Source organism: Virgibacillus siamensis (genome assembly GCF_039522605.1).
GTDB classification, from domain to species: domain Bacteria; phylum Bacillota; class Bacilli; order Bacillales; family Amphibacillaceae; genus Lentibacillus; species Lentibacillus siamensis.
Genome location: NZ_BAAADS010000001.1, coordinates 115,343 through 173,013, shown reverse-complemented (window position 1 = coordinate 173,013; position 57,671 = coordinate 115,343). Strand labels below are relative to the sequence as shown.

General features: G+C 41.9%; 55 protein-coding genes, 1 tRNA gene, 1 other RNA gene and 1 pseudogene (2 of these 58 running past the window's edge). 44 read left to right on the top strand and 14 right to left on the bottom strand.

The features are described 5' to 3' along the window. Positions 1-747: the 5' portion of a LytTR family transcriptional regulator DNA-binding domain-containing protein gene (locus ABD010_RS00900; RefSeq protein WP_343809405.1), read on the bottom strand. The gene continues 204 nt to the left of window position 1, outside the view; only the first 747 of its 951 coding nucleotides appear in the window; its start codon is at positions 745-747; its stop codon lies off the left edge, out of view. 653 nt (positions 748-1,400) lie between these two features. Here ABD010_RS00900 and ABD010_RS00895 point away from each other — a divergent pair. The 7 genes from ABD010_RS00895 (at position 1,401) to ABD010_RS00865 (ending at position 7,502) form a co-directional block, all read left to right on the top strand. Continuing rightward, positions 1,401-2,396 carry a tetratricopeptide repeat protein gene (locus tag ABD010_RS00895; RefSeq protein WP_390350878.1) on the top strand — a complete coding sequence of 332 codons (996 nt, stop codon included), beginning with the start codon at positions 1,401-1,403 and terminating at the stop codon, positions 2,394-2,396. An 85-nt stretch (positions 2,397-2,481) separates the two neighbouring features. Then, positions 2,482-3,435 (top strand): thioredoxin-disulfide reductase, encoded by a 954-nt coding sequence (trxB, locus tag ABD010_RS00890; RefSeq protein WP_343809401.1) that lies wholly within the window; start codon positions 2,482-2,484, stop codon positions 3,433-3,435. Between the two features lie 352 nt (positions 3,436-3,787). Then, complete coding sequence (locus ABD010_RS00885) at positions 3,788-4,243, top strand: NUDIX hydrolase (protein ID WP_343809399.1); 456 nt, start codon at positions 3,788-3,790, stop codon at positions 4,241-4,243. Between the two features lie 21 nt (positions 4,244-4,264). After that, on the top strand, positions 4,265-5,152 hold the full coding sequence (rapZ, locus tag ABD010_RS00880) for an RNase adapter RapZ (protein ID WP_343810146.1): 888 nt from the start codon (positions 4,265-4,267) through the stop codon (positions 5,150-5,152). Further along, positions 5,152-6,108: a gluconeogenesis factor YvcK family protein gene (locus ABD010_RS00875; protein ID WP_343809397.1), complete on the top strand. Its 957-nt coding sequence runs from the start codon at positions 5,152-5,154 to the stop codon at positions 6,106-6,108. The genes rapZ and ABD010_RS00875 overlap by 1 nt, the downstream gene beginning before the upstream one ends. A 28-nt stretch (positions 6,109-6,136) precedes the next feature. Beyond that, on the top strand, positions 6,137-7,090 hold the full coding sequence (gene whiA / locus ABD010_RS00870; RefSeq protein WP_343809395.1) for a DNA-binding protein WhiA: 954 nt from the start codon (positions 6,137-6,139) through the stop codon (positions 7,088-7,090). 157 nt (positions 7,091-7,247) lie between these two features. After that, positions 7,248-7,502 carry an HPr family phosphocarrier protein gene (locus tag ABD010_RS00865; protein ID WP_343809393.1) on the top strand — a complete coding sequence of 85 codons (255 nt, stop codon included), beginning with the start codon at positions 7,248-7,250 and terminating at the stop codon, positions 7,500-7,502. A gap of 186 nt (positions 7,503-7,688) precedes the next feature. Here the strand turns inward: ABD010_RS00865 and clpP are convergent, their stop codons facing one another. From clpP to ABD010_RS00820, 9 genes are all read right to left on the bottom strand, one after another. Continuing rightward, positions 7,689-8,282: an ATP-dependent Clp endopeptidase proteolytic subunit ClpP gene (clpP, locus tag ABD010_RS00860; RefSeq protein WP_343809391.1), complete on the bottom strand. Its 594-nt coding sequence runs from the start codon at positions 8,280-8,282 to the stop codon at positions 7,689-7,691. Between the two features lie 165 nt (positions 8,283-8,447). Continuing rightward, on the bottom strand, positions 8,448-9,059 hold the full coding sequence (locus ABD010_RS00855) for a response regulator (protein ID WP_343809389.1): 612 nt from the start codon (positions 9,057-9,059) through the stop codon (positions 8,448-8,450). Beyond that, the gene (locus ABD010_RS00850; RefSeq protein ID WP_343809387.1) at positions 9,034-10,458 is read right to left on the bottom strand and encodes a sensor histidine kinase; all 1,425 of its coding nucleotides are present in this window, start codon (positions 10,456-10,458) and stop codon (positions 9,034-9,036) included. The genes ABD010_RS00855 and ABD010_RS00850 overlap by 26 nt, the downstream gene beginning before the upstream one ends. Further along, positions 10,442-11,032: a DUF6305 family protein gene (locus tag ABD010_RS00845; RefSeq protein WP_343809385.1), complete on the bottom strand. Its 591-nt coding sequence runs from the start codon at positions 11,030-11,032 to the stop codon at positions 10,442-10,444. Before ABD010_RS00845 ends, ABD010_RS00850 begins: the two co-directional genes overlap by 17 nt. Positions 11,033-11,348: 316 nt before the next feature. Then, complete coding sequence (nikC, locus tag ABD010_RS00840) at positions 11,349-12,263, bottom strand: nickel transporter permease (protein ID WP_343809383.1); 915 nt, start codon at positions 12,261-12,263, stop codon at positions 11,349-11,351. 26 nt (positions 12,264-12,289) lie between these two features. Beyond that, positions 12,290-13,294, bottom strand: coding sequence for an ABC transporter permease (locus ABD010_RS00835; RefSeq protein ID WP_343809381.1), 1,005 nt, complete (start codon positions 13,292-13,294; stop codon positions 12,290-12,292). Positions 13,295-13,381: 87 nt separating this feature from the next. Next, positions 13,382-15,016: an ABC transporter substrate-binding protein gene (locus tag ABD010_RS00830; RefSeq protein ID WP_343809379.1), complete on the bottom strand. Its 1,635-nt coding sequence runs from the start codon at positions 15,014-15,016 to the stop codon at positions 13,382-13,384. A gap of 18 nt (positions 15,017-15,034) precedes the next feature. After that, positions 15,035-16,039 carry an ABC transporter ATP-binding protein gene (locus ABD010_RS00825; protein WP_343809377.1) on the bottom strand — a complete coding sequence of 335 codons (1,005 nt, stop codon included), beginning with the start codon at positions 16,037-16,039 and terminating at the stop codon, positions 15,035-15,037. Further along, entirely contained in the window at positions 16,036-17,034 is a 999-nt protein-coding gene (locus ABD010_RS00820; RefSeq protein WP_343809375.1) for an ABC transporter ATP-binding protein, read from the bottom strand. Before ABD010_RS00820 ends, ABD010_RS00825 begins: the two co-directional genes overlap by 4 nt. A gap of 205 nt (positions 17,035-17,239) precedes the next feature. On the opposite strand from ABD010_RS00820, the gene ABD010_RS00815 reads away from it, so the two are divergent. The 11 genes from ABD010_RS00815 (at position 17,240) to ABD010_RS00765 (ending at position 28,326) form a co-directional block, all read left to right on the top strand. Beyond that, a tRNA-Arg gene (locus ABD010_RS00815) sits at positions 17,240-17,313 on the top strand. A gap of 208 nt (positions 17,314-17,521) precedes the next feature. Continuing rightward, the gene (rpoN, locus tag ABD010_RS00810; RefSeq protein WP_343809373.1) at positions 17,522-18,796 is read left to right on the top strand and encodes an RNA polymerase factor sigma-54; all 1,275 of its coding nucleotides are present in this window, start codon (positions 17,522-17,524) and stop codon (positions 18,794-18,796) included. Positions 18,797-18,800: 4 nt separating this feature from the next. Continuing rightward, positions 18,801-19,043, top strand: a complete 243-nt coding sequence (locus tag ABD010_RS00805) for a glutaredoxin family protein (protein ID WP_343809371.1) — start codon at positions 18,801-18,803, stop codon at positions 19,041-19,043. Between the two features lie 125 nt (positions 19,044-19,168). Further along, complete coding sequence (locus ABD010_RS00800; RefSeq protein ID WP_343809369.1) at positions 19,169-20,188, top strand: sugar-binding transcriptional regulator; 1,020 nt, start codon at positions 19,169-19,171, stop codon at positions 20,186-20,188. A gap of 104 nt (positions 20,189-20,292) precedes the next feature. Then, on the top strand, positions 20,293-21,297 hold the full coding sequence (gene gap, locus ABD010_RS00795) for a type I glyceraldehyde-3-phosphate dehydrogenase (protein WP_343809367.1): 1,005 nt from the start codon (positions 20,293-20,295) through the stop codon (positions 21,295-21,297). 288 nt (positions 21,298-21,585) lie between these two features. Next, positions 21,586-22,767 (top strand): phosphoglycerate kinase, encoded by a 1,182-nt coding sequence (locus tag ABD010_RS00790; protein WP_343809365.1) that lies wholly within the window; start codon positions 21,586-21,588, stop codon positions 22,765-22,767. A 16-nt stretch (positions 22,768-22,783) separates the two neighbouring features. Continuing rightward, on the top strand, positions 22,784-23,542 hold the full coding sequence (gene tpiA, locus ABD010_RS00785; protein WP_343809363.1) for a triose-phosphate isomerase: 759 nt from the start codon (positions 22,784-22,786) through the stop codon (positions 23,540-23,542). Beyond that, on the top strand, positions 23,539-25,077 hold the full coding sequence (gpmI, locus tag ABD010_RS00780; RefSeq protein WP_343809361.1) for a 2,3-bisphosphoglycerate-independent phosphoglycerate mutase: 1,539 nt from the start codon (positions 23,539-23,541) through the stop codon (positions 25,075-25,077). The genes tpiA and gpmI overlap by 4 nt, the downstream gene beginning before the upstream one ends. 43 nt (positions 25,078-25,120) lie before the next feature. After that, positions 25,121-26,404: a phosphopyruvate hydratase gene (gene eno / locus ABD010_RS00775; RefSeq protein WP_343809359.1), complete on the top strand. Its 1,284-nt coding sequence runs from the start codon at positions 25,121-25,123 to the stop codon at positions 26,402-26,404. Between the two features lie 359 nt (positions 26,405-26,763). Continuing rightward, positions 26,764-27,726, top strand: coding sequence for a nucleoside hydrolase (locus ABD010_RS00770; RefSeq protein ID WP_343809357.1), 963 nt, complete (start codon positions 26,764-26,766; stop codon positions 27,724-27,726). 12 nt (positions 27,727-27,738) lie between these two features. Then, a complete protein-coding gene (locus tag ABD010_RS00765; RefSeq protein ID WP_343809355.1) occupies positions 27,739-28,326 on the top strand; it encodes a nitroreductase family protein in 588 nt (195 codons plus the stop codon). A gap of 174 nt (positions 28,327-28,500) precedes the next feature. On the opposite strand, the gene ptsP is transcribed toward ABD010_RS00765, so the two are convergent. Further along, positions 28,501-30,207: a phosphoenolpyruvate--protein phosphotransferase gene (ptsP, locus tag ABD010_RS00760; RefSeq protein WP_343809354.1), complete on the bottom strand. Its 1,707-nt coding sequence runs from the start codon at positions 30,205-30,207 to the stop codon at positions 28,501-28,503. A gap of 64 nt (positions 30,208-30,271) precedes the next feature. Continuing rightward, positions 30,272-31,195 (bottom strand): alpha/beta hydrolase, encoded by a 924-nt coding sequence (locus ABD010_RS00755; RefSeq protein ID WP_343809353.1) that lies wholly within the window; start codon positions 31,193-31,195, stop codon positions 30,272-30,274. Between the two features lie 153 nt (positions 31,196-31,348). Here ABD010_RS00755 and secG point away from each other — a divergent pair, with 153 nt between their 5' ends. The 16 genes and pseudogenes from secG (at position 31,349) to ABD010_RS00675 (ending at position 46,037) form a co-directional block, all read left to right on the top strand. Beyond that, positions 31,349-31,579: a preprotein translocase subunit SecG gene (secG, locus tag ABD010_RS00750; protein ID WP_343809352.1), complete on the top strand. Its 231-nt coding sequence runs from the start codon at positions 31,349-31,351 to the stop codon at positions 31,577-31,579. 89 nt (positions 31,580-31,668) lie between these two features. Beyond that, positions 31,669-32,415, top strand: coding sequence for an alpha/beta hydrolase (locus tag ABD010_RS00745; protein WP_343809351.1), 747 nt, complete (start codon positions 31,669-31,671; stop codon positions 32,413-32,415). A gap of 49 nt (positions 32,416-32,464) precedes the next feature. After that, positions 32,465-34,633 (top strand): ribonuclease R, encoded by a 2,169-nt coding sequence (gene rnr, locus ABD010_RS00740; RefSeq protein ID WP_343809349.1) that lies wholly within the window; start codon positions 32,465-32,467, stop codon positions 34,631-34,633. Between the two features lie 298 nt (positions 34,634-34,931). After that, positions 34,932-35,741 carry a zinc transporter ZupT gene (zupT, locus tag ABD010_RS00735; protein WP_343809348.1) on the top strand — a complete coding sequence of 270 codons (810 nt, stop codon included), beginning with the start codon at positions 34,932-34,934 and terminating at the stop codon, positions 35,739-35,741. A 140-nt stretch (positions 35,742-35,881) separates the two neighbouring features. Beyond that, the gene (smpB, locus tag ABD010_RS00730; RefSeq protein WP_343809346.1) at positions 35,882-36,346 is read left to right on the top strand and encodes an SsrA-binding protein SmpB; all 465 of its coding nucleotides are present in this window, start codon (positions 35,882-35,884) and stop codon (positions 36,344-36,346) included. 102 nt (positions 36,347-36,448) lie between these two features. Beyond that, positions 36,449-36,789: a transfer-messenger RNA gene (ssrA, locus tag ABD010_RS00725) on the top strand. A 779-nt stretch (positions 36,790-37,568) separates the two neighbouring features. Further along, positions 37,569-37,913, top strand: a complete 345-nt coding sequence (locus ABD010_RS00720) for an ArsR/SmtB family transcription factor (RefSeq protein WP_343809344.1) — start codon at positions 37,569-37,571, stop codon at positions 37,911-37,913. Positions 37,914-37,927: 14 nt separating this feature from the next. Beyond that, entirely contained in the window at positions 37,928-39,226 is a 1,299-nt protein-coding gene (locus ABD010_RS00715) for an arsenic transporter (protein ID WP_343809342.1), read from the top strand. A gap of 36 nt (positions 39,227-39,262) precedes the next feature. Continuing rightward, a complete protein-coding gene (gene arsC, locus ABD010_RS00710) occupies positions 39,263-39,694 on the top strand; it encodes an arsenate reductase (thioredoxin) (RefSeq protein ID WP_343809340.1) in 432 nt (143 codons plus the stop codon). 473 nt (positions 39,695-40,167) lie between these two features. Then, on the top strand, positions 40,168-40,296 hold the full coding sequence (locus ABD010_RS00705; RefSeq protein WP_343809338.1) for a hypothetical protein: 129 nt from the start codon (positions 40,168-40,170) through the stop codon (positions 40,294-40,296). A gap of 430 nt (positions 40,297-40,726) precedes the next feature. Next, a pseudogene (locus ABD010_RS00700) lies at positions 40,727-40,952 on the top strand (sporulation protein); the annotation flags it as partial. Positions 40,953-41,035: 83 nt separating this feature from the next. Further along, the gene (locus ABD010_RS00695) at positions 41,036-41,440 is read left to right on the top strand and encodes a secondary thiamine-phosphate synthase enzyme YjbQ (RefSeq protein ID WP_343809337.1); all 405 of its coding nucleotides are present in this window, start codon (positions 41,036-41,038) and stop codon (positions 41,438-41,440) included. Positions 41,441-41,682: 242 nt separating this feature from the next. Next, positions 41,683-42,738: a DUF3231 family protein gene (locus ABD010_RS00690; protein WP_343809335.1), complete on the top strand. Its 1,056-nt coding sequence runs from the start codon at positions 41,683-41,685 to the stop codon at positions 42,736-42,738. A gap of 458 nt (positions 42,739-43,196) precedes the next feature. Then, positions 43,197-44,252, top strand: a complete 1,056-nt coding sequence (locus ABD010_RS00685) for a M42 family metallopeptidase (RefSeq protein ID WP_343809333.1) — start codon at positions 43,197-43,199, stop codon at positions 44,250-44,252. 135 nt (positions 44,253-44,387) lie between these two features. Next, positions 44,388-44,843, top strand: coding sequence for a MarR family winged helix-turn-helix transcriptional regulator (locus tag ABD010_RS00680; RefSeq protein ID WP_343809331.1), 456 nt, complete (start codon positions 44,388-44,390; stop codon positions 44,841-44,843). 6 nt (positions 44,844-44,849) lie between these two features. Further along, positions 44,850-46,037: an MFS transporter gene (locus ABD010_RS00675; RefSeq protein ID WP_343809329.1), complete on the top strand. Its 1,188-nt coding sequence runs from the start codon at positions 44,850-44,852 to the stop codon at positions 46,035-46,037. A 27-nt stretch (positions 46,038-46,064) separates the two neighbouring features. Here the strand turns inward: ABD010_RS00675 and trhA are convergent, their stop codons facing one another. Next, positions 46,065-46,712 carry a PAQR family membrane homeostasis protein TrhA gene (gene trhA, locus ABD010_RS00670; protein WP_343809327.1) on the bottom strand — a complete coding sequence of 216 codons (648 nt, stop codon included), beginning with the start codon at positions 46,710-46,712 and terminating at the stop codon, positions 46,065-46,067. A 131-nt stretch (positions 46,713-46,843) separates the two neighbouring features. Here trhA and ABD010_RS00665 point away from each other — a divergent pair, with 131 nt between their 5' ends. From ABD010_RS00665 to ABD010_RS00635, 7 genes are all read left to right on the top strand, one after another. After that, positions 46,844-47,440 (top strand): DUF1836 domain-containing protein, encoded by a 597-nt coding sequence (locus ABD010_RS00665; RefSeq protein ID WP_343809325.1) that lies wholly within the window; start codon positions 46,844-46,846, stop codon positions 47,438-47,440. Next, the gene (locus ABD010_RS00660) at positions 47,437-48,417 is read left to right on the top strand and encodes an LLM class flavin-dependent oxidoreductase (RefSeq protein WP_343809323.1); all 981 of its coding nucleotides are present in this window, start codon (positions 47,437-47,439) and stop codon (positions 48,415-48,417) included. Before ABD010_RS00665 ends, ABD010_RS00660 begins: the two co-directional genes overlap by 4 nt. Positions 48,418-48,581: 164 nt before the next feature. Continuing rightward, a complete protein-coding gene (locus ABD010_RS00655) occupies positions 48,582-48,935 on the top strand; it encodes a lmo0954 family membrane protein (protein WP_343809320.1) in 354 nt (117 codons plus the stop codon). A 20-nt stretch (positions 48,936-48,955) separates the two neighbouring features. Further along, the gene (locus tag ABD010_RS00650; protein WP_343809318.1) at positions 48,956-49,585 is read left to right on the top strand and encodes a PspA/IM30 family protein; all 630 of its coding nucleotides are present in this window, start codon (positions 48,956-48,958) and stop codon (positions 49,583-49,585) included. Positions 49,586-49,728: 143 nt separating this feature from the next. Beyond that, on the top strand, positions 49,729-50,460 hold the full coding sequence (gene liaF / locus ABD010_RS00645; RefSeq protein WP_343809316.1) for a cell wall-active antibiotics response protein LiaF: 732 nt from the start codon (positions 49,729-49,731) through the stop codon (positions 50,458-50,460). After that, positions 50,457-51,500, top strand: coding sequence for a sensor histidine kinase (locus tag ABD010_RS00640; protein WP_343809314.1), 1,044 nt, complete (start codon positions 50,457-50,459; stop codon positions 51,498-51,500). The genes liaF and ABD010_RS00640 overlap by 4 nt, the downstream gene beginning before the upstream one ends. After that, a complete protein-coding gene (locus ABD010_RS00635; RefSeq protein WP_343809312.1) occupies positions 51,493-52,122 on the top strand; it encodes a response regulator in 630 nt (209 codons plus the stop codon). Before ABD010_RS00640 ends, ABD010_RS00635 begins: the two co-directional genes overlap by 8 nt. A 233-nt stretch (positions 52,123-52,355) precedes the next feature. Here ABD010_RS00635 and ABD010_RS00630 read toward each other — a convergent pair whose 3' ends face one another. Beyond that, entirely contained in the window at positions 52,356-53,363 is a 1,008-nt protein-coding gene (locus tag ABD010_RS00630; RefSeq protein WP_343809310.1) for an aromatic acid exporter family protein, read from the bottom strand. Positions 53,364-53,762: 399 nt separating this feature from the next. Here ABD010_RS00630 and aceA point away from each other — a divergent pair, with 399 nt between their 5' ends. The 3 genes from aceA to ABD010_RS00610 form a co-directional block, all read left to right on the top strand. Beyond that, positions 53,763-55,040, top strand: a complete 1,278-nt coding sequence (aceA, locus tag ABD010_RS00620; protein ID WP_343809308.1) for an isocitrate lyase — start codon at positions 53,763-53,765, stop codon at positions 55,038-55,040. Positions 55,041-55,328: 288 nt separating this feature from the next. Next, positions 55,329-56,279: a magnesium/cobalt transporter CorA gene (gene corA, locus ABD010_RS00615; RefSeq protein ID WP_343809306.1), complete on the top strand. Its 951-nt coding sequence runs from the start codon at positions 55,329-55,331 to the stop codon at positions 56,277-56,279. Between the two features lie 232 nt (positions 56,280-56,511). Beyond that, on the top strand, positions 56,512-57,671 hold the 5' portion of the coding sequence (locus tag ABD010_RS00610; RefSeq protein WP_343809304.1) for a C40 family peptidase. Its footprint extends 94 nt past the window's final position; the window shows 1,160 of its 1,254 coding nt (coding positions 1-1,160); it begins with the start codon at positions 56,512-56,514; its stop codon lies off the right edge, out of view.

Genomic DNA, 57,671 nt, shown 5'->3' with positions numbered 1-57,671 from the left:
TGTGGAATCCATTGTAAATGATTCATTGTTAATGACAATCTGTGATTTTCCGGCCTGGCTTTCGATATAATCGATTTCCAGAGGGTCGAACAAAATAACTTTATCATCAATCTTTGCTGGAACCTTAAATAAATTGTTCACCGATGGAGAGGGAGATGTGTTATCTTCCATGGCATCTTTCTTTCCGGTTTCCATCTGGACTTTATGTAATCCGCGGCAGTGCAGATTATATGGGGAATCACTGAGTAAAAAAGCATGTTCCAGATTTGAGACCAGGATGAGTACCGGTGTTTGATCACCAGCCAGTTCCTGCAGCATTTTCATGAATGTGTTGATGGTCAGCAGATCAACACCCTGAATCGGTTCCCGGAAGACGATAAGTGCAGCAGATATCATATATTGCTTGGCAAAGTAAATGCGACGCAATACGGATGTGGAACATATTTTGAGCGGCTGGCCGGCGGAATGCTGCAGCTCAAACATGACCAGAATCTCCGGAAGCGGCTTACTGCAACCGAACCACTTATGGAAAAAGGATACATTTTGTTCTACAGTTAATCGTTCGTACAATCCCTCGCTCATATCAAATATAGTTACATCAACATTATGCTGAAGCCTGCCAATAAGTTGCTCCTGCATTTCCGAATCACTATGCACAACTGCCGGGTCCATACCTTCAATCGTAAGGGAAAATCCAGGCAGCGACTCATTTTCCGCAGCGTCCGTATCTATTTTAAACTTGGACATAATCATACTCCTCAGTTCATTAATAATTCCAACGTATAGTATATCATGATTTGGCTGGGAAAGGATGAAGGTTTTTGATGGAAGTGATGAGAGAAGAAGGATTAGGAGAAGAACAGATTTAACGGGAGAAGAATGAATTTAACGGGAGAAGAACGAATTTTAACGGGAGAAGAACGAATTTTAACGGGAGAAGAACGAATTTTAACGGGAGAAGAATGAATTTATCAGGAGAAGACCAGATTATGGGAAGGGCTAATAATTGGTAATGGCAGGGAACCGATTTCAGTTGATTTTCACCGTCATACCCGGCTTTTTCTTTTCGATAGGCTGTTAAAAGGTTTTCGTTGTACCAATATTTCGCTTGCAGTCTCCGCAAAATGGCTTCAAGAAATAGTAAATCGTATGTTTTGAACCTAAAATTGTTTACCAGTGGGATCACCTCTCTAAAACAGTTTACTCATTCTATTCGACAAAATGTGCGAAAATCCTGCTTTTTCCTGAAACAATTTGATTTGCACAAATGATCACCACACCGGGTAAACTAATAATAAGTAAAAATACACCATAAAATGTACACACACTTTTAATTTTTCATGTATGATTGTTCCAGTATTTATGATATACTTTTGTCGATATAAATCGAGTTAGGGGGGATGAACATGCATCAGAATAAAACATATCAGCATCAGGAGAATGTTTACCCTCTTATTCCGGAAGGCGATTTTTATTTTCAAAAAGGTGTTGAGGCCTTTCAAAAGCGGAATTTCGAAGGGGCAATTAAATGGCTGCGTAAGGCAATTGAAATGGTACCCGCGGATCCGCTTTATCAGTGTCAGATGTCGATTATTTATACGGAAATCGGTGCATATCATACGGCAAATCAATTGTTGACAAAAGTGCTGGAATCCTCCGGCAGTGATTACACGGATTGCTATTATCTGCTGGCAAATAATTATGCACATCTTGGACTATTGAATGATGCCAAGAAGTATGCAAATTCCTATCTTGAAAAAGAACCGGATGGTGAGTTTCATGAAGCCGCGGAACAGCTTATTGAAATGGTTGATATTGATATAGATGATGATTGGCTGACTGATGAAGAAGATGAGTTTCTCATTTATCAGGAGACTGTTTTTTATCATTTGGAAAATGATGACTGGGATAAGGCACTTCCATTACTTGAAGAAATGACTACACTATTTCCAGGACATCCGTTGGTAAGTCATGACTATTCACAGGCGTTATTCTACTCTGGTTATCAGGATGAAGCAGTTACAATGGAAACAGACAAGCTGGAGCAGGATCCGAATTCCTTGTACAGTCATATAAATCTTGCTATATTTTCTTATGAATTGGGAAATATAACGAAATATGAAAGCCATATTCAGGCGCTGAAAAATGTATACCCGCTTCATGAACAGCTGCGGTTGCGGATTGCCATTACCTTTGCGCAGACGGAAATGTATCAGGAAGCGTACTCAAGATTTCGCGGACTTGCCAAAAGTACAGCGAAAAATTACCTATCCTATTATAAGTACTACAGTATTTCTGCTTACCGTATCGGCGAGCCGTCCAAAGCACTCTCATTGTGGGAGGAAGGGTGCAAGCGTCACCCTGGATTATCCAAACAGGATGGTCCCTGGGTATAATCAAGCAGAAAAGTAGACTTCATTCGGTAATTTTAATACGATAAATGTGGTTTGAGAATAAATGTTAAAGAAAGGGCTGAGAATCATGTCCGACGAGCGTATGTATGATGTAATTATAGCAGGTGCAGGCCCTGCCGGAATGACCGCAGCAGTTTATGCATCACGGGCAAACCTGGATACCCTGATGATTGAACGCGGAATTCCTGGCGGTCAGATGGCAAATACGGAAGATGTTGAAAATTTCCCCGGTTTCGAGCATGTACTGGGACCGGATTTATCCAATAAAATGTTCGAGCACGCAAAAAAATTCGGCGCGGAATATGCATATGGCGATATAAAAGATGTCGTGGATCACGGTGAATACAAAACCGTTATCGCCGGGTCAAAAGAATATAATACACGGGTACTCATCATAACAACCGGTGCACAATATAAGAAACTGGGTATCCCTGGTGAAGAAGAACTGGGCGGACGCGGTGTTTCTTACTGTGCTGTTTGTGACGGTGCATTTTTTAAAGAAAAAAATCTTTTTGTAATCGGCGGCGGGGACTCTGCTGTTGAAGAGGGTATTTATTTGACACGTTTCGCTGATAAAGTGACAGTTGTTCATCGTCGTGATCAACTGCGTGCGCAAAAAATTATCCAAGATCGTGCGTTTGATAATGACAAAATTGACTTTATCTGGGACACAGAAGCAAGAACCATCAACGGTCCGGATGGAAAAGTCAGCAGTGTATCCCTGTTTAACAATAAAACCGGTGAAGAGTCTGAATTGCCAATTGACGGAGTGTTCATTTATATTGGTATGGTTCCGCTCAGTGAGCCGTTTCAATCATTGGGAATTACCAATGACGAAGGGTACATTCCAACAGACGAAAATATGGAGACGTCAATCCCCGGAATTTATGCTGCCGGAGATATTCGGGAAAAAACGCTGCGACAAATTGTGACAGCTACCGGAGATGGCAGTATTGCAGCTGAAAATGCACAGAAGTATATTGAGAATCTGATGGAGGATCTGAAAGCTGCTAAATCGTAATTTTTTAAAGAAAAACTGAATTTTTTTCGAAAGTAATTGCTTTTTAACCCTGTTGTAACACGCATGCAATAAAATTCGGGTACAATATAATTAACTAATTGACCCCCTTTTAATAAATAAATTAGTTCTTGTGCAGGTGAATGTGATTTCACCTGCATCTTTTTTTGTCCTTGTCCAAATGTGTCGAGCATAAACATCTTCCTGTTTCGTTCATTTTTTCATGGGCAGGAAGGGAAGTACCAATACATTTACAATTAAGATTTTCGGCATGAAAGATTGGCGATAAGCCAAGATTTCTAATATAATAGTAATGATGGTGAATAGTCCCTCTTTACTGAGAGGTGAATAAGGAATGCAACGTGTAACGAATTGCATATTAATAAATAATAATTATATTTTAATGTTGAAAAAACCGCGTCGGGGCTGGTATGCGATTCCCGGCGGCAAGATGGAGCAGGGTGAATCAATTAAGGAATCGGTTATTAGAGAATTCCGTGAAGAAACTGAATTAAAGCTGGAGACCCCTGAACTTGCCAGTGTTTTTACATTTACAATATACAATGATACTGTGTTCGTTCAGGAATGGATGATGTTTACGTTTGTATGCAGAGAATTTTCCGGAGAGCTGACTGCTTTCTGTAATGAAGGAGAGTTGGAATGGATTCCCTTTGAAGAAATTAACAATATTCCAATGGCGGAAGGGGACCGGAAAATATTCCAGCATGTGTTATCATCAAATGAACCGCTCTACGGGTCATTTGTTTATACGGAGAATTATGATCTGATTGAATATCATTTAGACCAGTAGTTTTAGTTAGGGGGAATAATGATGTCAGCAAGTGAACAGGAAACGAAATTAGTTGTCATTACAGGAATGTCCGGTGCCGGAAAAACGGTTGCAGTACAGAGTTTTGAGGATTTGGGGTATTACTGTGTTGATAATCTTCCCCCGGCATTACTTCCCAAGTTTCTGGAATTAATGCGTGATTCAACCAATAATATCCGCAAAGTAGCGTTGGTGATGGATCTGCGTGGCCGCGAATTTTTTGATTCATTGTTTGAAGCACTTGATATTTTGGGTGAAGAAGATTGGCTTCATGAACATATTCTGTTCCTTGATGCAAAAGACGAATCACTTGTTACGAGATATAAAGAGACGCGACGAGCACATCCGCTGGCGGTGGGCGGACTTCCCCTTAAGGGAATTCAGCAAGAGCGTCATATACTTGATGAATTAAGAGGGCGTGCGCAACGGATTATCGATACGACAAATTTGAAGCCAAAGGAGCTGCGGGACAAAATTCTGAAGGCATATACAGAGGAGAAACAGGAAATTTTCTCTGTCCATATGGTTTCATTCGGATTTAAGTATGGAATACCAATTGATGCAGACCTTGTATTTGATGTGCGTTTTTTACCAAATCCGCATTATGTGTCGCATATGCAGCCATTGACGGGTTTGAATCCTGAAGTCTCTTCCTATGTGTTTAAATGGTCTGACACGCAGAAGTTTAATGAGAAGGTTCTTGATATGCTTCAATTCATGCTTCCTCAATATAAAAAAGAAGGTAAATCACAACTTGTAGTAGCAATTGGCTGTACGGGCGGCCAGCACCGCTCAGTCGCTCTTGCAGAATATTTTGCCAAACAGCTGTCGGCAAATTACATTACCCATGTAACACACCGTGATATTGATAAAAGAAAGGGACATTCATAATGCGGAACAACGATAAACCCCGGGTTGTTGTAATCGGTGGTGGAACAGGTATGCCTGTGCTGCTAAGAGGTTTAAAAAATTTACCAGTAGAGTTGACTGCACTTGTTACAGTGGCAGATGACGGTGGTAGCACCGGCAGACTCCGTAACGAAATGGCAATGCCGGCTCCTGGTGACATTCGTAATGTGATCGCTGCTTTGTCGGATGCCGAACCAATGTTGCTGGAACTTTTTCAACACCGATTTGCAGCAGGGAATGGTTTGTCCGGCCACTCGATGGGGAATCTGCTTCTGGCCGCAATGACATCGATTACTGGTGACTTCTATATCGGAATAAAGGAAATTTCCCGCGTATTGAATGTGAAGGGGAAGATTTATCCGATTTCCAACGAAAATATGTCACTCCATGCAGAGATGGCAGATGGCTCAATTATTTCCGGTGAGTCGAAAATTCCTTTAGCCAACAAACGAATCAAGCATGTGTTTTTAAGTCCTCAGCCGGTGCAGCCGTTTCCGAATGCTTTGAAGGCAATTGAAAATGCGGATTTGGTCGTAATAGCACCTGGCAGCTTATACACGAGTATTCTGTCGAACCTGATTATACCGCAAGTGGATCAGGCACTGCATGATACAAATGGAAAAGTCGTATATGTATGCAATGTCATGACCCAAGCGGGAGAAACAACCGGTTATACGGCATCAGACCATGTTCAGGCGATTTGTAACCATATAGGGGAAAAAGCGGTTGACTCGATTATTGTGCATAATGAACCAATAAATAAAAATGTCCGTGATGTGTATGCAGAAGAGAATGCCGAACCAGTTGTCTATGATACAGACCGGTTACTGGAGATGGGACTCCAAATTATTGAAGGAGATATCATCAATCATTCCAAAACGACACTCAGGCATGATACACATAAAATAGCAAAACTGCTTTACTCGATTATGGAGTGATAATGGTCTGACAGAAGGGGGTGGCAAGTTGTCATTTGCATCGGAAATAAAAAAGGAACTAACTGGGATAGAAACGGATAAATGTTGTCAATACGCCGAACTGGCAGCACTTATTCGGATGAATGGTGTTATATCTATGTCACAGCGAAAATACACCTTGGATGTACAAACTGAAAATGCTGCGATTGCCCGTCGTATCTATACATTAATCAAAAACCTATATGATCTTCCGGTTGAATTGCTCGTCCGAAAGAAAATGAAGCTGAAGAAAAATAATGTATACATCGTGCGGATCAAAGAAGATGTAGAAAATTTGCTGACAGAGCTGGAAATTTTACAAACACCGCACACATTTGTCCGGACAATTTCCAAACGGTATTTAAAAAAATCTTGCTGTCAAAAGTCTTATTTGCGGGGAGCATTTTTGGCGGGAGGTTCCATTAACAATCCGGAAACTTCCTCCTATCATCTGGAAATTTTTAATGCATATGAAGAGCATAATGATGCGTTATGTGATCTGTTGAACAAATTTGATCTTCGTGCACGAAAGCTGGAACGTAAAAAAGGGTATATCACTTATTTAAAGGAAGCGGAAAAGATTACCGAATTTTTAAGTATCATTGGTGCACATAACGCATTATTCAAGTTCGAGGATGTACGGATTGTACGGGATATGCGGAATTCAGTAAATCGGCTGGTGAATTGTGAAACGGCTAATTTGAATAAAACGATAGGAGCGGCATTCCGGCAAATTGAAAATATTAAGCTGATTGAACGGACTGTCGGAATTGATGCATTGCCGGAAAAGCTGCAGGAAATTGCTGAATTGCGTGTCAAGCACCAGGATGTGTCTCTGAAAGAGCTCGGTGAACTGGTTTCTACCGGAAAAATATCCAAATCCGGTGTCAATCATCGGCTGAAAAAAATTGATGAATTTGCCGATAAAATTCAATATGACACAAATTTTTTGAAAAATGAGTAGGTTAACATTACATTTGTATAGCTTGTTTATGATATACTAGGCGTAATTTAATCTGAATTTATTGTTAAATTGTAAGAGGCTACCGTTATAAATAAACGGCAGCCGGATTTTTAATGAATTATGCAAACGATTTCAACTAGAAAGGGAGATGAGGAATTTGATTCAGAAATCGGTTCAAGTTGAACTTGATAGCGGATTACAAGCGAGGCCGGCAGCATTATTTGTACAGGAAGCAAATAAATTTGCAGCACATTTGTTTCTCGAAAAGGACGGAAAACGAGTTAACGCCAAAAGTATTATGGGGCTGATGAGTCTGGCTGTAACAACAGGAGAAACCATCACACTAATGGCAGATGGTTCCGATGAAGAACGGGCGCTCGACAGTTTAACAGAATTTATTACCATCGATTAAAAACGTCTCTGAGGTGAAGAGGCATTTTTATTTTGATCAGAGAATATATGTATATCGGGAGAAGAACAGATTTAACGGGAGAAGAATGGTTATATCGATAGAACAGCAATTACACCTCAGAAGAAGAACATTATCGCTGCACATTAAAAAGGGCTATCCCGAATCGGAATAGCCCTGTAATGTCAGTTATTTCTTTTCTTTATTGTTGGTCAGGATTTTATCAATCAGGCCATAGTCTACTGATTTCTCGGCCGTCATGAAGTTGTCACGGTCTGTATCACGATCGATTACTTCGATTGGCTGACCAGTGCGATCGGACAGGATCTGATTGATTTTTTCACGCATTTGAATGATTCGTTTTGCATGGATTTCGATATCTGTTGCCTGTCCTTGGGTACCGCCTAATGGCTGGTGAATCATTACCTCACTGTTCGGCAGTGCATAACGTTTTCCTTTTTCACCGGCGGCAAGCAGAAATGCACCCATTGATGCAGCCATACCTGTGCAGATTGTTGATACATCGGGTTCAATGAATTGCATAGTGTCGTAGATTGCCATGCCAGCTGTAATCGATCCGCCTGGTGAATTGATGTACAGGGAAATGTCCTTATCAGGATCTTCTGCAGCAAGGAAAAGCAACTGTGCAACAATTGAGTTGGAAACATTGTCGTCAATACCGCTGCCAAGCATAATGATTCGATCTTTCAATAGACGTGAGTAAATATCATACGCGCGCTCTCCACGATTTGTCTGTTCAATGACTGTAGGTATTAAATTCATGCGTTAAATCCTCCTTATTTCATCTCGAATTAATAATCCATTTAATTCCTGGATAGTTTCATCATACCGAATAGGTCAAAAAAGGTCAAACAAAAACGTTTAACAATTCCCGATCAAAAATTACATTCTCCATCATTCCCGTTCCGCGATAATATAAACCTGCTGTTATACAAGTTTATACGTGTTTGTTGGACGTCCTTGTTTGCCATACTGTGAAATGATTTCAACTTCTCCCTGGTTTTCCAGATAGTATAAATAACGGTGAACAGTCTGATAGGCGATTGGCAATGCCCGCTGAATCTCGTTTATCGATGATGGGGAGTCCTGATGTACGAGATGATTTTTAATGGAGTTCAGGGTGGCCCGGCGTATTCCTTTTTCTACAAAAACACTTTCCTTATCGGCTGTCAGCTTGGCAATCTTTAAATTAATGCGGATCCGGGAGATAAGGTCAGGGGCTTTGATTGGTTTGAGTGCAAAGTCAGTGGCACCAGCCTGCAAAAATGTGTCGGCAATTTCCTGTCGTTCATCAACTGTCAAAATGATGATTGGTGCGTTTTCATCATTTTTGCGAAGCTCTTTGGTTGCTTTTAATCCATCCCAATCCGGCATATGATAGTCAAGCAGAACCAGGTCAGGCTTGATCTTCCCGAATAATTCCGCTCCCTCTTTTCCTGTACTTCCCCCGATGACGTCCCAATCAGCCGATCTGCAAATTTCCGTAAGTGTGAAGCGGATGTCTTCATTATCATCAACTATTAATATGGTAGTGCTCATCGGTATTTTCACCTGCTTTACTGATAGGTAATCTGATATTGAGTTGCGTATGGTTCCCAGGAATGCTTTTCATGTCAATTGTGCCTTGATGGTTTTCTACGACCCGTTTCACAAACGAAAGCCCCAATCCGGATGAATTCCTGGTACTGAAGCCTTCTTTCCAGATTTCCTTCAAATGAGCGGAATCGATGCCAGGACCATTATCCTGAATTCTTATTAAAATCCTCGTATCTATACTTTTGACAGTGATGTGGATATATCCTGCTTTTCCGTCGAAAGAATTGATGGCATTTTCAAGTATATTGGAAACCGCCCTGGAAAACCGGATTTTATTTACCATGATACAGGGTAAATTTTCATCCAGATCAATGATTAATTCAATCGGCTGTTCATCCATATTAAGGTGGCTTGTGACATATTCGAGCAGTTCTTTGACAGAAATTTGCTGTTTCATTTGATCATGCAAAATTTCAGAGATCATATCTTTCATCTTTGAAATGGAGCTATCAATCCGGTTAACGTAACTTTTCAGTGAATGGTTATTTTTTGCCTGCATTTTCATTTGAATAAGGGAAATTAAACCTTCAACCGTAACAAGCGGTGTTTTCAGGTCATGAACAAGCATATTCACTTCCTCATGAACCTTTGAATCAACAAGTGCGGAACGTGTTTCTTGCAGTACCTCACCCTGAACCTGAAATTTCCGTAATGTATCAATCTGTTTATTAAAAAGGTGAATCAGCAATGTAACGATAATCGCAATCGTTAAAAAAACGCTAAAAAATACGGTTGCCAGGGTATTGAACAAGTTATTGCCTGTAAGATAGCTGTCGGCAATTTTAATGCTCGCCGCCAAATCGTTTGCACCAATCCCAAATCCTGTCAGGGCCGGAATGAGCTGCATCCACTGTATAGCAAGAAGCACGAGAAATAATATAATGGAAAAAATAAAATAAAAGTATTTGCGTTTGGGTATATATTGAAGCAGAAAAATCATGATTCCAATCGTCAGGAAATACCCCAAGTATGTAAAGTACTCCAAGTAAATCTGGTTATAGATTGTTAGTGCAAGCAAAACAGTACCGATATAGACAAAGGACCATATTACGGTTCTTAATTTCGTATGCAGGGGCTGTAAAATAAGCATGGAACCGAAATAGATAAGAAAAAAAGTCAGCATATATTTAGCAATATAAATAAAGGAAGTGATCAGGAGTAATCCGCTGTCATGTTCCATAATACTGACTTGGATATTACTGGCGATTAATACCGACCAGTCGTGCAGAAATGAGGGGAGAATCAGTCCGTAAAAAATCATTAATGCCCCGGTACAGGCAATTAATAAATTTTGGTTTTTCCGGATCATTGGATAATCAGCCTTTCTAGCGGAATATGGCATTGAACGGTACTGTTAAATCTTCTAAATCATTTACGAGTGTGACAGGAACTTGGTGGTTTCTGAGCTGCTGAATCTGTTTTGCCTTATTTTTTGTATTTTTTAACCCGATGAAATAGTCTGCGTATGGCAGAGCGACTTTAAATAACTTCATTGAGCGGTTATCATCACGGTAGAATCCGGAGATGTTGATCAGAATAACGGGAAGACTGGTGTTCTCAGCTTCTTTCAGCAGTTTCCTTGTCCGGTTCATTTCCTCTTTAAATGATCGGTTCGTTTGTGTTAACCCGTTTGCACTGTATCCAAGCATGATGATCACACTGTTGTAATCGTATAAGTCTGATCCCAATGCTCTTGGTCGATAGTCTGCTTCAAGATTCAGTCTTTCAGCTATTTTCGGAAGGATGCTTCCTTCCGGTGCTTGTCCACTGGATGTAATCAGTATTTTTTCCATGCCAATCGGAGCTGGCAGGTTTGGATAGGTATTAAAATGCTCGGATTGTGTTTCCTTAAGGGAAAAAAAGCATAACAACAATACAATGGAAAGACAAACTATTATGGGAAAGTACCGTTTCAATGCAAATCGCTCCCTGATCAGGCATAAGAAGAATTCGGCAATCGTTTCTTTAGTGAAAAATCCATTGTTACTGCATAAGTGCAAACTATGGCTGTCAGCTAAAGGCTTGGTGATAACCAAGTATTCTAATAACGTCAGAAAGTATAAATTATGGTTGACCTTATAAGAAAAACTTCGGCAATCGCTATAAGACGAGACGAATGCCGAGTTTTTCTAATGCCGAATGTTCTTCTTATAATTTATACGGATGTTATAAGAAAAGATAAGGCAAATACAGTCATTTACCTTATCTTACTACACTTTTTTAAAATTGTAATTATTCCTTTAATCGTGGGTCTAAAGCATCACGTAACCCATCACCAAACAGGTTAAATCCGAGTACGACGAGAAAAATCGCTATTCCCGGGAAGGCAACGACCCATGGAGCGTTCTGCAATGCAGCACGTCCGTCACTGAGCATCGCCCCCCATTCAGGAGTAGGCGGCTGCGCTCCGAGTCCGAGGAAACTTAATCCGGCTGCATCAAGTATTGCGGTCCCCACGCTCAAGGTAGCCTGGACAATGATCGGCGCCAGGCAATTAGGCAGTACATGCTGCATCAGTACCCGGCCATTTTTTGCACCAATCGCTTTGGCAGCCTCAATATACTCAGTCTCTTTTACCGACAAAACCGCTGACCGGACAATCCTGGCAAATTGCGGGATTCCGACAATACCGACAGCAATCATCGCGTTTTGGAGGCTTGGTCCCAGAACAGCTACAAGGGCAATGGCCAAAAGAATACTTGGAAACGCCATCAGTATATCAACAATACGCATGATAATCTGATCAATCCATTTTCCGAAATAACCGGCAATTCCACCAAGAAGCACACCAATTATCATCGAAATAGCTACGGTAAACACACCAATCTGGATGGAGATACGTGTACCATATACGATTCTGCTGAAAATATCCCGGCCGAGCGCATCAGTCCCAAGAAAGTGTTCGACTGATGGCGGCTGATAGCGATTGGTAATCGATTCATAGGATGTTGGGCTGTGCGTCGCGATTAAAGGTGCAAAAATTGCAGTCACAATTAAAAGAAGGATGATGCACAGCCCGACTAGGGATGTTTTACTTTTAATGAGCCGGAAAAAAACGTCTTTCCATAAACTGCTTTTCTTTTGTTGCGCGAGTTCATCAGTAAATGCTGCATCGGTTTCCCGGGCAGGATTTGGCTGCAGTGCCATCGAATGCACATCCTTTCAAAAAAGTATTAATCATAGCTGATTCTCGGATCAAAATATTTATATAGAAGGTCTGTAACGAGATTTACTAGTACGAAAATCGTTGCGATAACTAAGATGGTGCTCTGAACGACCGTGAAATCGCGGCCCAAAACGGCCAGATAAACATAGCGCCCAACACCCGGCCATGAAAAGATGGTCTCGGTCAATACGGCACCACCAAGTAACAGGCCAAATTGCAGACCGATGACGGTCAGAACTGGAAGGAAGGCATTTTTTAAGGCATGCTGAAAAATGATTAAATGTTTTTTCAGTCCTTTTGCATCTGCTGTTCGTATATAATCCTGTTTCATAACCTCGAGCATGCTTGATCGGGTCATCCGTGCAATGATTGCCATCGGAATGGTACCGAGTGCGATGCCAGGCATCAGCAGATGGAAGAAGGCGTCTTTGAAGGCAATCCAGTTCCAGGTTAGAATACTATCGAGCAAAAAGAAGTTTGTAATGGTGTTCAATTCGATACCAGATGATAATCTGCCAGATGGCGGCATAAGCTGGAGCTGCACGGAGAAAAACAAAATCATCATCAGTCCGAGCCAGAAGATGGGCATCGAAACACCGAATAGGGCCCCCGTCATACTCAGGTTGTCAAACCAGGAATATTGCTTGACCGCTGCGATTACCCCGGCTGTTACACCCACAACCACCGCCAGTATCATTGCAAAGATAGTCAGCTCAATTGTCGCCGGCAATTTATGCATTAATTGAACTGCTATATCTTCTTTTGACTGCACGGACTGACCAAGATCTCCCTGTAAAATATCACCTAAAAACCGGCCATATTGTACAACGTAAGGGTCATTAAGTCCTAATTCCGCTCTGAGCGCTTCCAACTGTGCTTCGGTAGCTTTATTGCCAAGCATACTTTTAGCGGGATCGCCAGGAATCAGATGGATCAGGGAAAAGGTGAGGATGGAAACACCAATCAGCACGGGAATAAGCATGAGTATTCGTTTCACAATGTATTGAAGCATCAGTATACCTCCCGTCTTATATGTACGTAATTAAAGCGATTTCCGGGGACTGCTGGTTCACGTCAGTCCCCGGCATGCTTCCCATTTTTACTTCTTAATATCCAGCAGGTTAAATGGCTCACTTCCGGTAGGATGCGGTGTATAATTTACAACATCCTTACTTGCTGCCAGCGGTGGTGTCGTATGGGCAATCGGGAACCATGGTGCGTCTTCATGAATGATTTCCTGCGCCTTCATATAGTACTCAATCCGTTTTTCCTGGTTCATTTCAGTTTGGGCTGATTTCAGCAAGTCATGAACTTTATCATCTTTATAGAAGGCGATATTTCCGGCAGATCCTTTTTTTGCATTGTCTTTATCAAGCAATACGTACAGGAAGTTGTCAGGATCCCCATTATCACCGGTCCAGCCCAAAAACGCCATGTCATGTTTGCCCTTCTCGGTCAGGGCCAGATGAGTATCCCAATCATTTTCGATCACTTCGACGTTAATGTTCACTTTTTTCAGCATCTGCTGAATTGCCTGTGCAGTCAGCTTTGGCTGTGGTAAATATGGTCTTGGGTTGGCCATGATATATAATTTCGTATCAAAACCATCCGCATATCCTGCTTCGGCGAGCAGAGCTTTTGCTTTTTCAACATCATAGCCATAGTCTTCTATTTCATCATTGTAACCCCAAAGTGAAGGGGGGATCGGATTTTTCGCCGGTTTGCCGATGCCTTCAAACAATGTCATCAGTTCTTTCTTGTCAATTGCCCAATTAATGGCCTGACGTACTTTCTTACTGGACATTGGGCCTTCTTTGCTTGTATTCATTGCCATGTAACTAATATTCATGGATGGTCTGCGAATGATTTTCAGATTTTCATCATTTTCCGCTGTTTCAATATCCTGCGGGTTCAGTCCTGTCATCAAATCAATTGACCCGGCCTGCAGTTCAAGGAATCGTGCCCCATTATCCGGGATTGTCCGGAAAATTACTTTGTCAACGTTGGCTTTCTTACCAAAATAGTCTTCGTTTTTCGTTAAGGTAATCGTGTCATCCGGAATCCATTCCTTGAATACAAACGGACCTGTTCCAACCGGGTTTTTAAAGTAGTCTTCACCATATTTTTTAATGGCGTCAGGACTTGCAATACCAAATGGCGGCATTGCTAACGTCTGCAGAAACGGTGCATTAGGTTCCGAGAGTGTGATTTTTACTTCATATTTATCGGTTGCTTCCACTTTTTCAATAATTCCACCAAGGTCATCTTTTGTTGCGCCAAACATATAGCCATAGTAAATAAATTCTCCTGATGATGCCCAACGTTCAAAGTTGAAAACGACATCTTCTGCCGTGAAATCAGTTCCATCATGGAATTTGACACCTTCGCGAAGCTGGAATGTCCAGACAAGTCCATCTTTGCTGACCTCCCACTCAGTTGCCAGAGCGGGTTGAACTTCAGTGCCTTCCACTTTGTATCTTACAAGCGGATCATAAATCTGATTGGTAACGTAGATGGACTCACCATCGGTAACTTTTGATGGATCCAATTGGATGGAATCCGCTCCACGGCCAAAGACTAGCGTTTTTTCACCGTTTGATTCATCGGCGGATGAACCGCTGTCACCGGAGGAACTGCTGCCAGAACCAGTGCCGGCGTCCTGTGTACATGCAGCCAGAACAAACATTACCGTGAATAGCAAAGATAACAGAAACAGTAACTTACGATTTTTCAAAATAAAAATCCTCCTTAATTAAGTAGTTGTTTGGCCGGTGTTTTCTTCCATCACCTCCTTAGCGAAATGACAGGCGGCCATTTGCCCATTTTTAGAAACCTTTTTCAATTCCGGTTTCTGTGCCCGGCAAATTTCCTCGGCAAATGGACAGCGTGTATGAAATTTACAGCCCTGGGGCGGATTTGCAGGTGAAGGTAAGTCACCTGACAGGATTATTTGCTTTTTTTCCCGATGCGGATTTGCCTCCGGGACTGCCGATAGTAATGCCTGTGTATAGGGATGCTTCGGATTTTGATAAACTTCATCCACTTCGCCGATTTCGGCAAGTTCACCTAGGTACATGACAGCAACACGGTCACTGATATGGTGAACAACGCTTAAGTCATGCGCGATAAAGATGTAAGTCAGACTAAATTCGTCCTGTAGCTCTTCCATCAGATTGATGACCTGTGCCTGTATGGAAACATCCAGTGCGGATACAGGCTCATCACAAATGACCAGTTCCGGTTCAAGCGCAAGTGATCTGGCAATTCCAATCCGCTGGCGTTGACCGCCACTGAATTCATGCGGATAGCGCTGTCTGTGATAGGAACTCAGACCGACTACATCCAATAAACGGTCCAGCTTTTTCTGCTGTTCATTCCTGGGAACCTGAAAGATTTTCATTGGTTCTGTTATTGTTTGCTCGATTGTTTTACGCGGATTCAGTGATGCATATGGATCCTGAAAAATAATCTGCATGTCCCGTCGCAGTTTACGCAGTTTTTCACCGCGAAGAGAGGTTATATTTTCCCCTTTATAGTAAATTTCGCCGTCTGTCGGTTCCAGCAGCTTCAGCATTACCCGTCCGGCGGTTGATTTACCGCATCCGCTCTCTCCGACAAGACCAAGTGTTTCCCCGGATTGGATGGAAAAGGATACACCATCCACAGCCTTTAACACGGGGTGACTCGCTGATAGGGGGTTTTTCTTTTTTAATGGAAAATGTTTTTTTATGTTTTTGATTTCCAGTAATGTACTCATGTTGATACCGCCTTTTTGGAGTCCTCGTAAAGCAAACAGCGAACATAATGGTCATTTTCAACTTCACGCAAATCAGGATCAATTGTCAGACAATTTTCCATGGCATGCTTGCACCTTGGGGCAAAGCTGCAGCCTTTGGGAAGTGCCCGCAAATCAGGCGGGTTTCCGTCAATTGCTTCAAGTTTTTGTTTTTCCGCGGTTATTCTCGGTATTGAATTCATCAGCCCCAATGTGTACGGATGTTTTCCATGATCAAATAAGTGTGTGGTTTCTGCGTATTCAGCGGGCTTGCCGGAATACATAACCATGACACGGTCACATACCTCGGCAACAACACCAAGGTCATGGGTAATCATGACAACTGCCATATTGAGTTCTTTTTGCATGCGTTTAAACAAATCAAGAATCTGTGCCTGAATGGTCACATCTAGTGCTGTTGTCGGTTCGTCCGCAATTAACAGGGAGGGGTTGCATGACAGAGCCATCGCTATCATTACCCGCTGTCGCATGCCGCCACTGAACTCGTGTGGGTAGTTTCGCAACCGCTTTTTAGGGTCCGGAATGCCGACAAGGTCCAATAGTTCCAAAGCACGTTCTCTTGCCTGGCGTTTGTTCAGTGCTTCATGTGCCGTAATCGTTTCGACCATCTGTTTCTCAACCGTAAAGACAGGATTTAATGATGTCATTGGATCCTGAAATACCATGGCAATTTCTTTTCCACGGATTTTACGCATCTGTTTGGCCGATTTGTTAAACAGGTTCTCCCCCTTAAAATTTATTTCACCATCCACGATTTTTCCGGGCGGGGAAGGGATGAGCCCGAGAATGGACAGTGCCGTGATGCTTTTTCCGGAACCGGATTCCCCGACAATTCCAAGCGTTTCGCCCGGATTGACGGTGAAATTGACGCCATCGACTGCTTTAACCACACCGGACTTGGTGAAGAAATGGGTATGCAGATTTTTAACCTCAAGGAGCGGTTCATCCTTGTCCATTTGCATCCTCCTTTGCTGAATTTACAATTGTTTGACTGTTTAGAATTAATTAACAGTATACAACGTTAAATTATTTTTTGGGGTTTTTCTCTTTTTTCTCAAAAATAATAAAATTGGAAAATAATATTTTGCGGAAGTTATTTTGATAAAAAGGCTTGTTTATCTGAAAAAGTGGCGTTATAATATCCATTATGTGATTTTATTTGCGCCCATAGCTCAGCTGGATAGAGCACTGGTTTCCGGTACCAGGAGTCGGGGGTTCGAATCCCTCTGGGCGCGCTATAGCTAAAAAGACCCGGTCATCTTCTGCAGATGACCGGGTCTTTTTAGTTCTGTACCTTCCCTTATTTGATGAACTGTACCCAGATTCCGGCTGCCAGCAACGTACCGAATGCTCGGTCCATGTCAATGGACGAAAATGAATCCTTCTGTACGGGATGAGTTTTTCCGTATTATATGGCAAAATAGAAAGAGGAGGGGGATAAGAATGAAGCAAAAGCTGAATTTGGAGCAGTCATTAAAGATGAAAATGAATCAGTCCCTTTTACAGTCGATAAATCTGCTTCAGTATACCGGGCTGGAAATGATTGAATATATCAGCCAGCTCTCCAAAGAAAACCCCCTGATTGAAGAAGTAAATTATGACTATGAAATATATAACTATCAAACTTCCAATGCATCTCAGACCTCTATTGGGGAAATGAATTCCAAAACACTGACGATGTATGAACAATTAAAAAGTCAATTGTATACACTGGAAATTCCAGAAAATTTGAAAGCAGCGGTGTTATTTGGCATTGATTCATTGGATGAGGATGGATATCTGGATATTGATTTATCATTATGGGCTGAACAATGTGGTCTGATAATAGACGATATTAACAAGGCTTTGACATATATCCAGGCGCTTGAGCCAGCAGGGATAGGTGCACGGAGTCTGAAGGAATGCATTCTGCTGCAGCTGGGTGACTCGACCAGTGTCGCGTATCAATTGCTTGACGGGCATATGGATTTGGTCGCCGGCGAGGACGTCGCGGAAATTTGCAGCACTTTTCATATAACAGAAGAAGAGGCTGCTCAGGCAATGGAACAGATAAAATCATGCCATCCCAAGCCGGGGCAGCTGTTATCGGATAACCGTGCGGATTATATCATACCGGAAGCGTCGATTTATGAGGAAGGTGGCACCTGGAACATTTCTTTTTTTAAATGGAATTCTCCGGTTATTAAAGTGAACCAGGAGTATGTTGATTTGAAAACGGATGAAAAGGAAACAGCAGCGTTTCTGAAGGAAAAATTCAACCAGGTGAACTGGCTGAAAAAAGCAATTTCCTATCGTTCAGACACGTTGGAAAGGGTTATCAGCAAGATTGTTGAAAAACAGCAATTTTATTTCGAACATGGTGCATTTATGATGCAGCCGTTGACTTTAAAAGAAATAGCAATCGAATTAGATTTGCATATTTCAACGGTAAGCCGTGCCATCACCAATAAATATGTACAGACAAAGCACGGCGTCCTGCCGCTGAAATTCTTTTTACAATCCGGAATCAGACAACAGGATGGAAATCAGACGTCATCTTTTGTCATAAAACGATTAATCCTGGAATTGATGGAGCATGAAAATAAACATAAGCCGCTTTCCGATCAGAAATTAAAAGATCGGCTTCAGGAGGAATTTGGTATTACTGTTGCCCGCAGAACGATTATGAAATATCGTGAGCAATTGGGGATCCCTTCCTCCACCAAACGAAAGGAGTAAAGGTATGCGAAAACTGGTATTTTATACAAAAGAAAACTGCCCGTTATGCGATAATGCCAAAGCTTTGCTGGATTTATTGCATAACGAGTATTCGTTTGACATGGAAGAAAGGGATATCTATACAAATGACGTGTGGCTGGAGAAATATCAGCTGGCGATACCGGTAGTTAAAATAAATGGTATCATGCTTGATTGTGAACAGATCAGTTATGATTCACTTGAGAAAGCTTTGAAAGAAACAAAATAATTGAATAATGCACTGCGTGTGGTACAATAATAATTGAAGAAATTGTTCATCCATATTTTTTTAATTGCTGTGGGACACATTTTATATAAGCGGGACAAAAACGTCCGGAAAAGGAGTTTTTTTGGATGTTGGACTTAATCGAAGTACAGAAAAAATTATATCCTGATTTGCTGGAAATTATGCAGCGGCGCTATATAATCCTGCAGCAGATTGAACTGCTTCAGCCGATTGGCCGGCGGAGTCTTGCTGATAACACAGCATATACCGAACGTTTTGTGCGCGGCGAAGTGGATTTTCTTCAAGACCAGGGTTTGATTAATGTGACCGCAAAAGGAATGCAAATAACAAAAGCGGGAAAATTAGTAATTGATCAGTTGTCGGCATTTATGCATGAGGCAATGGGGCTGAGTGTTTTAGAAAAACAGCTCAGGGAAAAATTACAACTGAATGAGGTAATCATCGTCCCCGGAAACAGTGATGAGCAGGAATGGGTGAAGCAGGAGATGGGAAAAGCCTGTATTTCCCGCCTGAAGGAGAAAACGCGGCCGGGTATAACGATTGCGGTCACCGGTGGAACAACAATGGCCGCAGCAGCCGAGATGATGACCCCATTTGATTATGCAAAAGATTGTCAGTTTGTACCGGCAAGAGGAGGGATTGGCGAAAAAGAAGAAAATCAGGCCAATACGATTGCCGCGAGAATGGCTAGGCAGGCAAATGGCTCGTACAGGCTGTTGTATGTGCCCGACCCTTTAAGTGAAACATCGTATCAGACCATGATAGAAGAACCTTCCATTAAGGGGACATTGCAGCTGATTAAAAGCGCCGGCATCGTGATGCATGGAATTGGTGATGCTTTGACAATGGCTGAACGGAGAAAGACGCCACAAGAGGTTTTTGGAAAACTGGAAGAAGCGGAGGCTGTGAGTGAGGCGTTCGGTTATTATTTCAATAAACAGGGAAATGTCGTCCATAAAGTGAGGACAATCGGCATTCAGCTTGACGATCTTACCGATGCCGAGCAAGTTATCACCATTGCAGGCGGGACATCGAAAGCCAATGCAATCGCGTCTTATTTTAAAAAAGGAAACAGTAATTTACTGATTACTGATGAGGCAGCTGCAGAGGAGATTTTGAATAGCTAATATTCTTTCAGTCCCGAGTCCAGTTAAGGCTGTTGTAAAACCTTGGCGACATGCCAAGTTTTCATATAAATTTGTTTAACAATAAACTTTAGGAGGAATTATAAATGGCTGTAAAAATAGGTATCAACGGATTTGGACGGATTGGACGTAATGTTTTTCGCCAGGCACTTAAAAATGATGAAGTAGAAGTGGTTGCAGTAAATGACCTGACCGATGCGGAGATGCTTGCCCATCTGTTGAAATATGATTCAGTTCACGGAATTTTGGATGAAGAGGTTAGCGTAAACGGGTCAAACATCGTTGTCGGCGGCAATGAAATTAAAGTATTGAGTGAACGTGATCCGGCAAATCTTGGCTGGGGCGACCTCGGAGTGGAAATTGTCATTGAATCAACCGGACGTTTCACGCAGCGTGACGATGCTAAGAAACACCTGGATGCCGGTGCCAACAAGGTAATTATTTCAGCACCAGCAAAACAGGAAGACTTAACAATGGTAATGGGTGTAAACGAACAGGACTATGATCCGGCTAAACACCATATCGTTTCCAATGCGTCGTGTACTACAAACGGCATTGCCCCGCTTGCCAAAGTACTGCATGATAAATTCGGTCTAAAGCGCGGCTTAATGACAACTGTACACTCTTATACAAATGACCAGCAGATTCTTGACCTGCCGCATAAAGACTATCGCAGAGCACGTGCAGCTGCACAAAACATTATTCCAACAACAACCGGTGCAGCAAAAGTAGTTGGAAAAGTACTGCCTGAACTGGAAGGGAAACTGAACGGAATGGCAATTCGTGTTCCAACTCCGGACGGTTCCATTATCGATCTGGTTGCAGAACTTGATCAAAGCGTTACCGAAGAACAAGTTAATCAAGCATTCCAAGAAGCAGCAGAAGATGAGCTGAAAGGAATTCTGGAATATACCGAAGCACCGCTTGTTTCTTCTGATATTGTCGGCAACACGCATTCATCCATCTTTGACAGCATTTCCACCATGACAATGGAAGATAACATGGTCAAAGTGGTTTCATGGTATGATAATGAAATGGGCTATTCTTCCCGTTGTGTGGACATGGCAGTATATATGCATAAACAAGGATAAAAATTGGAAGAAGCTAAAGGAGGGGGAGATTCCTCCTCCTTTTGTGGTTTAAATAGGTAAAATCGCACATATAATTACTGTTTTCGCACATATCCGTTATAAAACCGCACATATATGTCTACGAATCGCACATATATAGCATGAAACCGCACATATCCATCGAATGTCGGATGAATATTTGACTTCATGCTGTGTGCTCTATCTTCTGATTTCTAGTATAATGATTAACGGATAAAAGATTTGGGAAAATCTAAAATGGTACATATGTAAGTAGTGGGAGGTTTTGACATGAACAAAAAAACGCTTCAGGATTTGGATGTTGCGGGCAAAAAAGTGTTTTGCCGCGTTGACTTCAATGTTCCGATGAAAGATGGCGAGGTAACCGATGATACACGGATAAAAGCAGCACTGCCGACAATCCGTCAGTTGACTGACAATGGGGCGGCAGTTATCCTGGCCAGCCATCTCGGACGTCCTAAAGGAAAAACGGTCGACGAACTGCGGCTGGATCCGGTTGCAGCAAGACTAAGTGACCTGATTGGAAAAGAAGTTATCAAAACAGATGAAGTAATCGGAGAAGAGGTGGATGAAGCCATTTCCCGCCTCGATAATGGGGATGTTTTGCTGATAGAAAATGTTCGTTTCGAAGCTGGCGAGGAACAGAATGATCCAGAGTTGGTCAAAGCGTTTGCCGGGATGGCTGATGTGTATGTGAACGATGCATTTGGTGCGGCACATCGTGCACATGCGTCAACAACCGGTGTTGCGGAACAGCTTCCATCAGCAGCAGGATTATTGCTGGAAAAAGAAATTGAAGTATTGGGAAAAGCACTGGAGAATCCTGACCGTCCATTCACAGCAATTATCGGCGGTGCAAAAGTGAAGGATAAAATTAATGTGATCGATCATCTGCTTGATAAAGTGGATAATCTGATTATCGGCGGTGGACTTGCCTACACATTTGTGAAAGCGCAAGGTCATGAGATCGGCAAGTCATTGCTGGAAGAGGATAAGATTGATTTGGCCAAAGAATTTATGAAAAAGGCTGAACAAAAAGGTGTCCATTTCGTATTGCCGGAAGATGTGGTTGTGGCAGATGATTTTTCCGAAAATGCCAATACGAAAATCACCGCAATTGAGGCTATTCCGTCTGATTGGGAAGCGTTGGATATCGGCCCGAAAACACGCGAGACATATGCACAGATTATTGCTGAATCCAAGTTGGTTATCTGGAACGGGCCAATGGGTGTTTTTGAGATGAATGCTTTTGCCGGCGGGACAAGAGCTGTGGCGGAAGCACTTGCCAACACAGAAGGATATACTGTCATCGGTGGCGGAGATTCCGCAGCAGCTGTTGAAAAATTCGGCTATGCTGATGCCATGGATCATGTTTCAACCGGTGGTGGAGCATCACTCGAATTTATGGAAGGAAAAGTTCTTCCAGGCGTACAAGCACTGGACGAAAAATAATAGATGAGGTGAGACGATGCGAAAGAATGTAATTGCTGCAAACTGGAAAATGAATAAAGTACTGTCAGAAGCAAATCAATTTGCCGATGCTGTCGTAGATAAAGTGCCAGCCGATGACAATGTGGAAGCAATTGTTTGTGCACCATTTCCATTTTTGCCGGCACTCGTTGAAAAAACGAAAGGATCGCCAATTAAAATCGGTGCGCAAAACATGCACTTTGAAGAAAATGGTGCATTCACCGGTGAGGTCAGCCCTGTGATGCTGCGGGATTTGGGTGTCACCCATGTTGTTATCGGTCATTCCGAACGCCGCGCATATTTTGCCGAAACCGATGAAACGGTAAATAAAAAAACACATGCAGCGTTTAACCATGTGCTTACACCAATTATCTGTGTCGGTGAAACGCTAGAACAACGAGAAGCAAATGAAACAAAAGATCATATTGAAAACCAGGTACGTAAAGCACTGGAAGGACTGACTGACGAACAGACTGCTTCGGTAATTATTGCTTATGAACCAATCTGGGCAATCGGTACAGGTAAAACAGCGTCAAGTGAGGATGCCAATGAAGTGTGTACACACATCCGCAGCGTTTTGAAAGAAATCACGTCAGAGGATGTTGCCGAAAAAGTTATTATTCAATATGGCGGAAGTGTTAAGCCGGCAAACGTTGATGAACTGCTGGCACAATCGGATATTGATGGTGCATTAGTCGGCGGTGCAAGCCTTGAAGCAGAATCATTTTTCAAACTTGTGGAGGCTGGAACGAAATGAAGCAGGATCAATTAGCTGCACTAATCATCCTGGATGGGTTTGGCATTCGGGATGAAGAAAAAGGGAACGCAGTTAAACAAGCGAACACACCAAATTTTGATCGGTTTTGGAAACAATACCCGCATAATCAGCTGAATGCCTCAGGTGAAGCAGTCGGTCTTCCGGAAGGCCAAATGGGGAATTCGGAAGTAGGCCATTTGAATATCGGTGCCGGACGTATTGTTTATCAAAGCCTGACCCGTGTGAACCTGTCAATCAAGGAAGGCGACTTCTTTGAAAAACAAGCGTTTCTGAAGTCAATCAAGAATGCAAAAGAAAATGGTAAAGCACTGCACATTTTCGGGCTCCTGTCAGATGGCGGTGTGCACAGCCATATCCGTCACTTGTTTGCACTGCTGAAATTGGCGAGTGACAACGGCTTACAGGATGTATACGTTCATGCATTTTTGGATGGACGCGATGTTGGGCAACAAACTGCAAAAAAATACATCAAAGCGACACAGGACAAAATGAACGAATATGGGGTCGGAAAGATTGCGACTATTTCCGGCCGGTATTACTCGATGGACCGGGATAAACGATGGGATCGTGTCAAAAAGGCGTATGATGCCATGGTATATGGTGAGGGACCAAGCTATCGGGATCCATATGACGTCATTGACGATTCCTATGAAAATGGTATCTATGATGAATTCGTTATTCCGTCGGTGCTGATTGATGAAAATAATGAGCCGGTCGGGAAAGTTCAGGACGGGGATTCCATTATTTTTTACAACTTTCGGCCGGATCGGGCAATTCAAATTTCCCGCACGTTTGCCAATGAAGATTTCCATGACTTTGACCGCGGGGAGGGCGTACCAAAACATCTGGATTTCGTAATGCTGACTAATTTCAGTGAATCGGTTGACGGCTATGTTGCGTATGAGCCGGTAAACCTGGATAATACAGTCGGCGAAGTGCTTTCTCAAAACGAAATGAACCAGCTTCGCATCGCAGAAACGGAAAAGTATCCGCACGTTACGTTTTTCATGAGTGGCGGGCGTGAGCAGGAATTTCCCGGCGAAAAGCGTGTATTAATTGATTCGCCAAAGGTTGCTACGTATGATTTGAAGCCGGAAATGAGTGTATATGAAGTGACAGATGCACTTCTGCAGGAACTCGATTCCCAACAGAACAATGCAATTATTTTAAATTTCGCCAATCCGGATATGGTTGGTCATTCCGGTAAACTTGAACCTACTATCAAGGCGATTGAAGCCGTTGATGAATGTCTCGGGAAAGTCGTCGATAAAATTCTTGAGCTTGGCGGAAATGCTATCATTACGGCCGATCACGGCAACTCGGATGAAGTGGTCACAACTGAAGATGAACCGATGACCACACATACGACAAACCCGGTTCCGGTAATTGTCACGAAAGAAGGTGCTGAGCTCCGTGACGGCGGAATTTTAGCAGATTTATCACCAACATTATTGGATTTACTGGATGTAAAAAAATCCGATGAAATGACCGGTGAATCATTAATTAAAAAATAATTCATGGTAAACTATATTAAAGTAAACCAAGGGAGCGATTGTGATGCCATATATTACAGACGTATATGCACGTGAAGTGTTGGATTCAAGAGGTAATCCAACAGTCGAAGTAGAAGTATCCACTGAGTCCGGTGCTTTTGGTGCCGCACTGGTGCCAAGTGGCGCATCAACAGGTGAATACGAAGCAGTTGAACTTCGCGATGAGGACAAGAACCGTTATCTCGGCAAGGGTGTTGAAAAAGCAGTGCAAAATGTCAATGATGTCATTGCACCTGAATTGCTTGGAGTTGACGTAACCCGCCAGAATATCATTGACCAAATTATGCTGGAACTCGATGGTACAGATAACAAGGGAAACCTTGGTGCCAATGCTATTCTTGGTGTTTCCATGGCTGTTGCTCATGCAGCTTCAAGCTATCTGGGGTTGCCTTTGTACAACTATCTCGGCGGATTCAATGCAAAAACATTGCCAACCCCAATGATGAACATCTTAAATGGGGGCGAGCATGCCGATAACAATGTGGACATTCAGGAATTTATGATTATGCCTGTCGCTGCTCCAACATTTAAGGAAGCGCTGCGCACCGGTGCCGAAATTTTTCATGCATTGAAGAAAGTATTGAAATCAAAAGGCTATAATACTGGTGTAGGTGATGAAGGCGGATTTGCACCAAATTTGAAGTCCAATGAAGAGGCGCTGCAAACAATTGTGGAAGCAATTGAAGCTGCCGGATATAAACCTGGTGAAGAAGTAAAACTTGCCATGGATGTTGCCTCATCTGAAATTTATGATGACGGCAAGTACAACTTGAAAGGTGAAGGGGTTGTCCGCACATCTGCTGAAATGGTTGACTGGTATGAAGAGCTTATTCATCATTATCCAATTATTTCAATTGAAGATGGTCTCGATGAAAATGACTGGGAAGGTCACAAGCTGCTGACCGACCGCATCGGTGATCGAGTACAACTGGTTGGTGATGACTTATTCGTTACCAACACAAGTAAATTGGCACATGGAATCGAACAAGGTGTCGGCAACTCCATTCTTGTCAAAGTGAACCAGATTGGAACGCTGACTGAAACATTTGCAGCAGTTGAAATGGCTAAGCGTGCCGGCTATACCGCGGTAATCTCACATCGTTCCGGTGAAACAGAGGATGCAACCATCGCTGACATTGCAGTTGCAACGAACGCCGGACAAATCAAAACCGGTGCACCGTCCCGGACTGACCGCGTTGCCAAATATAACCAGCTGCTCCGGATTGAAGACGAACTCGCCGGCATGGGCGAATACGGCGGTTTAAATTCATTTTATAATTTAAAATAAGGAAAGAGACGGACAGTGTTGTCAACTTTATAAAATTGATACAGTTAAAAGAGCGGAACTTTCCGCTCTTTTTTATTCGGCAACATTCGGGTGGTGCCGGGCACCACCCGAATGTTCACGTGCGAACTCCGCCCCAAACGTGCGAACTCCGCCCCAAACGTGCGAACTCCGCCCCAAACGTGCGAACTCCGCCCCAAACGTGCGAACTCCGCCCCAAACGTGCGAAGGTTAAAAATGTCTCCACCACAAATATGTTCCTATGCAACAGCACCCCGGTTAAAGTTGGAGAACTCTCACATAGGACAAACCCTAACCGGAATACAGTATGGGTGTAACAGCTTTAAAAAGGGGTGAACCTTATGGCGAAAAAGGTTCTCGTGTTTGGGGACATTGGCATTGACGATACAATTACGCTCATTTATTCTTACTTTAATGATAAGATTGATGTAGTTGGTGTTGTCGCAGATTATGGAAACATTCCGAAAGAAAATGCTCTGGCGAATGTAAATTATATCCGTAATCTGCTGGATATCGAAGAGGATATACAAGTTATCGGTGGCGCACAACATCCAATGACAGGTGAGAATCCAGCATATTTCCCGGAAATTCATGGGGAGTACGGGCTTGGACCAATTATTCCACCGGAAGCCGAAGAAAATGGAATTGTGGAAAACTTTTTTGAAGTGGTTGATATAATTAAGGAATATAAGGATGACCTGATTATTGTAAATATAGGCAGACTCACTTCACTTGCAACGTTGTTCATTCTGTATCCATCATTGATGAATAATGTCAACCGGTATAATCTTATGGGAGGTGCGTTCTGGGTTCCTGGCAATGTTACGGCAGTGTCGGAGGCGAATTTTTACGGAGACCCTATTGCGGCACAGATTGTATTAAAATATGCTCAAAATGTGACTATTTTTCCATTGAATGTAACGCAAAAAGCAATCGTGACACCAAAAATGACTGATTATATTGACCGTGTAGGCGGCTTAGATATTATCAAGCCGATGCTGGATTATTACTATAAATATTATAAAAAAGTATATCCTGACATAAAGGGCGCCCCGCTGCATGATGTTCTGACACTGATGGCTGTTGTCAAGGAAGATATGTTTACCTATCGGGTATTTCCAGTTAAAATTGTTCAACAAGAAACAGGGGCAGCACGCGGGCAGAGCATCGCCAATATTAGGCCAAATGGAAACATGAGCAATAATTCAGCAGTCAAACCACACCGGATTGCTTTTGGTTTAGATTACAAAAAGTTTTATATCGATTTTATGACGACAATGACTGGTCAACAGTCCAGTCAGTGATTTTAAAAAAGGGTGATCATCATCGAACTACTGGATGCTATTAAACAACGCAGATCTATTCATCGTTTTAAAGAGATTGAAGTCGACCTGGCAATTTTGAAAAAAATATTGTCATACGGAACCTATGCTCCGACGCATTACATGAATGAACCTTGGAAGATAAAACTCTATCAACAAGAAGGAAAGCGACAATTTATCAGTTCAATTTTGGCAAGTTATCAGCGAATCGGAATGCTGAAAACTGATAACAATCCGAAGACGGTGAAAATGACTGAATCAATGCGGAAGTTTCTCATGAAGATCCCGCACCATGCTTTGATTTATGTTGAAAAAAACGAAGATCCCGTCCGCTATGAGGAGGAGTATGCCTCAGTTTGTGCGTTTATACAAAATGCTCAGCTTGCTGCCTGGCAATATGGTGTGGGAATGCTCTGGACAATCACCCCCTACATGCATGACAGCGGTTTCCTTGAAGATATTGGCTTGGATAGTGAAACGTTTAAGATTGCAGCAGTCATGCAAATTGGCTATCCCGAAAAGATTCCCCGTGATAAAGGACGTACACCGATTGAGGGGAAGCTGGAGGTAATATCGGATTAACTTGCAGGATTGTGTGGCACGCTTTATATCGATAGGATAGCTAATATATCGGCAGGAGAAAAATTATATCGACAGAACAGCAGATATATCGACAAAAAAACATATATCGACAGAACAGAGACACATCAACAACAAAATGCCCGGACATACCTGTTGTCCGGGCAAATTATAATCTTACTCTGTCTTTTCTTTCACAAATTGAACAACTTCTTCTGCAGTTCCCATTGATAAGAATTTATCTTTATATGATGCCATTTTTTCCTTTGACAGTCCGCGGATTTGAGTGCGGGCCGGCAGAATGGATGTTGCGCTCATGCTGAATTCGTCCAGGCCAAGTCCTAGCAGTATTGGGATTGCGATTGAATCACCGGCCATTTCACCGCACATGCCAACCCATTTGTTCTCTGCATGTGCTGCTTCAATAACACTGCTTACCAAATTCAGGATTGCCGGGTGGTATGGCTGATACAAGTATGAGACGCGTTCGTTCATGCGATCGGCTGCCATCGTGTATTGAATCAGATCATTCGTTCCAATACTGAAAAAATCCACTTCTTTGGCGAATTGTTTGGCTGTTACTGCGGTGGATGGAATCTCAACCATAATGCCGACTTCGATTTGATCGGAAACTTTTATGCCTTCTTGCTTCAAGTCTTCTTTTTCATCCGACAGAATTGCTTTTGCCTGGCGGAACTCCTCAAGTGTTGCAATCATTGGAAACATGATTTTCAGGTTGCCATGAACACTTGCGCGCAGTAACGCACGTAATTGAGTACGGAATACATTCTCATTTTCCAGGCAAAACCTGATTGCCCGAAAGCCGAGGAATGGATTTAATTCTTTCGGAAGATCCAGATAGCTTAATTCTTTATCACCGCCAATGTCCAATGTGCGGACGACAACCGGTTTATCACCCATCTGTTCAAGCACAGACTTGTACGCGTCGTATTGTTCTTCCTCTGTGGGCAGTTCATTTTTGCCCATGTACAGAAATTCCGTCCGATAAAGGCCAATTGCTTCACCGCCATTGTTAAGAACACCTGCTACATCTTCAGGCGTGCCAATGTTTGCACCAAGTTCCGCCTGCTCTCCATCAGCAGTGATGGTTGATTCATCTTTCAACTTGGCCCATTCTTCTTTTTGTTTCGCAAAGGATTCCTGTTTTTGTTTGTATGTTGCGAGTTCATCATCAGTTGGATTAACAATCACATTTCCTTCGATACCGTCAACAATAACGATGTCATCGTTATTAATGTCAGTTGTAACTTTTTTTGTTCCGACAACAGCCGGAATTTCCAGCGACCGCGCCATGATAGCCGAGTGTGATGTGCGACCGCCAATGTCGGTTGCGAATCCTTGTACAAATTGGCGATTCAGCTGGGCGGTATCCGATGGTGTCAGGTCATTGGCGATGACGACAACTTCCTCATCGATAAGCGCAGGATCGGGGAAACTTGCTCCAAGTAAATGCGCCATTACCCGCTTTGTAACATCATCAATGTCTGCAGCACGCTCCCGCATATATTCATTATCCATAGTTTTGAACATATCGATAAACATGTTGGCCGTTTCGTCAAGTGCCGCTTCTGCCATCACATTTTCAGTTTTAATTTTTTCCTTAATTGGGTTTATCAGTTCCGGATCACTTAAAACAAGCAAATGTGCAGAAAAAATCTCCGCATGTTCGTCGCCGATTTCCTTTTTCGTATGTGCTTTTATTTTTTCCAGTTCGTCTTTTGATACGTCGAGTGCTTTCTCCAGACGTTCTACCTCTGTGTTGGGATTATCAATCGTCTTTTTCTCAAATGACAGATCCGGTGCAGTAAGCAAGTATGCCTTGGCGATTGCTATACCGTTCGATGCAGCTATTCCTTGAATCATACAAAACCAACCCTTCAAATTCAGTTTATTCCACCCTATATTTTACTTTTTTCTGCTTAACGGTTCAAGCATTGCGACCCATGTGTGCCTCCATCCAATGGAGTATGTCATCGTAAACCAGATCACGGTTTTTTTCATTTAGTAATTCATGTCTTCCCTGGTCAAATAACATTACTGTGGCATCCTCAACTCCCGCATCACGATAAAGTCCGGCTGTTTTCCAGACACCTTTTCCATAGTTGCCGACTGGATCTTCACTGCCGCTTATGAAGAACATTGGCAGGCTGGGGCGGACGGATTGGATGTTTTTCCGGTTATGAATCGTAATGAGTCCTGTCATTAAATCATAGAAAAACCGGGCTGTCGGAATATGACCGCACATCGGGTCCTCCATATACGACTGCACCACTTTTCTGTCACGTGAAAGCCAGTCAAAATTCGTTCGCTTGTTTTTAATCCGTTTCGTGTACGAACTGAACGCCAGCGAATTCATTAAAGGTGATTTTTCTTTCGGCGGAAGAGTGGAAGCAATCAGCTTGGCGGCATGGCTTGTCAGCTTTGAAAAATATCCGGTGCCTGACAAAATCACTCCATCGATCATGCCGCTTTGTCGGCTGATATAGTTACGGATCAAAAAAGATCCCATGCTGTGTCCGAGCAGAAATAAGGGTGTATCCGGGTAATCCAGCTTGATTAGTTTTGTTACTTCAAACAGATCCGTTGTAGCCCGTTCAAAGCCATCCTGTTCGGCAAGGTATCCATACAAACCCTGTTGTTCTGCTGTTTTCCCATGTCCACGGTGATCATTACCGTATACAAAGATATGATGCGACCGTAAAAATTCAGCAATTTCATTGTACCTGTTAATATGCTCGACCATGCCGTGGGCAAGCTGGACGATGGCCGCCGGTTTTGTTGAAGGGTCGAACCATTTCTTGACGTAAATCTGTACATCATCGTCCATCGTTAACCATAATGTTTCTTCCATTTTTCATCCACCCATTTCGTAATTGGTCTATTATCATGTTAAAATGAAATCAATGAAACGTCCAAAAATAAGCGAAAATAACTTGCGGTTCGATATGAAATTATGCTAAGGTACTTATAGGTATTTGTCCGTTACAGGAGGTGTCATTTCATAATGACAGGGATTGTAAATATTTTATTGGTTATTGATGCAATTGTAATGATCGTACTTATTTTATTGCAGTCAGGTAAAAGTGAAGGGCTTTCCGGAGCAATTTCCGGGGGTGCCGAACAGCTCTTCGGGAAACAGAAAGCCCGCGGTGCAGATCTTGTACTGCATAGAGGAACAGTTGTAACTGGGGTGCTGTTTTTCGTGTTAGCTTTTCTAAGTGGATATATTGTGTAAAGAAAACCCTTATCGCACATCATGTGATAAGGGTTTTTTAATAGGGTATGGTATTGATACCAGGAATTACTGAAGGAGATGTAGCAGAAATGAAAATAAAACTACCAAAACCATTTACGTTTGAAGCAGGCCCGCGTGCGGTATTATTATTACATGGATTTACTGGACATTCAGCAGATGTTCGCATGCTGGGTCGTTTTTTAGAGAAAAAAGGCTATACCAGTCATGCGCCAATTTACCGGGGGCATGGAAAAGAGCCTGAAGCGTTAATTAAAGCAAATGCGGCGCAATGGTGGGAAGATGTTGAGAATGCCTATAACCATTTGAAAGAGCTGGGTTATAAAGAAATTGCCGTGGCTGGATTATCGCTTGGAGGTGTTCTTACCCTAAAACTTGCCTACTCCAATCAGGTGAAGGGGCTTGTTACAATGTGCGCACCGATGTTTTTTGACAATGAAACAGAACTGACGAAGGGGTTCCAGGCAAAAGCAAAAGAATTCAAGCAGCTTGAAGGAAAAGATGCGGAAACGGTTGATCAGGAAGTCAATGAATTGCTTGATAATTCAGCAGAAATGTTTCGGGATCTTGGTAAATTCATAACAGAAGTAAAAAACAATGTTGATACAATCTATTCGCCTGCGTTGGTTGTCCAGGCTGGTCAGGACGAAATGATCAACACAGACAGTGCAAACTATATATACGAAAATATTCAATCCGATCAAAAAGACTTGAAATGGTATGAAAATTCCAGCCATGTGATCACGATGGGAAAGGAAAAAGAACAGTTGTACGAGGATATTTACCGTTTTCTTGAGTCCCTTGACTGGAGCGAATGATTATAATGGTGAAAAATCGTGAACAATACTATGGAAAGAAGGTGAACGAATGAGTGAAGCAGTAAAAGAAAGATTACGTGATTATTTTAATGAACACCGGGAAAAACCGTTATCTGTGAATGAATTGGAACAGGAATTGGAATTGACCGAAACAGAAGACTTTAAAAAACTTATTAAATCGCTTAATGAATTGGAAGAGACAGGGGAACTTGTCCGAACCCGGAAAAATCGTTTTGGATTACCGGAAAAAATGAATTTGATCCGGGGCAGAATCCAAATGCATGCGAAAGGTTTTGCATTTTTAATCCCGGATGATGACAACCAGGCCGACATTTATATCCATCATTCTGATATGGGGTCGGCGATGAACAATGATACGGTACTGGTCCGGCTGGAAAAACAGAGCAATGACGGCAACAGACCTGAAGGCACGGTTATTCGGATTTTGGAACGGGCGACACATCAGGTAGTCGGAACGTTTGAAAATAATAAATCATTCGGTTTTGTGATTGCTGATGACAAACGGATTCCAAATGATATTTTTATTCCGAAAAATGCTTTTGGCGGTGCAGTTACCGGACATAAGGTAATCGTTCATATAACGCAATATCCGGAAGCCGGCAAGAGTGCGGAAGGCGAAATCATTTATATTTTGGGTCATAAAAACGATCCTGGAATTGATATTCTTTCGATCGTTCATAAGAACGGCATTAAAATAGATTTTCCGGATGAGGTTATGGATCAGGCAGCCAACACGCCGGAAGAAATTGAACCGGGTGAACTGGAAAACCGGGTCGACCGTCGTGACGAAATGATAGTTACAATTGACGGTGCGGATGCCAAGGACCTGGATGATGCGGTTTCCGTGAAAAAACTGGATAATGGCAACTACATGCTTGGTGTATATATTGCGGATGTGAGTTACTATGTGGAGCAGAATACGCCAATTGATAAAGAGGCATTTGAGCGTGGAACAAGTGTATATTTGGTTGACCGGGTGATTCCGATGATACCGCATCGCCTATCCAACGGAATATGCTCGTTAAATCCACAGGTGGACAGGCTGACACTTGGCTGTGAAATGGAGATCAATCCAAAAGGTGAAGTGGTCAACCATGAAATTTTCCAAAGTGTGATTAAAACCAATGAACGCATGACGTATAAGGATGTTAATAAAATTCTGGTTGATCACGATGCGGAAGTCCGTGATAAGTATCAGGAACTTGTGCCGATGTTCGAGCAGATGGAAAAACTCGCTTCGATTTTACGCGGTAAGCGAATGGGACGCGGGGCGATTGATTTCGATTTCAAAGAAGCACAAGTACTCGTCGATGAAAATGGAAAAGCCAGTGATGTCGTGTTACGTGAACGATCGGTTGCGGAAAGACTGATAGAGGAATTTATGCTTGCGGCCAATGAAACGGTTGCGGAACATTTTCACTGGATGGATGTTCCATTTATCCATCGGATCCATGAAGACCCGGATGAAGGAAAGCTGCAGCATTTCTTTGAATTTGTTGCAGGACTTGGCTATGCCGTGAAAGGAAAAGCAAATGAGGTTCACCCGCAGGCATTGCAGAAAATTATCGAAGGTGTGAAAGGCAAACCCGAGGAAATGATTGTGTCCAAGCTGATGTTGCGTTCGATGCAGCAGGCGAAGTACGACCCGCAGAGTGTCGGGCATTTCGGACTGGCAACCGATTTTTACACCCATTTCACTTCGCCAATTCGCCGTTATCCGGACTTAACTGTTCATCGGTTGATTCGCACGTACCTGATTGAGAAGAAAATGGATCCGCAGACAATTAAGTACTGGAAAGAACACATGCCAGAAATTGCCCGTCACACATCTGGGATGGAAAGAGCAGCGGTTGATGCCGAACGGGAAACCGATGATTTGAAAAAAGCTGAATTCATGCAGGATAAAATCGGCGAGGAATTTACCGGTGTTATCAGCTCCGTTACCAATTTCGGTTTGTTTGTCGAATTGGAAAATACCGTCGAAGGACTTGTCCATGTAAGTTACCTAACCGATGATTACTACCATTTTGATGAACGAAGCTACGCGATGATCGGCGAGCGCACCGGCAACATTTACCGTATCGGTGAAGAAGTTGATGTACGGGTCGTTCATGTAAATCTCGATGAACGTGTCGTTGACTTTGAATTGGTGGATAGCCAGCCACCACGGAAAAAAGCTAAGCAGAAAAAAGGATAAACTTTTTAATAAGCGCCAGAACACTAATGTGGACCGGACCGCCATCCGAATACGTTGCGACAAAATTCGGGTGGTGGCAGGGAACCGCATTAGTTTTTTTATGCAATAAGAAAGTATAAATACTTTCTTATTGCATAAGTCAACTAAGGCTTTCGCCATGGCTAGGCGATAAGCCCAGTTTTCTAAGAAATTTTTATAGTTGCATTTTGCAAATCATTGGAATAGAATGTAATTGTCATTATAAAAGTTGACCAAGGTAAACATTTGTTAAGCAGGACAACAAGAGGAGGCGTATGGAGTGTCACACGATGTTTTATTAGCTTTCCTGTTCACATTGATCGCCGGACTGGCAACAGGGATAGGGAGTTTATTGGCATTCTTTGCAAAAACAACCAATACGAAATTTTTATCATATGCACTTGGTTTCTCAGCAGGTGTGATGATTTATGTTTCGTTCATCGATATTTTCACGAAAGCACACGAAGCACTGATTGAGGAACTAGGAGAACAGGGTGGAAGCTGGCTGACGGTTGGTTCTTTTTTTGCAGGAATTGTTCTGATTGCCATGATTGACCGGTTTATTCCGAAACAATCAAACCCGCATGAACTGAAAAAAGTCGAGGATATGCGGAAAAACGGGAGCAAAATCCAGGATCCGGCTTTGTTGAAGATGGGTGTTTTTACTGCTTTGGCCATCGGAATTCATAACTTTCCTGAAGGGATTGCAACATTTATGTCAACACTGCAGGATCCCGCACTTGGGATTGCGATTACAATAGCTGTTGCGATACACAATATCCCGGAAGGAATCGCTGTGTCCGTGCCGATATATTATGCAACAGATGATAAAAGCAAAGCATTCCGGCTTTCGTTTTTGTCGGGTCTGGCTGAACCGGTCGGAGCAGTTGTCGGTTTTCTCATTTTGATGCCATTTTTGAACGGTATTACATTTGGTGTTATTTTTGCAGCGGTCGCCGGCATCATGGTCTTTATCTCTCTGGATGAATTGCTGCCAGCGGCTCAAAGATATGATGAAGCACACGTGTCCATCTATGGTCTGATCAGCGGAATGGCTGTCATGGCGCTGAGTTTGCTGTTGATCATTTAATTTTATCTGGAGAGTTTGGAATTCTTCTTGACTCATCATATAAGATGCTAATAAAAACACCACCACCATCGAAAACAATTGGATTTCCCAGAGGTTTTTGATAGAATAAGATTCACGCATGAAGTAGGAGGACGCACGCTATGCCAAAGGGAAATGGAAAAGCAATTGCACAAAATAAAAAAGCCCGGCATGATTATTTTATTGAAGAAACGTACGAAGCCGGAATTGTTTTGCAGGGTACTGAAATTAAATCTATACGTGCCGGACGGATAAATCTAAAGGACTCGCACGCAAGAATCAGTAGAGGTGAGGTCCATCTGATCAATATGCATATTGCTACGTATGAGCAGGGCAACCGGTTCAATCACGATCCGACACGCACACGGAAACTGCTGCTGCACCGCAAAGAAATAGATAAATTGGTTGGTCTGACGCAACAGCAAGGGTATGCACTGGTGCCATTGAAAGTTTACATTAAAAATGGTGTTGCCAAAGTGCTGATTGGCCTCGGAAAAGGGAAAAAGAAATATGATAAGCGGGAAGACTTAAAACGTAAACAAATGAAACGTGATGTTGACCGTGCCATTAAGGAGAACATGCGGTAAAAGCTTCCAGGGCTTGATTTCAGCATTCGATATGTTATAATATAGTTATCAATTGAATATTGCTCGTTCTATTCCGAGCGATTCTCCACTAAATGGGGACGTTACGGATTCGACAGGGATAGATTGAGCTCAGGCTGCGCGTCGAGGTTACGGCTCGTAAAACGTTATCGCCTATAATAACTGGCAAAGAAACAAATCAACCTGCTTTAGCAGCTGCGTAAGTAGTTCTAAAGCGATCCTTCCTGCCATCGCCCGTGTGGCAGATTGAAGGGTCTCAAATGAAGCGGGCTATACTGTCATTCGCCGTCTGAGGATGATGGTTGAAACCAATCAGACTAGCTGCTCGGAAGCCTGTTGGCAGGCTGAAGATGCAGTGAAAGATAATATACCAACTATGCGTGTAGATGCTTGAGTGGCGATATCTCTGGACGTGGGTTCGATTAGTAAATAGTCGCCTTTTGTGGCAACACAAAAGTGAAAATCCGGCTTTATCGGTGAAACCTAAGTCACTTTAAAGTGATATGGCAATGCCGAGCGGTATGTGGAGCAATCCAACAGCCGTGTATCGACTCATAGGCTGCCATCTTGGTAGTACTAGGATGTGGAATGTATACTAAAAAAGGGTAAATTAATGTTCCGCATAAGACGCTGGAGAACCTGACGAAACAGGTTCAAGATATAGTCAGTGCCATGTCGAAAGCATGGAAGAGCATGTCCCACCGTCTCCACCAATACATAATGTTGGTGGTTTTTTTATTTTGTGACTTTAAGCATATGTTTGCCGCGACGGCAAGGATATGCTTAAATAATTTTCGCCAAGAATATGCTTAAACGACAATTTAACTTTTTAAGTAATTTCTAGATGATCACTATTGTGACTTGAAACATTAGATTGCGATTTGTCAAGTTTATACTTAAAAAATATTCTTTCAGGAATACACACCTAAAAGGGTGTATGTAAGCCGTAACCTTCAAAATTTGGAAATTTTTAATTTTTATTTATTATGAAAGTCTTTAAATCCATATTAAACAAAGTCGTACCGTTTGAACTACATTTATACTGTTTCATCTTATTGGATATTTATTGTCCAAACGACCTTTTTATGGTAACAATAAAATAGAATCTTATTCCATTAACGGCCCTATTATTTAAGATTAAGAAGTAATTTTTTATTGCGCATATAATAATATGCTTATATACTAATGATTAAAGGTGATGCTGATGGAAAAAACAATAATTGAACTTGAAAATGCCGCCCAGACATTAAAGCTTTTAGGTGATAAAACACGCTTAACGATTTTAGGATTAGTAAAAGATGGTGAATGTTGTGTGTGTGAGTTTGTTGAGGTTTTGCAAATGAGTCAGCCATCTATTAGCCAGCATTTAAGGAAACTTAGGGATGCCGGTCTTGTAAAAGAACAACGAAGGGGACAATGGATTTTTTATTCGCTAAATACTTCCCATACCACATACCCAATCGTTCAACAGATATTAGAGCAAATACCTGATCAGAAAGAGAAATTACGTGCACTGGAGGATGCGGGATTACGTATTCAGTGCTGTTAGTAGGGGGGATTCATTTGGATTTGGTGATTGTAGCAACGATTATTTTTGTACTTACGCTTGTATTAGTGATTTGGCAGCCAAAAAACCTGGGAATTGGCTGGACTGCTTGTGGAGGAGCAATTTTAGCGTTAATTGCAGGTGTGGTTAATATTCAAGATGTGTTAGCCGTCACGGATATTGTTTGGAATGCCACATTGGCTTTTGTAGCAATTATTATTATTTCGCTCATACTTGACGAGATTGGCTTTTTTGAATGGGCTGCTTTACATATGGCTCGAATAGCCAAAGGAAACGGAAAGAAAATGTTTGTTTACGTGATTCTACTGGGTGCTGTTGTTGCCGCTCTGTTTGCTAATGATGGAGCTGCGCTGATTCTCACGCCTATTGTGCTCGCGATGGTAAGAAATTTAAACTTTAAAGAAAAGATGATTCTACCATTCATTATGGCGAGTGGTTTTATCGCGGATACTGCCTCGTTGCCGCTTGTTGTGAGTAACCTGGTTAACATCGTTTCTGCGGATTTTTTTGGAATTGGGTTTATTGAATATGCGACACGTATGATTGTTCCGAATTTCTTTTCCATTGGTGCAAGTATTCTGGTACTCTATCTGTTCTTTAGGAAAAGTATTCCGGAAGATTATGATGTAAATCAACTGGAAAAACCAAAGCAAGCCATCAAAGATCATAAAATGTTTCGCTTGTCTTGGGTCGTGCTTACGATATTATTGGTTGGGTATTTTGCAAGTCAACCATTGGAAATCCCGGTCTCCATTATAGCGGGTATTGTTGCGGTCTTCTTCCTAATCATGGCGAGAAGAAGTTCTGCGGTAGAGACTGTTAAAGTTGTAAAAGGAGCCCCATGGGATATTGTCTTTTTCTCTGTAGGAATGTATGTCGTCGTTTATGGGTTACGAAATGTTGGATTAACCGACGTACTTGCTAACGTTATTCAATCTGCGACAGAACAAGGATTGTTTGTTGCCACGATCTCAATGGGATTTATCGCCGCGTTTTTGTCTTCGGTTATGAACAATATGCCGACTGTAATGATAGATGCGTTGGCAATTGCTGAAACGAATACATCGGGAATGATGAAAGAAGCGTTAATTTATGCGAACGTTATTGGATCGGATTTAGGTCCAAAAATCACGCCTATCGGGTCTTTAGCGACATTATTATGGCTTCATGTTCTTTCAACAAAAGGTTTTAAAATTTCTTGGGGTTATTACTTTAAAGTGGGTATCATTTTAACGGTTCCGACCTTGTTCATTACGCTAACCGGATTATATATCTGGCTTCAAATTATTTCATAGTAACTCATATCAAAATGGACGCAAAGGAGAGTACACATGCCTAAACCAATCATTTATTTTTTGTGCACCGGGAATTCTTGTCGCAGTCAGATAGCTGAAGGATTTGGCCATAAATATCTTGGCGACAAAATTGATGTTTATTCAGCGGGTATAGAAGCCCACGGCGTTAATCCGAATGCCATTATAGCGATGAAAGAAGTGGGGGTAGACATTTCACAACAGGAATCTAAAATCATCGATGCAGGGCTGTTAAATCAAGCCGATTATGCAATTACGCTTTGTGGAGATGCAAAAGATAAATGTCCCATGACACCTCCGCATGTAAAGAGGGATCACTGGGGCTTTGATGATCCGGCCAAAGCTGAAGGAACGGAAGAAGAAAAATGGTCGGTTTTTCAACGTGTTCGAGACCAAATTGAAGCTCGTATTAAGAAGTTTGCCGAAGAAGAAAAAATAACTATTCATTAATCGGGCGCTTTTCTCTAAAAAGGATTTGTGACAATATTTATTATGAAGTTCTATGGTAAATGTTAAAATAGTCATATAATAATGTTAAATGAAAGGGGCGGTGGAATTGAAATGGCCAGAAGTTAGAAATATGTACCCGGATCAATTTGTTAAACTGAAAGTACTATCGTCTCATATTGAAAACTATTAAGAAATTATTGAAGATGTGGCTGTTATAAGACCTCTAGCAGACGAGTCAGCAACAAAAGAACTTTTAAAATCAAAAGATGTAGATTTAGTTTATCACACTTCCCATGAAAATATTGTGCTTGAATTCCGGCAAGATGTAGGATTAAGGAGATTCTACTAACATGAAAATAAAATACAAACATGGATTGTTATTAGTGGATATGACGCTAATGTATAATGGGAAAAGTAAAATGACAGTGATTATTTGATTAATCTATATTATAATTATCACAGAGGTGATAAGAGTGGATAAGGAAATTCTTGATTTGCTGACAGAAATGAACAAAGAAATGAAAAGTATGAAATCAGAAATGCATAGTCGATTTGACACTATAGAAACAAAGCTGGAAGTGTTGGGAGCCAGTTTGAATTAACGAACGAATCGAGAATCAATGAAATGGATTTTATTGTTGACAAAGTAAATAAAATGGAGAAAGAACTTTATATTACCGTAGACGCTGTAACGCCTACGGTATAATAGACCGAACCCCAACAAGAGGGGCGGCGCAAGAGCGAAAATGATCCCTCAATTGCCCATCAAGCACACGAGGGGTTATTTTTTATGGTCAGGTACTAGATTTGACTATGCTGCAATACGATCGGGCGCACTTCTTGAATAAGACGATTTATAGGAAGGGTTGATCTTTTAAGTGTTTTAGCATTCTGTCTATGTTTTATCGTTCCTCTTTTTCATTGGAGGGCCTTTAAGTGTTCCTCTACATGAATTGGGTCATAACTTTGGGGGCATTATTTATTACTAAAGATGAAGTGGCAAAAGTGTATATAGGCGATTTAACTGATTCAAACAAAGAAACTTTTCGAATAAACAGGATTAATAACAGTTTTAACTTGGATTCGACAAAAGGATATGCAGGCGTAAATATCGACTTTGAAGGTATCCTTAATGAAGATCGCGATGTGTTTTTGACCTTTTTAAGCAATCTTCAAGACTGGCTTAGTCCAGGGGATTTTTACTTACTATAGCTGTGCCAGCAAAAACCAGTGAAGAATTCCATGGTTACGGGGTTATGTAAACTAGTACTACATCCGTTTAATTTCAAAACAAATTGCAGTAGAATGAACAAAAAGGATATAAGCGAAAGGATACCTAAAATGGAAAAAATATTTAATCTAAGTACGGATAAACACTCTGACATGATTGATATTACGCCCACTATTGAACAGTGGATCCGCGATAATAATATAAAAGATGGCATTGGAGTTGTATCGTCTCTGCACACTACTGCAGGGATTACCGTGAATGAAAATGCGGATGTGGATGTAAAAACTGACATGCTGATGCGGCTTGACGAGGCCTACCCCTGGGAGCATCCCAGAGACAGGCATGGTGAGGGAAACACCGCCGCTCATTTGAAAACAAGCACCATCGGACATGCACAGACGTTGATCATTTCCGATGGCGAACTAGTTCTCGGTACATGGCAAGGCGTTTATTTTTGCGAATTTGACGGACCGAGAGCCAGTAGAAAATATATTGTAAAAGTAATTGAAGGGTAATTTTACCACTGGATTATGTCTATACTGTTGGCATTTAGTTTATCTCCTTCCAAAAAAGATTATTATCAGGATTAAGGATAAGATTAGATTCCCGCAGTGAGATTTATCGATCACGCTGGTCAATAGAACGGTTTTTAAAAAATGTATTCCATTTACGGATCGAACGTGGAATAAATAGCTATGCTGATTAGCCTTCATCACCCCAATGAATATTCTTAGATAAGAAGTGTAAAATACTTTATGTGAAAACAATAAATCATACTGGAGTGGTATTTATGGGCGAAGCTAATTACAAACCTTTAACGGCATCGGAAATTGGAGCCCTTTGGTCAACCTATATGTTGAACAGTATGACCAGTACTGTTTTTAGTTACGGGCTTGGTTATATTCAGGATCAGGATGTACGAACCCACGTTCAAGCGGCTTACGATCAAGCTATTCAAATTATGGATGATCTCAAAAGTATCTTTGCTCAGGAAAACTTCCCAGTTCCGATTGGGTTCACTGAAAAGGATGTCAATTTAAAAGCGCCGCCCTTGTTTGATGATACGTTTTATTTATCTTACAATAATACGATGGGAAAATTAGGAATCCCCCGATATGGAAGATTTCTGTCGGTGTCGACTCGTGCAGATATTCGCACCTTTTTCTCTAATTGCCTTTCAAATGCTTCCATGCAGTTTAATCAAACGACAGAAGCCCTGCTTTCAAAAGGTTTGCTTATCAGATCTCCATATATTTCAGTACCGCAAAAAGCGGAGTTTGTGAAAAACAAAAAATACATGGATGGTTATTCATTATTCAGTGATAAAAGACCCCTCAATGCGGTTGAAATCTCCCATTTAAACGCAAACATCCAGACAAATTCAATCGGTTTTATGGTATGTATCGGTTTTGGTCAAACCGCTAAATCACAATATGTCAGAGACTATATGTTAAAGGGTAAAGATATTGCAAAAAAACATATAAAAATGTTTTCTGATAAACTTCTTGAAAGTGATGTTCAATCGCCAATGGGTTGGGATGAAAGTGCGAAAAATTCAACTGAAGCTGCTTTTTCCGACAAATTAATGATGTATCATTTGAGCTTGGTATCCGCTGCCAATGTGGAAGCTTATGGCTTGTCTGTTGCGGAAAGTCAAAGGTCGGACCTTTCTTTGATTTATTCCCGCCTTATTGCTGAAGTTGGCCGGTTTGCGAAAGAAGGCGCAGATATCATGATTAAAAACGGTTGGTTGGAAGAGGTACCCCAGGCAGATAATCGGGACCAGTTAATTAAAAAGCGGACTCAAAAATAACCAGGTGTATAGATTGGACAAATGTTATGGAGGTTGTGGGATTAAGAACAAAGGCAGTACGAAAAAAGCTTGTAAACCCAACTTCTGGAATAGGTATGGAGATAAAGCAGCGGAAGAATTTAAAAGCTCAGTATCATTGCTTGGAGACATGTTTATTGTGACGCTTTCTGCCATGCGGTGTTCAGAGAAATTGCATCCGCTTACTTTTGTGCAGAACGGATCTATTCTGGAAAAACAGATGTATTTTCAAATGCTTAAAGAAGCAATTTGGCAATTTCCGGACTTAGTTATTGAAATTAGATACCTCAGGATTGAAAAAAGAAATTTAACCCATTCACCAAAAGCTCCCATAATTCAGCGAAGAGATCGGTAACTAATTTTGTAAAACGCCTTCATGACCAAAGCTATTCTTTTAATGTTACAATGAATGTTGGATACATAGAAGGGGAGGGCGTTTTATGACAACATATCCAAACATAAACGAAACAAAGGAAGTGCTGAAACAGCTGGTATCCATCCCAAGTCCATCCGGTAATACCGGCAAAGTTATCGGTTTTGTGGAGGATTACTTAAAGGACTTGCAGGTGGAGACAAATCGAAATCGTAAAGGTGGCCTGATTGCAACACTGCCCGGTAAAAAAAATGATGAACACCGGATGCTGACAGCTCATGTGGACACATTGGGCGCAATGGTTAAAGAAGTTAAAGATAATGGAAGGCTGCGCATTGACCTGATTGGCGGATTCCATTTTAATGCTGTAGAAGGGGAGTATTGTGAAATCCAAACTTCCGGCGGCAACGTGTTCACAGGAACGATTCTGATGCACCAGACTTCAGTTCATGTGTACAAAGATGCTGGCAAAGCCGAACGAAATCAGGAAAATATGGAAGTGCGGATCGATGCGGAAGTGGAAAATGCTGATGACATACGTGCACTAGGAATTGAAGTTGGCGACTTTGTAGCATTTGACCCGCGGGTACAGCTGACGGACACCGGCTTCATTAAATCGCGCCATCTCGATGACAAAGCAAGTGTTGCAGTTCTCTTACAGCTGATTAAGCGGCTGAAAGAGGAGAACGTGATGCTGCCATACACCACGCATTTTTTGATTTCCAACAATGAAGAGATTGGCTATGGCGGTAATTCGAATATTACCCCGGAAACAGTGGAATATATGGCAGTGGATATGGGTGCCATGGGTGATGGGCAGTCGACGGACGAGTATACCGTTTCCATTTGTGTAAAAGACGCAAGCGGTCCGTACCATTATGGGTTGCGAAAGCATCTTGTAAATCTATCAGAAACCAACGATATCAAGTACAAGCTGGATATTTATCCATATTACGGTTCTGATGCATCTGCGGCAATGGGGGCCGGCCACGATATCATTCACGGATTGATCGGTCCGGGAATTGATTCGTCACATGCCTATGAACGAACCCATGAAAAGTCGCTGCATCATACGGAAGAACTCCTTTACCATTACATTCAATCTGATTTGGTGGAATACTAGAAGACCTCTGGAATGGTCCGGCACACGCCGGATCATTTCTTAAAAAATATAGTTTGTATACGAATTATATTTACACAAACTTTATTTTGATGTATACTTGTAAAATATTGAATGAAGGGAGCTTGTGCCATGTTCATGAGTATGGATAAAGCCATTGGTTCTGCCTCGGTTCGTTTAAGCAAAAAAATAGCTCGGATTGTCAATCATCACTTGAAGGAATTTAACATTACGACTGAACAGTGGGCAGTGCTTCGTACATTATACGAATCAGGTTTGATTACACAAAAAACATTATCTGAGCGTTCGGATAAGGATAAGGCTACCTTGACAAAAATCCTCGACCTGCTGGAAAAGCATGCGTATACCGAACGAGTACAAAATCCGGAAGACCGCCGCTCCTTTTTAATTCAAATTACGGTAAAAGGATCGCGTCTGGTGGAAGAGGTTGGACCATATTTGAATGAGGTATATGGCGAAATTATTGAAGGTATTGACCAGGAGAAACTCTCACTCTATCAGGAAGTGTTAACCTCACTGGAACATAACATTGACACGTTATTAGTATATGAGTCGAATAGAAAGAAGGAATAGTTTTATATGAGAAATGCACCTAAGTTATGGACTTCACAGTTTTTGGCCATTGTTGTAATGGCTTTTTTATTTTTTCTTTGTTTACAATTGTTGACTGCCGGATTTCCGGCCTATATTACATCAATTAAAAATGATCCTGCCCAGGCAGGTTTAATGACCACTGTGTTTATGGCGGCTGCGATCTTAACCCGGCCGCTGATAGGTTATGTGATGCAAAAAATTGACATGAAATTAATTAGTTCACTTGCACTGGTTTTTCTAATCTTGTCCATCGCATTAAGCTATGGACAGGATTCTGTTTTTGTGCTGCTTTGTTTACGAGTATTACATGGTATCGGTTTTGGGATTGGTTCAACCATTTTTGCAACGATGGCTACCACAATCATTCCGGTTAAACGGCTTGGTGAAGGCATTGGTTATTATGGGATGGCTACAAGTATTGGAACAAGTGTAGCGCCGATGTTTGCCTTAGCAATCCTGCAGTTTATTTCCTATAATGTTATGATTATCTTGTCTGTACTGCTTACTGTAGCTGCACTAATTCTCTGTTTCTTTGTAAGAACACCTGAAATCCCGAATTCGAATAGCGGCAATTCAAAAGATATTACGTTTAAAGCGTATGTTTTTGACAAAAAGGCGTTATTTCCGTGTATTTTGACCGTGTTTTTCACGATCACATTAGGCGGAGTAATCAGTTTCCTGAGTGGACTTGGCAATGAAGCAGGTTTGCCATCTGTTTCATTATTCTTCCTTATCATGACAATTATGATGACCGTTATCCGGCCTTTTTCGGGGAAATGGTATGATAATTACGGACATAAAGTTGTGATCTATCCTGCAGTGATTTCCGGAATGATCGGATTATTTCTGTTATCGATTACCCATCATACGATGACATTGCTTGCTGCCGGGGTATTTTATGGTATTTCCTATGGGATTGTAACACCAACACTCCAGGCGATTGCAGTAGGTCTGGTGGCTAGAGAAAAACAGGGAACAGCAAACGCGATGTTCTTTTCCGCGATGGATCTGGGAATGGCAATCGGTTCAACCGGATTGGGAATGCTGGCGGCCGCTACCAGTTATCATTTTATTTATGGATTTTCGATGATTAGCATCCTCATTCTGCTGCTTATTTACAGTCTGTTTTTCACAAAAAAAGAAAAGCCGGTTGAAGCAGTGGAAAGTCAATGAAAAAAAGCAGCTATCACAGCTGCTTTTTTATAATACATATCCATATATACAAACAAAATGAAACAGACTTCCGGCTAGAATAAACAGATGGAAAATTTCGTGAAAGCCAAAATGTTTAAACGACAGGTATTTTGGCTTTTTCCAGTAAATAAGCGCGCCAACTGTGTAAAACATCCCGCCCAAAACGAGCATAAACATTCCTTCCCCGCCTATAATCGGCAGCAGGTGCGAACTGTAAAAAATGACAATCCACCCCATTGCAACATACAGAAGAGTTGATAGAAGTCTTGGTGCATGAAACCAAACTAATTTAAAGGTTACGCCGGCAATAGCGATGGCGCTAATGACTCCGAACAGTATCCAGCCGGTAGCCCCTTGCAGACTGATTAGACAAAGCGGGGTATATGTTCCGGCAATCAGCACGAAAATCATTGAGTGATCAATGCGTCGCAGAAACGCGATGACCCGGTCTTTTGCGATGACCATATGATATGTCGCTGATGCACTGTACAGGAGTATCATGCTAATTCCAAAAATGGCAACTGCAATCACGGCCAGTGCTGATTCCGATGTTTCTGCCGCTTTGATAATAAGGGCGAGCAACCCTGCAACCGAAAGAATCGCCCCGAATAAATGTGTCAGTCCATTCACTGGTTCACGAATATAAACGCTCATAAACATTAACTCCTTTATATGTAGTTTTAAAAACTATATAACAATAATATACATATATCATTATGTAGTCAACATTTACTTACCTGGAACTTTTGCGTATAATATACAAAAAAGCAAATTGGGGTTTTATTATGAATAACGTGGAACAATCAATAGAAAATATGCATCTGGAATCGCAATTATCATTGGAGGATATACCGGAATTAAGCCTTTATATGGATCAGGTTATCCAACTTTTTGAAAATAAATTTGCGGATACCAAGCGAAATGAACATGAAAAAGTGCTGACAAAGACAATGATTAATAACTATGCTAAAGGTAAGTTGTTTTTTCCGATTAAAAATAAAAAATATTCCAGAGAACATTTGATGCTGATCAGCATGATTTATCAGATGAAAGGTTCATTATCCATCAATGATGTGAAACAGACGCTGGAAAAATTAAATCAAAAATTAATGGAGGAAGAATGTAATCTGCAGGACATTTATAAAAGCTACCTGAAACTGGACGAAGATAATGTTGATCTGTTTACAAATGCTGTATATGAACACTTGGATGCTGTCCATCATGAGGTGCAGCAGCTGGATGATGACAATCAGGACTATGTCGAACAGTTGTTGATGATTGCGGTGTTGACAAATATGAGTAATTATTATCGGCGGGCTGCGGAAAAAATGGTGGATGCTATCGGTAATGAAAAGATTGATCAAAAGGGGCAACAACTATGAAACTCAGTATTTTGGATCAGTCACCCATATCATCCGGAAAAACAGCACGTGATGCGCTTCATGCATCGGTTGAACTGGCGATACAGGCAGATGAGCTCGGGTTTACAAGGTATTGGATTGCTGAACATCATGATATGACGGGTCTTGCCTGTCCGAACCCCGATGTGATGCTGGGCATAATTGGGTCTCGTTCAGAGCGGATTCGAATTGGTGCAGGTGCAGTTCTTCTACCGCATTACAAGCCATTTCGCGTTGCGGAGACATATAATCTGCTGGCGACGTTATACCCGGGCCGCCTTGACTTAGGAATCGGTCGGGCACCAGGCGGATCGGCGGAAGCATCCATTGCACTTTCCGGTGATTTTTTGCAAAATGTACGCCAGATTCCGGAAAAGCTTGATGACTTAATGCATTTTTTACATAACGATTTTGCGGAAGATCAGATGTATTCCAAAATCAAGCCATCTCCGGTTCCCGATACTTCTCCTGAGGTATGGCTGCTTGGAACGAGTGAAAAAAGTGCCACACTGGCTGCCGAAAAAGGTTTGCCGTATGTATTTGGCCATTTTATGAGTGATGCGGACGGTCCGGAAATTGTAAAAAAATACAAGGATAAGGGACTGCGAACAATTGTGACTGTTTCAGTTATTTGTGCCGAAACAACGGCGGAAGCGGAACAACTGGCATTTAGCAGTATGTTATGGAATATTCAGAAGGCTAAAGGGGAAGGCGATGGGATGGTGCCGTCGGTTGATGCCGCTCAAGGCTATGTTTTCTCAGCCGAGGAAAAGGAGACAATTCGGAACATGCAGCAGAAAATGATTATCGGAAATCCGCAAGAAGTCAGAAGGCAGTTGGAGGAATTACAGGAATTCTATAATGTCGATGAATTAATGCTGGTGACGATTACCCACAGTTATGAAGCAAGATTGAAATCGTACCGGCTGCTGGCAGAGGAGTTGCAGCTAAGTCAATAGTCCATTTGCTAAAGTTCTCGATCATAAGGTGTTCCGCCAGATACATGCGGTGCACCTTATTTTTTGCGATATACGCCCTTAGACCTAGTTAAAAATATGGCTGGGGATCATTACGCACGAGCGCTTTGTTCGGTAAGATTGAGTTAAGAAAGGAGGCGGAATGCATGAAGAAATTTATGTTGTTTGTTGGAGGCCTGGTTGCCTTTTTCATCCTGCTTGCAAATATTGGACCGATGATTCTGCTTGGTCTAAGTGTATGGCTGTTGTATGTGATTTTTAAAAAGTTTGTTAAAAGTGATTCAACAGCAGGGAAAATCGGCTGGGTCATTGCCGGGTTGATTGTTCTTAGTATTGGTCTTTCCAATATTTATGCAGTGATCGGAGTTGCAGCAGCGTATGTGCTGTATCTGATTTATAAAAACTGGAAAGAAGATGATGTGGAACCTGCAGGACAATTTGTAGAAAGTGATGATCCATTTCAAAATTTTGAGCGCCAATGGGCAGAAATAAATCGATAAATCAAAAGGAGCGAATAACCATGACGAACATTTTTACACGGATTAAGGATTCGGTTTCGGCAGATCTCCACAATATGATGGATCAAAAGGAACAGAAGAATCCAATTGCAGCGTTAAATCAGTATTTACGCCAAAGTGAACAGGAGAAGGAAAAGGTACGGAAACTGGTTGATCGTCAACACAAACTGAAAGACGAATTTACCAGGGAATATCACAGAGCACAGGACATGGCCGACAAGCGGCAGCGGCAGGCCGGTGTTGCCGAAAAAGCCGGTGAAGACCAAATGCATGAGTTTGCTGTCAGGGAGCATGAGGAATATCAGGCACGCGCTGATCGCATGAAGGCTTCCCGTGAAGAAGCAGTTCAACAGCTGGAAGAACTGGAGCAGAAGTATGAAGATATGAAGCACAAATTGAAGGATATGCATTTGCGACGGATGGAACTGATGGGGAGGGAAAATATTGCCCGTGCCAATCATCAGATTAACCGGGTGGTGGATGATTCCAACGAGAAGCCGTTTCACCGTTTTGCCGAAATGGAAAAGTATATTGAAGGACTGGAACACAAAGTGAACAGTTCCTATTACAGAAGCACATTTGACAGCAAAATTGCCAAGCTGGAAAAAGAAATGCAGGAAGAGGCAAACTAACAGAAGCACAATTTCTGACATAGAGTACATTTCCAAAACGTGGTATACTGAACAGGCGCAGTCCTTCTGCGTCTGTTTAATTTAGCAGGTGGCAGTATTAAAACGCTTTACTGAAATTGTGCAAAAAGAAAGGGGGTCGCTTCATGTTTCAACGGTTATCAACAGATACACTAAACTGGATATTGATTATTGGAGTGATTCTCTTTGTCATAGAAATTGCTTTTTTTCACGGTGGGATGATTGTATCGGCCCTGTTCTCCGGATTCTTCATCTATATAGGCTGGAAAAACTTCACCAAACTATGGGGAAAAATCTTTTTCTGGCTTGGTTTAATCAGCTTGGTTTTTTCTATTCTGAACATGCTTGCCGTACGCTTCTTGATCATCGCAGCGATTGTTCTGTTTTTGGTGAATTATTCCAAGTCGAAACAGGAAGCTGAAAAAATCAATCCGGAATTGCCGGGGACGAATGAAGTTAATGAGCCGCCAGCCGTACAACGGAAACCATTATTTGATCATAAAGTTTTCGGTGATCAGCATACAACGGAAACAGCTTACCAGTGGCGGGATGTTAATATTCACGGTGCATTCGGGGACAGGGTGATTGATTTGAGCAATACCGTTCTCCCGAATGATACCGCAGTAATATCAATTCGTCATCTTGTTGGAAATATTACGATATATGTGCCGTACGAAGTGGAAGTAAGCATCCATCACAGTTCTGTTTTCGGCAGAGTCCATATTTTGGGAAATCACCATGGGAAGTTGATGAATCAATCACTTTTTTATCAAACACAACTTTATGATACGGCAGTTTCCCGGGTAAAAATTGTCACATCGGTGCTTTCCGGCGATATCGAGGTGAAGCGTATATGAGTACAATCTTACGCCACGTCTTTACCGCGGTGTTTTTCAGTGTATTCATTTCAGTGATGATAGTTGGACTGACTTTTGCTGCGTTCCCATTGGACAATTGGTCCGAGATACTGCGGCAAACACTTTACGATATTCCATATTTTGTGTATGTGATAGGGACGTCTATAACAGCAGGAGCAGTTATCGGAGTAATGACTGGCTGGTATTGGCGGCAGCGGATCCAGCGGGTTGAAAAACATCTCGATGAAGTGGCAAAAGGGCAGAAGCTCTCTGACGATGAGGAACCATATAAGGAACTGGAAAGAATTCAGTATCATGTCGGACAGATTCAGGAAAAAATTCGGCTGCAGACAGAGCATGCCCAACGACTCGTAACCGAACGTGCACAAGAGCGGGAAAAAAGCCTGCAGGAAATAGTAGTTCAGGAACGAAACCGTCTGGCAAGGGAACTGCACGATTCCGTCAGTCAGCAGTTATTTGCGGCTTCGATGATGATGTCGGCTATTAATGAAACAAACCCGCCTGAGGATTCATCCATCCGTAAGCAGCTGCAAATGGTTGAAAAAATGATTCATCAGTCACAGCTGGAAATGCGGGCACTGCTGCTGCATTTGCGTCCGGTGCCATTGAAAGGAAAGTCGCTGCAGGAAGGTGTCAATGAACTGCTTGTTGAATTGACACAAAAAGTACCGATGACGATTGAATGGAAGACAGAAGATTTTACAGTTGATAAAGGAGTGGAAGATCAGCTGTTTCGCATTTTGCAGGAATCGGTTTCGAATACATTGCGGCATGCCAAGGCTTCCTCGCTGAATGTGATGCTGATTGAACGGGATGAAATGATTATTATGCGTGTTGTTGACGACGGAATCGGGTTTGACCTTGAAAAGGTGAAGACAAGCTCATACGGTCTGGAAAACATGCGCGAACGTGCTTACCAGATTGGAGGTACGTTTAAGGTGGTCAGTCTGCCTGATGAAGGAACACGTATGGAAGTCAAAGTACCAAGCTATAGAAAAGAGGGTGAACAGCTTGATTAATGTATTATTTGCTGATGATCATGAAATGGTTCGGATTGGTGTGTCAGCATATTTATCTGCTCAAGCCGATATCGAGGTTATAGCAGAAGCGGATGATGGCGGTGAAGCAGTACGGTTGGCACTTGAGCTGAAACCGGATATCATTCTGATGGACCTGGTCATGCCTGAGATGGACGGCATTGAAGCGACCAAACAGATTATCGAACAGTGGCCGGAAGCTAAGATTATTGTCGTTACAAGTTTTTTGGATGATGAAAAAGTGTATCCGGCGCTTGAAGCAGGTGCAACAAGCTACATGCTGAAGACATCAAAAGCGGATGAAATCGCCGGCGCAATTCGGAAGACCTATGCCGGAGAATCTATTTTGGAGCCGGAAGTCACCGGCAAGATTATGAACCGGATGCGGGAAAAGCCTGCCGATGTTTTGCATGACCAGCTGACTGACCGTGAAATGGAAATTTTGTTGCTGATTGCTCAAGGAAAAACCAATCAGGAAATTGCTGATGAATTGTACATCGCGCTAAAAACGGTGAAAGTCCACGTCAGTAATATTCTCGGAAAACTGGAAGTGCAGGATCGTACGCAGGCAGTTATTTATGCGTTTAAAAATGATTTGGTTTAATGTTTTAAACGATTATTGTAAAAAGCGTGGCGAACGACTTGCGAAGTCCGGCCCGAAACGTGCGAACTTCAGCTGAAAACGTGCGAAATCCGGATAAACCGTGCAAAGTCAAGCTGAAACGTAAACAGTTTGGCTAACATGCACCCCCTTCCGTTTTAAAAGCGTGGCAGAATTCCAACTGTTGCTGCTTGATCGGGATTCCATACATTTGAAACCCCCCCTAAAGCCTCGTGTCATTGAGGCTTTTTGTGATAATTGGCTGCCAGATTGTAGATGGAAACCAATTCATAGAGCATGACATATTCTTCCGGAAAATTCGTTGTTTCTCCCGGAATTCGCTTATCGACCTTCCAGAATATTTCCGTGATTTGTTTCAGATGTTTTTGATGTGCTGCAGCATTATAGGTGTTTTTGTGAATCAATGCCTCTGATAACCTGTCAACAGCCTGAAAAATAATGGAGCATTCCTCATCAGTCCAGGTAATGACAGTTGATGGAAGCCGAATGACATTTCTTAAATGATAATGGATCAGCCGTAAACGAATTAACTGATTACCCGCATGTTCAAATTTCTGTTTATCACTCCCGGCCAATGGATGATATTTGGACTCTTCCTTTTGAAAACGGACAAGCTTTTCCGTTCGGTGGATGATGGTGTCCAATTGTTCCGCAGCATGTTCCACATTATTGTCAGCTTCATTTTGATTCCCCAGTATATTTTGGTAAACCTTCCTAACAACAAATCCTGTTTGCTTCGCAGTCTGGTGTAATTTTCCGGTGATTTCATCCGTATAATCAGGTGGAAAGATAATCAGATTGACAACGGTTGATACAAGTAGTCCCGTTGTGGTTGTTCCCAACCGAATAAAAAATGAAATTAAATAATTGTTGTGGATTACTTCAACCATAGCGACAGCGGTCAATGTGGCCACAAGCAGCCCGGCGTAAAGTCTCAGTCTATAGCAGGTTGCGATTGTCAAAACGGCGGCCAACGTGTATGTCAATGGTGAATTTCCGAACAATGAAATAAATAATACTGCATACGCTGAACCGATTGCAGAAGCTGGAAAACGGACGACTCCTTTTTTGATGGAGTCGGAAACAGTTGGTTCAACGGTTACAATTGCGGTAATAACGGCGAATACCGGCGGCCAATCCAGCAACACACAGATCCAGGCTGTAATGAATACAGACAGGCCGGTTTTGACAGTCCGGCTGCCGGCGATTTTTAAACGATTCATACATGGTCATCTCCAACACTTAACTATCATTTTCTATTTTTCCAGTATTGGTTGTTATTTTCAACCTTTTATCATTCGTTTTACCGGAAATAATACATTTTCTAAAAAAAGGGTTGCAATTAATTTCTTTTTCGCATAAACTGTATTACAACAATTAAATAATATAGTAATCTGTTATATAAAAGGGAGGGGATCAAATGAAAACGCCGACTTGTCCAGAATGCGGAAAACGAATCGATGAGCGAAGTATGGTGCTGGAATGCGATTATTGTCTATCTAAAAAGGAAGAATAATTTTTTTATCCATATTGTTATATAACAATATCAATTTAAGTTAAATTGTAATATAACAAGATTCCTGGCATTAGCTACGTACAATTAATTGAAAGGGGATACGAAAATGTCAAAAAACCGTGTGGAACAGATTCAGGATGAATGGGAAAGTCAAATGCGCTGGATGAATGTGAAAAGACCTTATTCAGCAGAGGATGTTATTCGATTGCGGGGATCAATCGACATTGAACATACGCTGGCCAAACAAGGTGCAGAAAAACTGTGGAATCTTATAAATGGACCGCACTATATTCATGCACTTGGCGCGTTGACTGGAAACCAGGCAGTTCAACAGGTGAAGGCAGGGTTGAAGGCAATTTACCTAAGCGGGTGGCAGGTGGCAGCTGATGCGAATCTGGCTGGGCAAATGTATCCTGACCAAAGTTTGTACCCGGTTAACAGCGTACCGAATGTTGTGAAGCGGATTAACCAGGCACTGCAAAGGGCTGATCAGGTTCACTTTGCTGAGGGCAATGATTCGATTGATTGGTTTGCCCCGATTGTTGCAGATGCTGAAGCCGGGTTTGGCGGACAGCTGAATGTTTTTGAACTGATGAAATCCATGATTGAAGCTGGTGCGTCTGCTGTTCATTTTGAGGATCAGCTGTCATCGGAAAAGAAATGCGGACATCTGGGCGGAAAAGTGTTGCTTCCAACGCAGACAGCCGTCCGAAATCTGATTTCTGCCAGGTTTGCCGCCGATGTGATGGGTACATCGACCATAATTATTGCCAGAACAGATGCCAATGCTGCTGACATGATTACAAGTGACGTTGATCCAAAAGATGCAGAATTTATTACAGGTGACCGCACATCAGAAGGGTTTTTTAAAACGAAATCCGGACTGGAGCAGGCAATTGCCCGTGGTCTTGCATATGCTCCTTATGCCGACATGATTTGGTGTGAAACTTCCGAACCGAATTTGCATGAAGCGAAGCGGTTTGCTGATGCCATTCATGAAAAGTATCCGAACAAACTGCTTGCCTACAATTGCTCGCCGTCATTTAATTGGAGAGGAAAACTTTCTGAGGACGAGATTTCTTCTTTTCAGGATGAACTCGGTAAAATGGGCTATAAATTCCAGTTTGTAACATTGGCAGGATTCCATGCATTGAACCACAGCATGTTTGATCTTGCGCGCGGCTATAAAGATCAAGGAATGGCAGCATATTCGAAGTTACAGCAGGCGGAATTTGCTAGTGAGCCTGCTGGTTACAGTGCAACCCGGCATCAGCGGGAAGTCGGAACGGGTTATTTTGATGAAGTAGCGCAAGTAATTTCCGGTGGTACCTCATCAACCGGTGCATTGGCAGGCTCTACTGAAACGGAACAATTTACATCGTAATTATTGCAATGGGCACCTCACTCATGATGGGGTGTCTTTTTGATGGTTTTGATGAATTCCTGATAGTACTGGCGTTTTCACTGATTGATTTCAAAAGTTCCCGATAGAATGTTGAATGTTGCTGATAGAACTTCAGTTTTCGCTGATTGAACTCCGGTTTTTGCTGTTAGGATTTTCTGATACAGGTCATCTTTCAGCAGAGTTTGCATACATGGTATACGAATTTCTCTTGGTTTAATCAAGGAAAGATTGGGAAAAAGTAAGTATCATGAAAGAAAGGGTAATGACATGATACGGATTATGGCACAGATAGACGACGATAACATCGTTCAAAATTTGGAATTGAAAGATTTGGAAAAAAAGAACTTTTCATGGGTTTGGATCGATTTTGAAGCCCCGTCACAGGATGAAATCGACTTGCTGCAGTCACATTTTCATTTCCATCCGCTCGCGGTGGAGGATTGCATGCATGACCTGCAGCGGCCGAAAATGGATTATTATGACAATCATTCTTTTTTTGTCATTCATGCCGTTGATAAAAATGATTTGTCTAAAAAAGAAATTGATATTTTTCTTGATGACAAACAAATCGTAACCTTCCATAAACATGCTTCAGGCTCAATCGATGCCACTTTCCGTCTGGTGGAACGAATGCACGAAAAGGAATTGCTGGATGAGTATTTTGTCTTTCATCAATTGCTGGATAATGTTGTCGACAAGTATTTTCCGATTGTTTATGATATTGAAGATCACATAAATGAAATCGAGGACAACACCAGGCGATTATCGATGGAGCAATTGCTTGAACAGTTATTTGACCGTCGCAGCGAATTGCTGAAGATGAGGCAGACAGTCCATCCAATGCGGGATCTTTTATACCGGATGCTGAATACACATCAACTGGAAAGAGTTCATGATCGGCGGGAGTATTTTGTCGATATCCATGACCACTTGATTAAGGTTGCTGACATGATTGCTTCAAACAGGGAAATGACACAGGATATCCGCGACAGTTATTTGTCACTTAATTCACATCAGACAAATCGAACAATGCAGATTCTTACCGTGATTTCGGTTATTTTTATGCCTTTGACGTTTATTGTCGGAATTTACGGCATGAATTTTGTGTATATGCCGGAATTGGACAATAAATATGGGTATTTTATCGTATGGTTTGTCATGCTGGTCATTGGCGGAGCGATGTTTTATTGGTTTAAGAAAAAAGGCTGGTTCGATTAAAGCGCAGGTATACTGCGCTTTTTTTATATGAAAAACTCGCTTTCATTTTTGAAATACAATTGTAATACTATTATTACAGTCATGTCATTTTTACATGATATAATGCGAATTGCCTAAGAAAATATGTTACATAATCTATTATAATTTATCACATTACTGCAAATTACCCAGTAAATCAGGAAAATACATAGACAGATTTTGCGGTTGTGAAAGGGAAGCGGGGAATAGAAAGTTGAAGAAAACAATTAGTACAATTGCCACTGCAGGTGTGGTTGTGTTGGGCAGTGCAATTTTTGGGACTACCGTTCACGCTGAAACACCTAGCAATTTGCAGGAAGTACAATCGGAACGGTCTGATATAAAACAAGATTTGTCGAAAGCTGAATCCAAAATTGCCGATGTAATGGTAGATTTGGAAAAATTAAATAAAAAAATTGAACAAGTTGAACATGCATTAGAGCAAAACAAACAAAAAATGAAAGAAACCAAAGGGAAGATTTCCAATACCAAAAAGGAAGTTGCCGCTTTTGAAAAAGAAATAAAGCAATTGGAAGAAGATATTGAAAAACGGTATGAAATTCTAAAAGACCGAATCAAATCATATCAGCGAAGCGGCGGGGATGTTAGCTTTCTGCAAGTTGTTTTCGGTTCTGAAAGTTTCAGTGATTTGATCAGCCGTGTTTCTGCAGTTTCAAAAATTGCGGAGGCTGACGAAAATCTAATGAAACGGCAGAAGGAAGATAAGGCAGAACTTGAAAAGAAACAGGACAAGGTTGAGAAAAAACTGAGCAAGTTAAAGGATATGAAGGCAGAGCTTGAGTTTACACAGGAAACAATTTTGTCACAAAAAGATCAAGTAGAAGCTGACAAGAAAAAGTTAAAAAACAAAGAAAAAGATTTACGGGATATGAAAGCGGAATTGGAAAATAAGGACGACAGTCTTGCTGCTGTTGAACAGGAAATTCGTGATCGCCAGCAGCGTGAAGCCCAAGCTCGAAGCAATAATACAGGCGCTTCATCAGCTGGTACTGATGCGGGGGCATCATCAAATTCTTCCAGTGACGGTGGGGATTTAACACAATTAAGCAGCAAATCATCCAAGGCTGCCACTGTTTCTTCCGGAAGCTATAGTTCAGCAATAGCAGCCGGCTATACTGTTACAGGAACTCCATATGTATTTGGCGGAAAAACACCATCAGGATTTGACTGCTCCGGATTTGTATCGTGGGCATTTGCACAGGCTGGTGTGTCTATTCCATCAAGTACATCAGCATTACAGTCTGTTGGTACGAGAGTTTCTTACAGTAATGCGCAGCCTGGTGACCTTATCTTCTTTAATACGTATAAAACAAATGGCCATGTTGGAATCTACTTGGGCAATGGTAAGTTTCT

Coding starts and splice junctions, on each gene's coding strand:
- ABD010_RS00895 (WP_390350878.1), top strand. CDS start 1,401: ATGAACATGCATCAGAATAAAACATATCAGCATCAGGAGAATGTTTAC.
- ABD010_RS00680 (WP_343809331.1), top strand. CDS start 44,388: ATGAGTATGGATAAAGCCATTGGTTCTGCCTCGGTTCGTTTAAGCAAA.
- ABD010_RS00790 (WP_343809365.1), top strand. CDS start 21,586: ATGAACAAAAAAACGCTTCAGGATTTGGATGTTGCGGGCAAAAAAGTG.
- gpmI (WP_343809361.1), top strand. CDS start 23,539: ATGAAGCAGGATCAATTAGCTGCACTAATCATCCTGGATGGGTTTGGC.
- ABD010_RS00745 (WP_343809351.1), top strand. CDS start 31,669: ATGAAAATAAAACTACCAAAACCATTTACGTTTGAAGCAGGCCCGCGT.
- rnr (WP_343809349.1), top strand. CDS start 32,465: ATGAGTGAAGCAGTAAAAGAAAGATTACGTGATTATTTTAATGAACAC.
- gap (WP_343809367.1), top strand. CDS start 20,293: ATGGCTGTAAAAATAGGTATCAACGGATTTGGACGGATTGGACGTAAT.
- ABD010_RS00660 (WP_343809323.1), top strand. CDS start 47,437: ATGAAACTCAGTATTTTGGATCAGTCACCCATATCATCCGGAAAAACA.
- rapZ (WP_343810146.1), top strand. CDS start 4,265: ATGTCAGCAAGTGAACAGGAAACGAAATTAGTTGTCATTACAGGAATG.
- arsC (WP_343809340.1), top strand. CDS start 39,263: ATGCCTAAACCAATCATTTATTTTTTGTGCACCGGGAATTCTTGTCGC.
- corA (WP_343809306.1), top strand. CDS start 55,329: ATGATACGGATTATGGCACAGATAGACGACGATAACATCGTTCAAAAT.
- ABD010_RS00825 (WP_343809377.1), bottom strand. CDS start 16,039: ATGAGTACATTACTGGAAATCAAAAACATAAAAAAACATTTTCCATTA.
- ABD010_RS00875 (WP_343809397.1), top strand. CDS start 5,152: ATGCGGAACAACGATAAACCCCGGGTTGTTGTAATCGGTGGTGGAACA.
- ABD010_RS00805 (WP_343809371.1), top strand. CDS start 18,801: ATGCGAAAACTGGTATTTTATACAAAAGAAAACTGCCCGTTATGCGAT.
- ABD010_RS00850 (WP_343809387.1), bottom strand. CDS start 10,458: ATGCCATATTCCGCTAGAAAGGCTGATTATCCAATGATCCGGAAAAAC.
- ABD010_RS00855 (WP_343809389.1), bottom strand. CDS start 9,059: ATGAGCACTACCATATTAATAGTTGATGATAATGAAGACATCCGCTTC.
- rpoN (WP_343809373.1), top strand. CDS start 17,522: ATGAAGCAAAAGCTGAATTTGGAGCAGTCATTAAAGATGAAAATGAAT.
- tpiA (WP_343809363.1), top strand. CDS start 22,784: ATGCGAAAGAATGTAATTGCTGCAAACTGGAAAATGAATAAAGTACTG.
- ABD010_RS00820 (WP_343809375.1), bottom strand. CDS start 17,034: ATGGACAAGGATGAACCGCTCCTTGAGGTTAAAAATCTGCATACCCAT.
- ptsP (WP_343809354.1), bottom strand. CDS start 30,207: ATGATTCAAGGAATAGCTGCATCGAACGGTATAGCAATCGCCAAGGCA.
- ABD010_RS00640 (WP_343809314.1), top strand. CDS start 50,457: ATGAGTACAATCTTACGCCACGTCTTTACCGCGGTGTTTTTCAGTGTA.
- ABD010_RS00755 (WP_343809353.1), bottom strand. CDS start 31,195: ATGGAAGAAACATTATGGTTAACGATGGACGATGATGTACAGATTTAC.
- ABD010_RS00770 (WP_343809357.1), top strand. CDS start 26,764: ATGGCGAAAAAGGTTCTCGTGTTTGGGGACATTGGCATTGACGATACA.
- trhA (WP_343809327.1), bottom strand. CDS start 46,712: ATGAGCGTTTATATTCGTGAACCAGTGAATGGACTGACACATTTATTC.
- ABD010_RS00885 (WP_343809399.1), top strand. CDS start 3,788: ATGCAACGTGTAACGAATTGCATATTAATAAATAATAATTATATTTTA.
- ABD010_RS00630 (WP_343809310.1), bottom strand. CDS start 53,363: ATGAATCGTTTAAAAATCGCCGGCAGCCGGACTGTCAAAACCGGCCTG.
- trxB (WP_343809401.1), top strand. CDS start 2,482: ATGTCCGACGAGCGTATGTATGATGTAATTATAGCAGGTGCAGGCCCT.
- ABD010_RS00675 (WP_343809329.1), top strand. CDS start 44,850: ATGAGAAATGCACCTAAGTTATGGACTTCACAGTTTTTGGCCATTGTT.
- ABD010_RS00665 (WP_343809325.1), top strand. CDS start 46,844: ATGAATAACGTGGAACAATCAATAGAAAATATGCATCTGGAATCGCAA.
- aceA (WP_343809308.1), top strand. CDS start 53,763: ATGTCAAAAAACCGTGTGGAACAGATTCAGGATGAATGGGAAAGTCAA.
- ABD010_RS00835 (WP_343809381.1), bottom strand. CDS start 13,294: ATGCTTCAATACATTGTGAAACGAATACTCATGCTTATTCCCGTGCTG.
- clpP (WP_343809391.1), bottom strand. CDS start 8,282: ATGAATTTAATACCTACAGTCATTGAACAGACAAATCGTGGAGAGCGC.
- liaF (WP_343809316.1), top strand. CDS start 49,729: ATGTTTCAACGGTTATCAACAGATACACTAAACTGGATATTGATTATT.
- smpB (WP_343809346.1), top strand. CDS start 35,882: ATGCCAAAGGGAAATGGAAAAGCAATTGCACAAAATAAAAAAGCCCGG.
- ABD010_RS00720 (WP_343809344.1), top strand. CDS start 37,569: ATGGAAAAAACAATAATTGAACTTGAAAATGCCGCCCAGACATTAAAG.
- ABD010_RS00655 (WP_343809320.1), top strand. CDS start 48,582: ATGAAGAAATTTATGTTGTTTGTTGGAGGCCTGGTTGCCTTTTTCATC.
- ABD010_RS00650 (WP_343809318.1), top strand. CDS start 48,956: ATGACGAACATTTTTACACGGATTAAGGATTCGGTTTCGGCAGATCTC.
- ABD010_RS00695 (WP_343809337.1), top strand. CDS start 41,036: ATGGAAAAAATATTTAATCTAAGTACGGATAAACACTCTGACATGATT.
- ABD010_RS00685 (WP_343809333.1), top strand. CDS start 43,197: ATGACAACATATCCAAACATAAACGAAACAAAGGAAGTGCTGAAACAG.
- eno (WP_343809359.1), top strand. CDS start 25,121: ATGCCATATATTACAGACGTATATGCACGTGAAGTGTTGGATTCAAGA.
- nikC (WP_343809383.1), bottom strand. CDS start 12,263: ATGGCACTGCAGCCAAATCCTGCCCGGGAAACCGATGCAGCATTTACT.
- ABD010_RS00800 (WP_343809369.1), top strand. CDS start 19,169: ATGTTGGACTTAATCGAAGTACAGAAAAAATTATATCCTGATTTGCTG.
- secG (WP_343809352.1), top strand. CDS start 31,349: ATGACAGGGATTGTAAATATTTTATTGGTTATTGATGCAATTGTAATG.